At 38.4% G+C, this 40,583-nt stretch carries 35 protein-coding genes, 1 tRNA gene and 2 pseudogenes; 21 read left to right on the forward strand and 17 right to left on the reverse strand.

Annotated features, from left to right (window positions below; translation table 11 throughout):
- Positions 1-87: 87 nt before the first annotated feature.
- The 5 genes from MKL62_RS17150 to MKL62_RS17170 all read right to left on the reverse strand — a co-directional run bounded on the left by MKL62_RS17150 (position 88) and on the right by MKL62_RS17170 (position 5,648).
- Entirely contained in the window at positions 88-246 is a 159-nt protein-coding gene (locus tag MKL62_RS17150; protein ID WP_000692859.1) for a hypothetical protein, read from the reverse strand.
- 3 nt (positions 247-249) lie between these two features.
- Entirely contained in the window at positions 250-1,455 is a 1,206-nt protein-coding gene (locus MKL62_RS17155) for an RtcB family protein (protein ID WP_005127974.1), read from the reverse strand.
- 276 nt (positions 1,456-1,731) lie between these two features.
- Positions 1,732-3,192, reverse strand: coding sequence for an amino acid permease (locus MKL62_RS17160; RefSeq protein WP_000004971.1), 1,461 nt, complete (start codon positions 3,190-3,192; stop codon positions 1,732-1,734).
- 21 nt (positions 3,193-3,213) lie between these two features.
- Positions 3,214-4,227, reverse strand: coding sequence for a methyltransferase (locus MKL62_RS17165; protein WP_000371526.1), 1,014 nt, complete (start codon positions 4,225-4,227; stop codon positions 3,214-3,216).
- Between the two features lie 62 nt (positions 4,228-4,289).
- Entirely contained in the window at positions 4,290-5,648 is a 1,359-nt protein-coding gene (locus tag MKL62_RS17170; RefSeq protein ID WP_000070856.1) for a uracil-xanthine permease family protein, read from the reverse strand.
- Between the two features lie 178 nt (positions 5,649-5,826).
- Between MKL62_RS17170 and typA the strand changes: the two genes are divergently transcribed.
- From typA to MKL62_RS17185, 3 genes are all read left to right on the forward strand, one after another.
- Complete coding sequence (gene typA, locus MKL62_RS17175; RefSeq protein WP_001280092.1) at positions 5,827-7,662, forward strand: translational GTPase TypA; 1,836 nt, start codon at positions 5,827-5,829, stop codon at positions 7,660-7,662.
- Positions 7,663-7,916: 254 nt separating this feature from the next.
- The gene (gene mscL / locus MKL62_RS17180; RefSeq protein ID WP_000022555.1) at positions 7,917-8,348 is read left to right on the forward strand and encodes a large conductance mechanosensitive channel protein MscL; all 432 of its coding nucleotides are present in this window, start codon (positions 7,917-7,919) and stop codon (positions 8,346-8,348) included.
- Positions 8,349-8,490: 142 nt separating this feature from the next.
- A complete protein-coding gene (locus MKL62_RS17185; protein WP_001072494.1) occupies positions 8,491-8,844 on the forward strand; it encodes a gamma-glutamylcyclotransferase family protein in 354 nt (117 codons plus the stop codon).
- 10 nt (positions 8,845-8,854) lie between these two features.
- On the opposite strand, the gene MKL62_RS17190 is transcribed toward MKL62_RS17185, so the two are convergent.
- Together MKL62_RS17190 and mutM are read right to left on the reverse strand one after the other, a co-directional pair.
- Complete coding sequence (locus tag MKL62_RS17190) at positions 8,855-9,145, reverse strand: peptidylprolyl isomerase (RefSeq protein WP_001192454.1); 291 nt, start codon at positions 9,143-9,145, stop codon at positions 8,855-8,857.
- Between the two features lie 19 nt (positions 9,146-9,164).
- A complete protein-coding gene (mutM, locus tag MKL62_RS17195) occupies positions 9,165-9,989 on the reverse strand; it encodes a bifunctional DNA-formamidopyrimidine glycosylase/DNA-(apurinic or apyrimidinic site) lyase (RefSeq protein WP_001114566.1) in 825 nt (274 codons plus the stop codon).
- A gap of 75 nt (positions 9,990-10,064) precedes the next feature.
- Between mutM and MKL62_RS17200 the strand changes: the two genes are divergently transcribed.
- From MKL62_RS17200 to MKL62_RS17215, 4 genes are all read left to right on the forward strand, one after another.
- Positions 10,065-10,631 (forward strand): DNA-3-methyladenine glycosylase, encoded by a 567-nt coding sequence (locus MKL62_RS17200; protein ID WP_001280164.1) that lies wholly within the window; start codon positions 10,065-10,067, stop codon positions 10,629-10,631.
- 132 nt (positions 10,632-10,763) lie between these two features.
- Positions 10,764-12,968 carry a TonB-dependent receptor family protein gene (locus MKL62_RS17205; protein WP_000055229.1) on the forward strand — a complete coding sequence of 735 codons (2,205 nt, stop codon included), beginning with the start codon at positions 10,764-10,766 and terminating at the stop codon, positions 12,966-12,968.
- Between the two features lie 9 nt (positions 12,969-12,977).
- A complete protein-coding gene (locus MKL62_RS17210; RefSeq protein ID WP_001096162.1) occupies positions 12,978-14,087 on the forward strand; it encodes an NADH:flavin oxidoreductase/NADH oxidase in 1,110 nt (369 codons plus the stop codon).
- 65 nt (positions 14,088-14,152) lie between these two features.
- The gene (locus tag MKL62_RS17215; protein ID WP_000231860.1) at positions 14,153-15,076 is read left to right on the forward strand and encodes an AEC family transporter; all 924 of its coding nucleotides are present in this window, start codon (positions 14,153-14,155) and stop codon (positions 15,074-15,076) included.
- A 34-nt stretch (positions 15,077-15,110) separates the two neighbouring features.
- On the opposite strand, the gene MKL62_RS17220 is transcribed toward MKL62_RS17215, so the two are convergent.
- The 3 genes from MKL62_RS17220 to ygfZ form a co-directional block, all read right to left on the reverse strand.
- A complete protein-coding gene (locus MKL62_RS17220; protein ID WP_000734697.1) occupies positions 15,111-15,935 on the reverse strand; it encodes a tetratricopeptide repeat protein in 825 nt (274 codons plus the stop codon).
- A gap of 182 nt (positions 15,936-16,117) precedes the next feature.
- Complete coding sequence (locus MKL62_RS17225; RefSeq protein ID WP_000850476.1) at positions 16,118-16,828, reverse strand: DsbC family protein; 711 nt, start codon at positions 16,826-16,828, stop codon at positions 16,118-16,120.
- A gap of 145 nt (positions 16,829-16,973) precedes the next feature.
- Positions 16,974-17,696 (reverse strand): CAF17-like 4Fe-4S cluster assembly/insertion protein YgfZ, encoded by a 723-nt coding sequence (gene ygfZ, locus MKL62_RS17230; protein WP_000054207.1) that lies wholly within the window; start codon positions 17,694-17,696, stop codon positions 16,974-16,976.
- A gap of 216 nt (positions 17,697-17,912) precedes the next feature.
- Here ygfZ and MKL62_RS17235 point away from each other — a divergent pair, with 216 nt between their 5' ends.
- The 4 genes and pseudogenes from MKL62_RS17235 (at position 17,913) to MKL62_RS17250 (ending at position 19,852) form a co-directional block, all read left to right on the forward strand.
- A complete protein-coding gene (locus MKL62_RS17235; RefSeq protein ID WP_000190594.1) occupies positions 17,913-18,362 on the forward strand; it encodes an SRPBCC family protein in 450 nt (149 codons plus the stop codon).
- Positions 18,363-18,506: 144 nt separating this feature from the next.
- Positions 18,507-18,863, forward strand: coding sequence for a DUF488 domain-containing protein (locus tag MKL62_RS17240; protein ID WP_000354384.1), 357 nt, complete (start codon positions 18,507-18,509; stop codon positions 18,861-18,863).
- Between the two features lie 90 nt (positions 18,864-18,953).
- Positions 18,954-19,298 carry a zinc ribbon domain-containing protein YjdM gene (locus tag MKL62_RS17245; RefSeq protein WP_000056785.1) on the forward strand — a complete coding sequence of 115 codons (345 nt, stop codon included), beginning with the start codon at positions 18,954-18,956 and terminating at the stop codon, positions 19,296-19,298.
- A 211-nt stretch (positions 19,299-19,509) separates the two neighbouring features.
- A pseudogene (locus tag MKL62_RS17250) lies at positions 19,510-19,852 on the forward strand (YegP family protein).
- A gap of 54 nt (positions 19,853-19,906) precedes the next feature.
- On the opposite strand, the gene MKL62_RS17255 reads toward MKL62_RS17250, so the two are convergent.
- From MKL62_RS17255 to MKL62_RS17270, 4 genes are read right to left on the reverse strand one after another with little or no spacing between them, the layout of a single operon-like run.
- On the reverse strand, positions 19,907-21,622 hold the full coding sequence (locus MKL62_RS17255) for a proline--tRNA ligase (RefSeq protein ID WP_001202756.1): 1,716 nt from the start codon (positions 21,620-21,622) through the stop codon (positions 19,907-19,909).
- Positions 21,623-21,680: 58 nt separating this feature from the next.
- A complete protein-coding gene (locus MKL62_RS17260) occupies positions 21,681-24,779 on the reverse strand; it encodes an efflux RND transporter permease subunit (protein WP_030423622.1) in 3,099 nt (1,032 codons plus the stop codon).
- A 15-nt stretch (positions 24,780-24,794) separates the two neighbouring features.
- Positions 24,795-25,913: an efflux RND transporter periplasmic adaptor subunit gene (locus tag MKL62_RS17265; RefSeq protein ID WP_001260815.1), complete on the reverse strand. Its 1,119-nt coding sequence runs from the start codon at positions 25,911-25,913 to the stop codon at positions 24,795-24,797.
- Between the two features lie 59 nt (positions 25,914-25,972).
- Entirely contained in the window at positions 25,973-26,611 is a 639-nt protein-coding gene (locus MKL62_RS17270; protein WP_002027721.1) for a hypothetical protein, read from the reverse strand.
- A 282-nt stretch (positions 26,612-26,893) separates the two neighbouring features.
- On the opposite strand from MKL62_RS17270, the gene pilG reads away from it, so the two are divergent.
- The 7 genes and pseudogenes from pilG (at position 26,894) to MKL62_RS17305 (ending at position 36,627) form a co-directional block, all read left to right on the forward strand.
- Positions 26,894-27,277 carry a twitching motility response regulator PilG gene (pilG, locus tag MKL62_RS17275; protein ID WP_000389061.1) on the forward strand — a complete coding sequence of 128 codons (384 nt, stop codon included), beginning with the start codon at positions 26,894-26,896 and terminating at the stop codon, positions 27,275-27,277.
- Between the two features lie 23 nt (positions 27,278-27,300).
- Positions 27,301-27,663, forward strand: coding sequence for a response regulator (locus MKL62_RS17280; RefSeq protein ID WP_000101096.1), 363 nt, complete (start codon positions 27,301-27,303; stop codon positions 27,661-27,663).
- 60 nt (positions 27,664-27,723) lie between these two features.
- The gene (locus MKL62_RS17285) at positions 27,724-28,260 is read left to right on the forward strand and encodes a chemotaxis protein CheW (RefSeq protein WP_000729759.1); all 537 of its coding nucleotides are present in this window, start codon (positions 27,724-27,726) and stop codon (positions 28,258-28,260) included.
- A 46-nt stretch (positions 28,261-28,306) separates the two neighbouring features.
- Entirely contained in the window at positions 28,307-30,385 is a 2,079-nt protein-coding gene (locus tag MKL62_RS17290) for a methyl-accepting chemotaxis protein (RefSeq protein WP_000505934.1), read from the forward strand.
- Positions 30,386-30,531: 146 nt separating this feature from the next.
- Positions 30,532-35,052 (forward strand): Hpt domain-containing protein, encoded by a 4,521-nt coding sequence (locus MKL62_RS17295; RefSeq protein WP_005127981.1) that lies wholly within the window; start codon positions 30,532-30,534, stop codon positions 35,050-35,052.
- Positions 35,049-35,513 (forward strand): hypothetical protein, encoded by a 465-nt coding sequence (locus tag MKL62_RS17300; RefSeq protein ID WP_000678925.1) that lies wholly within the window; start codon positions 35,049-35,051, stop codon positions 35,511-35,513. The genes MKL62_RS17295 and MKL62_RS17300 overlap by 4 nt, the downstream gene beginning before the upstream one ends.
- A 231-nt stretch (positions 35,514-35,744) precedes the next feature.
- Positions 35,745-36,627 (forward strand): annotated as a pseudogene (locus MKL62_RS17305) (alpha/beta fold hydrolase).
- A 137-nt stretch (positions 36,628-36,764) separates the two neighbouring features.
- Here MKL62_RS17305 and dapE read toward each other — a convergent pair.
- From dapE to MKL62_RS17320, 3 genes are all read right to left on the reverse strand, one after another.
- Positions 36,765-37,898, reverse strand: coding sequence for a succinyl-diaminopimelate desuccinylase (gene dapE, locus MKL62_RS17310; RefSeq protein WP_005127985.1), 1,134 nt, complete (start codon positions 37,896-37,898; stop codon positions 36,765-36,767).
- A 125-nt stretch (positions 37,899-38,023) separates the two neighbouring features.
- Entirely contained in the window at positions 38,024-38,167 is a 144-nt protein-coding gene (locus MKL62_RS17315) for an entericidin A/B family lipoprotein (RefSeq protein ID WP_001984826.1), read from the reverse strand.
- A gap of 98 nt (positions 38,168-38,265) precedes the next feature.
- A complete protein-coding gene (locus MKL62_RS17320) occupies positions 38,266-39,174 on the reverse strand; it encodes a DUF1853 family protein (protein ID WP_030423621.1) in 909 nt (302 codons plus the stop codon).
- A 104-nt stretch (positions 39,175-39,278) separates the two neighbouring features.
- Here MKL62_RS17320 and MKL62_RS17325 point away from each other — a divergent pair, with 104 nt between their 5' ends.
- The 3 genes from MKL62_RS17325 to MKL62_RS17335 all read left to right on the forward strand — a co-directional run bounded on the left by MKL62_RS17325 (position 39,279) and on the right by MKL62_RS17335 (position 40,583).
- Positions 39,279-39,647, forward strand: a complete 369-nt coding sequence (locus tag MKL62_RS17325; RefSeq protein ID WP_001259501.1) for a YbaN family protein — start codon at positions 39,279-39,281, stop codon at positions 39,645-39,647.
- A gap of 150 nt (positions 39,648-39,797) precedes the next feature.
- Positions 39,798-40,301: a cell wall-recycling L,D-carboxypeptidase ElsL gene (gene elsL, locus MKL62_RS17330; protein WP_030423620.1), complete on the forward strand. Its 504-nt coding sequence runs from the start codon at positions 39,798-39,800 to the stop codon at positions 40,299-40,301.
- 206 nt (positions 40,302-40,507) lie between these two features.
- Positions 40,508-40,583, forward strand: a tRNA-Val gene (locus tag MKL62_RS17335).

Below are 40,583 nucleotides of genomic sequence, written 5' to 3' on the forward strand. Positions count from 1 at the left end.
GTCGCTTTTTTTATGGCGATTTTTAAAATATTTGGTCATTTGTAAATCTCCTGATTCATAATCTCTTCCAATCATTACTTAAAATAGTTACCAAACCCCTTTCTTCAATTGCTGTTTAGTATCTTGTCTATTTCTACGATGTTGAGCACGAGGTTTTTCTGTTTCGTGCATACCACCTTTGTGAAGTAGAGGGGATAGAGCTACTTGATTACGGACCTTAATTTTCGGCATTTCTTTAATTTTCATGTCTTAACCTTTAATACATAAAACTTGTTTAAGAGTATGAACGACTTCAATGAGATCTGCCTGATTGGCTATAACCTCATCAATATCTTTATAGGCACTTGGAATTTCATCGACTACACCACTGTCTTTACGGCATTCAATCCCTTGTGTTTGTTCAATCAAGTCCTGCTGATTAAAAAGAACTTTTGCTTTGCTTCGGCTCATTTTGCGGCCAGCTCCATGAGAACAAGAACAAAAAGATTCAGGGTTTGCTTTACCTTTAACAATGTACGAGCGTGCTCCCATAGAGCCTGGAATAATTCCTAACTCATCTAAACCTGCTCTAATCGCCCCTTTTCTTGTAACAAAAAGGTTTTCACCAAAGTGTGTTTCTTGACTCACATAGTTATGGTGACAATTGATTGCCTCTTTCGTCATTTGAAAAGAAGGTAGAAGAGGGCGAATTGCTTCTAATATTAATCGCATCATTTCTTTACGATTTTCAAAAGCATATTCTTGAGCCCACTCTACGGCTTCTACATAATCATTAAAACTTTGCGAGCCTTCAGCAAAATAACTTAAATCTTTATCAGGCACGTGCCCAAAGCGATGTTGTGCCTCTTTTTTGGCTAACTCAATAAAATAAGTACCTATGACGTTACCAAGACCTCGGCTACCCGAATGGAGCATCACCCATACATCTTGATTTTCATCAATACATAACTCTATAAAGTGATTACCGCCGCCTAGAGTGCCCAACTGTTTTTGCCATGTTGCCTCAAACTGACGAAGCATTCGGACAAGACCCGGATGCTTTCTAATAATAGGTTCTAAGCGTTTTTCAAGTGGAATAATGCTAGAAGCTTTCGCTTTGACTTGTTTATGCAAAGCAAATCCAACCGGCACTTTCCGTTCAATGGCGTCCCGCAAGCGACTTAAGTTATCTGGAAGTTGTGAAGCTTTCAGGCTCAAACGAATAGCATTCATTCCGCAGCCAATATCTACACCCACTGCAGCAGGAATAATGGCATGTTTAGTAGGAATGACGCTGCCTACAGTTGCAGCTTTTCCAACATGCACATCAGGCATAACAGCAATATGAGAATATATAAATTGCAGTTGTGCCATCTTCTTGAGTTGTTCAATACTTTCACTATCTATGTCTTGAGTGAAAATTTTAACGGGGACACCATATTGTGCCTCTTCGTTTAATATCTTTTGTATGCCCATAATTATTCTCTTATTTATTGTCCGAATAGGCATAAAAAAACCTAGCGAATGCTAGGTCTTAAATTCAAGCATTCGGACAAGTGAATTAAATTTGTACACTTGTCCGTGAGCTGACATCGTGCCAAATCGTTACTGTGTTTTACCTTGTAGTGTTGGCATGATGTCCTCCTTTTTTAAAAAGTGCCGTTGAAAATCTGAACGGCATTTTACCTGTTTTTAACTAAAGATCAAGTTTTTGACCTTTGATAAGCGCTGATTAATTACTTGAACTCAGTATTAATCTTGCTCTGGTTTTACATCCATTTGATCGTAAGGAATTAATTTAGTTTTATTTTTCCATTTATATCCAAGCCAGATTACTAAGAATAAAGGCAAGCTGATATAAGTAGAAAGTAAGCCAATCCAGTCAATTTTACCGCCTAAAACCGCTTGGTAGTTTTGTCCTAAAATAATGACAGAACAGAGGATAAAGGCAAACCAAGGTGCGAATGGGAAAAACTTAGCGCGGTATGCAAGATCTTCTAATTTATAACCTTGAGCAATATAACCTTTACGGAAACGATAATGCGAAATTGCAATACCTAACCAGACAATGAAACCACACATTCCTGACATATTGAGGAGCCAGTTAAAGACTTGCTTTTCTCCGATAAAAGTCGTTAAGAAGCAGAATGCAGCAATGAATGTAGTTGCATATAACGCATTCATTGGAACACCACGATTATCGAGTTTTGCAAACCATTTTGGTGCACGGCCTTGTTGCGCCATATCAAATAACATACGGGTAGAAGAGTACATGCCCGAGTTACCTGCCGACAAAATAGCAGTCAAAATAACTGCATTCATTAAACTTGCAGCAAAAGCAAAACCTACTTTTTCATAAAGTAAGGTGAAAGGAGAAAGAGCAATATTTTCTGTTGCTGCTGCTTGTAATAAGTTTGGATCATCATAGGCAATAAGGGTGCCGATAATGAAAATACACAAGATATAGAATAATAAAATTCGCCAGAAAATCTGTTTAATTGCAAGCGGAATCGTCTTCTTCGGATCTTTTGATTCACCCGCTGCAACACCCACCATCTCGGTTCCCTGAAATGAGAACCCGGCAATCATGGCTACCCCAATCATGGCTTGTAAACCACCTACGAATGGTGCCTCTTTATAAGTCCAGTTGCCAAAAGTTGCTACTCCTGGTGTCAACATAATCTTAATAATCATGGCGATACCAATAATAATAAAGGCAACAATGGCAATTACTTTAACCATGGAGAACCAGAATTCACTTTCACCAAATCCTTTTACGGTCATCGCATTAATCATAAAGATAATGACGAGAAAGAGTGCGCTCCAATAGAATCCGGGAACATCTGGGAACCAGAATTTCATAATAAACTGTACGGCAACGAGTTCAAACGCAACCGTAATTGCCCAGTTGTACCAGTAGTTCCAGCCTAGAGCGAAACCAAAACCCTCTTCGACATAGCGACTTCCATAGGTAAAGAAAGCACCTGATGTTGGTGTGTGTGTCGCAAGTTCACCTAAACTGGTCATTAAGAAGTAAATCATAATACCAATGAGGGAGTAGGCGAGTAACGCCCCACCTGGACCTGCATTTGCAATGGTTGACCCAGAAGCAAGGAAAAGACCTGTACCAATGGAACCACCAATGGCGATCATATTCAGATGACGAGCCCCAAGCTTACGCTGGAGTTTTTCAGGAGCATGTGTTTCGCTCATGGAGATTCCTTACATAGTTTGTTATGCACAGGCATATAACACCTTAAAGCCTTGAAGATCAGTTTTAATCTCACACTGACCAAAGTGCTTCTCAATTAAGATCGGATAGTTTAAAAAACGGTTCGCTACAATCCATAGCTCACCTGATGCCTTTAAATGTTTTTTAGCGTTCTGGCAGAGTCCTTCACTTGCATCATAGTTGGTATGAATACCCTGATGGAAGGGAGGATTACTGACAATGGCATCAAGTTCTGTTGGGGCGTCTGCAATTCCTGTAACAGGCTGCAATCTCAACTGGTCTGAACCTATTCCATTTCGACTAAAAGTCATTTCCGTTGACTGTAAAGCGAAGGCATCAATATCTAGGGCATGGATAATATTACTTGAATTTGCTTTTGCCAAATAGCAACTGATAATTCCAGCTCCACACCCGAAGTCGGCAATTCTACCTGATTTCACCTGATTTAGATAAGGGAGTAAAACAGCCGTTCCGACATCTAGATGAGTTTGGCTGAAAACGCCGGGTAAGGCACAAATGGTAAGTTCTTGCTCATTTACTTGAACAGTATAGGTTTTTAACCAGCTTTCAAGAGGTTTGATCTTTTCAGTTTTCTCAATTCTTAAATGCCATAACTGACAATGTCGAGCGCTATCAAGTTTAAGTATTTTGCCAAAGTTTTGCAGTTGTTTGGCAGCTCTTTCAACACCACCTTTTTTTTCACCTACTAAAAAAACTGATTGGTCAATTTTCAGATGGCTCATCACTACATGCAATATATAGTTTAAAAGCTCTTTTGATTTTGGAACAAAAATTATAGCCTGATCAAATTCTTGTGATGGAAACTCAACCGAGAAATGAGCTGGTGTGCCTGCATTCACAAAACCCTGATAGTCAGCATAATTCCATGTCCAGACTGATGCATCAATCTCAGTGGGTAATTGACTGACTAGGGCGTCATTCGGTGCATTAATTAACAAGACCCTACCTTTTAAATAGTCTTGTTGTCTTAATATCACTTCACTTCTAGGGTCCATGTACATCTCTCATGAAGAAGAATGCCCAGTGAAAACTGGGCAGTAATCAAAATTAAAATTGGTTATTTATGTGTTTCTGGGAGTACAACATTTAAAATTAATGCTGCAATACCGCCTGTTGCTACGCCGGAACTAAAAATATTTTTAAATAATTCTGGCAGATGCTCCAAAATTTGTGGCACTTGAGCAACACCCAAGCCTAATGCAAGTGAAATCGCAATAATTAAAAGAGCACGGCGGTCTAAATGAATTGATGAAAGAATATTAATACCTGAGGCAGCAACAGCGCCGAACATTACCATAACTGCTCCACCTAATACGGCTTGTGGAACAGCTTGTATTACCCCAGCTACAGCAGGGAATAGACCTAATAAAATGAGTAAAGCAGCAATCCAGATTCCTACATAACGACTTGCTACGCCAGTTAATTGGATAACACCATTATTTTGGGCAAACACGGAGCTTGGGAAAGTATTGAATAGGCCAGCAAGTAGTGAATTTGCACCATTTACTAACACACCACCCTTAATACGTTGCATCCACTGAGGACCATCTACAGGTTGGTTTGATAGTTTACTGGTTGCCGTTACGTCACCAATTGCTTCTAAAGACGTAACCAAATAAATAAATGCCATTGGAATAAATAAGCCCCATGAGAAGCTTAAGCCAAAATGCATCGGTGTCGGAATTTGAATCACGGGCGCATCTTTTAGACCAGAGAAGTCTAGATATCCCATAAAGCCGGCAAGAATGTAGCCAATCACTAAAGCAATTAAAATAGCTGAACTTTTAATCCAGACAATACGAATACGGTTTAGGACAATAATAATAGCAAGAACCGTACACGACATTATAAGGTTATCAGCACTGGCAAAAGTATGGTCCTGCATGGCTTGATAACCACCGCCCATACTAATCAAACCTTCTTTAATGAGCGTTAGACCAATCAGGAGTACCACAATACCTGTCACAAGGGGAGTAATTAGCTTTTTTACCCATGGGAGAATTTGTGATACGCCCATTTCAATAAATGAACCTGCAATTACAACACCAAAAATAGCAGCCATAACTTGATTGACTGGTGTACCTGCAGCAACCATTGCACTGCCAATACCGATAATCGGGCCAATAAAGTTAAAACTTGTACCTTGAACAATAAGTAAGCCTGCACCAAACGGACCAACTTTTTTACATTGTAAGAAAGTCGCGATTCCTGAAATGACCAAAGACATTGATAAAATCATATTGGTTTCATTTCGTGGAACGCCTAGTGCTAAGCAAATTAGAAGCCCGGGAGTAACAATCGGGACAATAATTGCAAGCAAATGTTGAAAGGCTGCCAAAAAAGCCACGAACGGTTTTGGTCGGTCATCTAGCCCATAAACGAGGTCAAGACGGTCTTGTGATGGTTGATTGGACATGGGAGTAAATACGCCGCAATTTCGCAAATTGGCGCTATTCTAATCGAGATACCTATCTTTACAAAACGAAATACAGACTATTGGAAAATTTTTTTGTCAATGTCAATAAACTGTCACTACTCAAGAGTAGTGTTTTTCTGTATAATTTGCCCTCAAATTTTAGGCGTTTCGAATTTTCATGTCAGATATCAAAAATCTCCGTAATATCGCAATTATTGCGCACGTCGACCACGGGAAAACCACACTTGTCGATAAACTACTTCAGCAATCAGGTGCTCTCGGTGACCGAGCAGGCGAGATTGAGCGTGTCATGGACTCGAATGCGCTTGAAAGTGAACGTGGTATTACCATCTTAGCGAAAAACACCGCTATTACTTGGTTAGACAAACGTACAGATACAACTTACCGTATCAACATCGTAGATACCCCGGGACACGCCGACTTCGGTGGTGAAGTAGAACGTGTAATGTCGATGGTTGACTGCGTACTACTTCTTGTTGACTCACAAGAAGGCCCAATGCCACAAACTCGCTTTGTGACTCAAAAAGCCTTTGCTCGTGGTTTAAAACCAATCGTGATTATCAACAAAGTTGACAAGCCAAGTGCGCGTCCAGACTGGGTAATCGATCAAGTATTTGATTTGTTTGATAACCTTGGCGCAACTGATGAGCAACTTGATTTCCCAATCGTTTATGCATCAGGTTTACGTGGTGTAGCGGGTCCTGCTCCTGAAGAGCTTGCAGAAGACATGACTCCGTTGTTCGAAACGATTGTAGACATCGTTGAGCCACCAGCTGTTGATGTTGATGGTCCATTCCAAATGCAGATTTCATCACTTGACTATAACAGCTTCGTAGGTGTTATCGGTGTTGGCCGTATTCAACGTGGTTCTGTAAAACTAAATACTCCTGTTACTGTAATTGACAAAGAAGGCAATACACGTAACGGTCGTATCTTAAAAATCATGGGTTACCATGGTTTAGAGCGTATTGATGTTGATTCTGCATCTGCGGGCGATATCGTATGTATTACTGGTATTGATGCACTTAACATTTCTGACACGATTTGTGATCCGAAAAACGTTGAAGCATTACCACCTTTATCTGTAGATGAACCTACAGTGTCTATGACTTTCCAAGTAAACAACTCTCCGTTTGCTGGTAAAGAAGGTAAATTCGTAACTTCACGTAATATTCGTGAGCGTCTTGACCGCGAATTAATTCACAACGTAGCTTTACGTGTTGAAGATACTGACAGTCCAGACCGTTTCAAAGTATCTGGCCGTGGTGAACTTCACCTTTCAGTTTTAATTGAAAACATGCGTCGTGAAGGCTTCGAATTAGGTGTATCACGTCCGCAAGTAATCATTAAAGAAATTGATGGTGAAAAACAAGAACCTTACGAAAACGTAACGTTTGACGTTGAAGAGCAGCACCAAGGCGCTGTAATGGAACAAATGGGTCACCGTAAAGGCGAAATGACCAATATGGAAGTTGACGGTAAAGGCCGTATCCGTATTGAAGCAACTGTTCCTTCACGTGGTTTAATTGGTTTCCGTTCTGAATTCTTAACCATGACCTCTGGTACTGGTATTATGACTTCAAGCTTCTCTCACTATGGTCCTCTTAAACAAGGTACTGTTGCGAAGCGTCAAAACGGTGTGTTGATTTCTATGGTTCAAGGTACATGCTTGGGCTATGCGTTATTCAGCTTACAAGACCGCGGTCGTTTATTCGCTAAACCACAGTTAGAAGTTTACGAAGGTATGATCGTAGGTATTAACTCTCGTTCAGACGATATGGTTGTAAACCCAACTAAAGCGAAACAGTTAACTAACGTTCGTGCGTCTGGTACTGATGATGCTTTAACTTTAACACCTGCAATTGAATTCACGCTTGAACAAGCTCTTGAATTTATTGAAGATGACGAGTTAGTAGAAGTTACTCCAAAATCAATTCGTATCCGTAAGCGTTACTTGACTGAAAACGAACGTAAACGTAACCGTGATAAATAATTTTCTTAAATGAAAAAGAAAAACCGCTAAATTCGTTTAGCGGTTTTTTATTGCTTACTGATAAGGCTGAAAGTAAACTTAAAGTCATATTTTTCTTGTAAGCAAATATGTTGTTAAAGTGTGAAATAGCTTTCTTTTTTTGAAAAAAATATTAAATTATCAATATCATGGCGAGTACTATCTAGACGGATAAGAGGCCAGTGAAAAAAGAAAAATATGATGTGTTCCTCCCCCCTACATCTGGAGATGTTTAGATGAGTATTATTCAAGAATTTAAAGAATTTGCCATTAAAGGCAATATGATGGATTTAGCCATTGGTGTAATTATTGGTGGTGCTTTTGGCAAAATCGTAGACTCGTTAGTAAAAGATATCATCATGCCGCTTATCACTGTAATTACTGGTGGTGGCGTTGATTTCTCGCAGAAATTTATCGTGTTAGGTGCAAATCCTAATAACTTACAATCTCTAGATGCCCTACAAAAAGCAGGTATCAATGTATTAACTTATGGTAACTTCCTGACCATTTTAATTAACTTCCTGATTTTGGCTTGGGTTGTGTTCTTAATGGTGAAATTATTAAACAAACTTCGCCGTGATAAGAATGAGCCAGAAGCTCCAGCTGCAACTCCAGAAGATATCCAATTATTACGTGAAATTCGTGATGAGTTGAAAAAACAAGCTTAATAAAAAGAATTTGAGTATAAAAAACGGTACCTAGAGTACCGTTTTTTATTACATAGCATTTTATACTGGACTAGAGATATTGATAAACTTGCTAAATCACAGTTAAGTTTAGCTAAGCAGATAGAACAAGGAACATAAATTAATGAATCAGCTTTTTGTATATGGAACTTTATGCCCTAATAAAGCAAATGCTCATATTTTAGAGCAGATTGGTGGTAACTGGACAAAAGCGAGTGTACGAGGAGTGATTCATATTTTAGATTGGGGACCAGACAAAGGTTTAAAAGCTTTAGAGTTAGATCCCGAAGCAGATTGGGTAGAAGGCTATTTGTTTAGCACAGAAAAGTTAGCAGAAAACTGGCAAATGTTAGATGATTTTGAAGGCTTTCAATACCAACGTGTGACAGCAGATATAAAATTAGAATCTGGTGAGTATGTTAAAGCCTGGACATATCAAATCAATATGCAGGCTAAAGCTTCTCACAATTACAAGTAAAATGCTGAAATCAACGTAAGCCAGTCATTCTGAATTTAACTTCTAAGAGATGATAGCCAAACTGGCTTTTGATTGGACCTTGTAATACACGTTCAGCAGCCGTAAAAACTACTTTGTCAATGACAGGCACCAATTGCCCTTTTTTGACTTCACCAAGTTCACCACCACGTTTTGCCGAATTACAGGTGGAGTATTGTTTGGCAAGTTTGGCAAAGTCAGCACCACTTTGTAGCTTCTTTTTCAGTTGTTCGGCTAAGTCTTTATCTTTGACTAAAATATGTCGGACAATTGCTGTTTGCATGTTGTCTTCCTCCAAAAAATTAAGGCTTTCTCAGCTTTTTAAGTGGTTGGCACTGTGGACAAAATACGCTGGCACGCTGACCAAGTTTTAAGTTTTCTAATGTGGTTTCACAGTTAACACACATTTCACCGGCACGACCATAAGCGAGTAAAGTCTGTTGAAAATAACCATTTTCACCCATGGCATTGCTGTAGTCTCGTAAAGTCGAGCCGCCTAAATCAATTGCTGACTTCAAAATTCGCTTAATCTCAACAACCAGTTTCTCAATCTGTTGCATGGTTAAATCACCAGCGGGCTGTGCTGGATGAATGCCAACATTAAACAAGCTTTCAGTTGCATAGATATTGCCAACACCAACCACTACATGATTATCCATGAGTGCAATTTTTATGCCGACAGATTTATTCTTGAGTTTAGAAGCTAAATATTCTGCATGAAAGTCAGTACTTAAAGGCTCTGGCCCTAAAGTATCGATGAGTTTGCCTTGAGTTTCAGGGTTAAGCCAAAGAATACAGCCAAAACGACGTGGGTCATGGTAACGTAACTGCTGATCTTCAAATTGAATAATGAGATGATCGTGTTTTCTCAGTTCATCATTTGGTTGACACAGGCGAAAGCTACCCGACATTCCTAAATGCCAGAGCATTTGATCTTGTTCAAACTCTGCCAAAATATATTTTGAACGTCGATTTAACCCGATGAGACGTTGTCCAACAAGTTTCTGAACATTATCTGGTATAGGCCAGCGTAAGCTAGGATTGCGTACTTCAACACTTAGAACTTTTTGATTCAATAATGGAAATAAACTGGTTTTGGTGGTTTCGACTTCGGGTAACTCAGGCATGCCAACTCGCGAAATTAACAGATATACTGGATTAATCAAGTATAACGTGTGGTATGTAATATTTCAGAGAATACTATGTCAGATATTTTACCATTAAGCTGGTTTCAACGAGAAACTTCGGAAGTAGCATATGATTTAATCGGCTGCGTATTATGTAAGCGACAGCCGGATGGACAAGTTATCCGCTGTACAATTAGTGAAACAGAAGCTTATTTGGGCGTTCGCGATAAAGCCTGCCATAGCTACAATGACAAACGTACCGCACGGACAGAGGTGATGTATCGCCATGGTGGTACCATTTATGTCTATTTAATTTATGGCATGTATGAAATGCTCAATATTATTACTCAAACAGAAGGTGTACCTGAAGGAGTGATGATTCGATCAGTATTTTTAAATAGTGCTTCAACTAAAAAAGAATATAAGCTTTTGGCTGGACCCGGCAAACTGACGCGTTATTTGGGCATTGATCGGACCTTAAAAGGCCAGACTTTAGGTGAAGAATCTGGACTATGGATTGAAGCAGCCATTACACAGCCAGAAGTGGTTTTAACGCCACGTATTGGAATTGATTATGCCGAAGAAGCAAAAGACTGGCCTGAACGGTATTGCTGGAAAGATCATCCATCATTAAGTCGATAATTCTCATTCGGCAAACAAATTTATATGGCAAAACGAGCGTTCCAGATTTACAACAATGTAGACCGAATTCTATATCCAGACAAGACACTGCTTTTTGTTATCATAACTACAATATAAATAAAGGAAATAAGCATGTCCTTATTACGCTTAGACCGACTTCATTACTGTATTTTGATGAGTATGGGCTGTATTTCTAGCCCACTTGTTTGGGCAGAAGACTTAAATTCAGACGTTGCCAAATTACCAACTTTACATGTGGAAGCGACACGTACTGACACCGGTTATTTACAAACACCAGCTTCGGTTTTCCGAATCGAGGCACCTCAAGTGGATAGTTCTTCACAAGTAAATTTAACTGAAGTTGTGAAGGGCATACCGAGTTTACAGATTCGTAACCGTGAAAATTATGCGCAAGATCTACAGCTATCTATGCGTGGTTTTGGTGCACGTTCTACGTTTGGTGTCCGTGGTATTCGTTTATATGTCGACGGTATTCCTGCAACAATGCCGGATGGACAAGGCCAAACGTCTAATATCGATTTAAGTAGTCTGGACCATGTTGAAGTTCTAACAGGACCTTTTTCTTCACTTTATGGAAACTCATCGGGTGGGACAATTTTAACTTCTACTAAAGAAGGACAAGGCAAAGATTCAATTGAGCTAAGTTATTCGGGAGGCAGCCACGATAAAAGCCGAGCAGGGCTCGTGCTACAAGGTGGAGCAAAGGGTGCGAATGAACCAAGCTATGTTATTAGTTCATCGTATTTCGACACTGATGGTTACCGAGAACATAGCGGTGCAGAAAAAGTACTAAATAATGCAAAACTCAGTTGGAATCTTGATGATGGTAGTAAAATCAACTGGGTAACCAACTATGTAAAAATTCATGCAGACGATCCAATGGGGTTGGAGCGTAAGGATTGGCAAGCAAACCCAAAACAGATTGCTCCTTATGTAAAAAAAATGGGGTTTAACGCGCGCAAAGATATTGAGCAAACTCAAACAGGTATAACTTGGTCTAAACCGATTAATGATAAAAATGAACTCTATGCCATGGCATATTTAGGTAATCGCCAAGTTACTCAATATCAATCTATTCCAAAAGGTGAAGTAACGTTAAAAAATGATAAGCCAGTTTATACAGGTCAAAAGAGTCCTAAGCATGCTGGTGGAGTCATTGATTTTGAACGTAATTATTATGGTGCTGACTTCCGTTGGACGGGCAAAGAGTTACTTCCAAATACCACTCTAAGTGTCGGTGTTGCACTTGATGCAATGGATGAAGAACGTAAAGGTTTTGAAAATTTTAATACAAATGATGTTTATGGGGTGAAAGGTAATTTACGCCGAGATGAAGATAATACTTTATGGAATATTGACCCGTATTTACAAGCGTCATGGCAGTTTTTACCAACATGGCGTTTAGACACGGGTGTACGCTATAGCAATGTCCATTACAACTCAAAAGATCATTTTACTTCAGGGCCTGATGAGTATGGCACTGTTAACGGTGATGATAGTGGCAAAACAGATTACGATAAAGTTTTACCTTCTGCTGCTTTAAGCTGGCAAATTTTACCTAAACTCCTGGCCTATGTGAGTTATGCCAAAGGCTTTGAAACGCCAACTTTTACTGAAATGGCTTATCAGACTGATACTTCAAAGTCAGGTTTTAACTTTGATTTAAAACCATCCACAAGCAATACCTATGAAACAGGCTTAAAGTCACAAAACCATTTAGGTGATTTTACGTTAGCAGTTTTCCAAACAAAAACTAAGAATGATATTGTTTCAGCTGGAAGCTTAGATGGGCGTTCAACATTCCGTAATGCAGATAAAACCTTACGTGAAGGCTTAGAGTTTGCCTGGAATAAAAAGTTGTGGCGAGATTTAACTGCGACTGCAAGCTATACATATTTAGATGCGACTTTTGATGCGAACGTTCCTGAAAAACTTGATCAAGACGAAAAAGTTCTCGCTTCAGCAATTCCTGCGGGTAATGCTATCCCTGGAATTGCTAAAAACCAAGCTTATGCCTCTTTGGCTTGGCAGCCACCGCACGGACTATATGGCGGTGTAGATGTACAGTATATGGATAAAGTATACGTGAATGATACCAACAGTGACGCAGCGCCAAGCTACAGTGTAACCTCAGCTAATGTGGGTTATGCATGGGTAATGGGCGACTGGAAAGTGAATAGCTTTGCCCATGTAGATAACCTATTTGATAAAAACTATGCAGGTTCAGTGATCGTAAATGATGGTAATGGACGTTACTTTGAACCAGCAGATGGACGTAACTGGAGTGCAGGTTTACGTGTAATTAAGCAATTCTAGGAATTAAAAATGGCAAAATTATTTGAAACGGTTAACTTTGGTTCACTACAACTGGTCAATAGAATTGTAATTGCTCCGATGTGCCAATATTCGGCAACAGATGATGGTGAAATTACCTATTGGCATGAACAGCAATGGGCAAATTATGCATTGTCTGGTGCAGGCCTTTGTATTGTAGAAGCAACTGCTGTACAACCTGAAGGTCGGATTAGCTATGCTGACCTTGGCCTGTGGAATGATCAGCAACGTGACAAAATTAAAACGTTGTTAGCTAAGGTTCATACACTTTCGCCGATGCCATTTGGAATTCAGTTAGCACATGCAGGACGTAAAGCATCTACTGAAAAGCCGTGGTTAGGTAAAGGTCAGATTGCAAAAGATCAGCCTCATGGTTGGCAAACGGTTGCTCCAAGTGAAAGTACCTTTTCAGTGCATGATGCTGCACCACATGCTTTGACCATTGCTGAGATTAAACAAGTTCAACAAGACTTTGCAGCGGCTGCAAAACGTGCTGTAGAAGCTGGGTTTGAGTTGATTGAAGTTCATGCTGCGCATGGTTATTTACTACATCAATTCTTATCGCCAATTGCCAATCAGCGTACTGATGAATATGGCGGTTCTTTAGAAAACCGTATGCGTATGACTCTTGAGGTTCTTCAGGCAATTAAACTCGCTGTACCAGAAGGTTATCCTGTTGGTGTTAGACTGTCTGCAACCGATTGGTTAGAGAGTATCGAGCACTGGGATGTTGAATCTACGGTTGGTTTATCAAAAGCTTTAGAGCAATTGGGCGCAGCCTATGTGCATGTGTCTAGTGGCGGTTTGCATGAGCATCAATCTATTACGATTGGGGCTGGTTACCAAGTTCCATTTGCTGAACAAGTTAAAAAGCATGTGTCTATTCCAGTCATTGCTGTAGGGCTAATTACTGAGCCAGAACATGCTGAACAAATTCTGGAAAACCAGCAAGCTGATGCTATTGGTCTTGCTCGTGCAATGTTATATGACCCACGTTGGCCATGGCATGCTGCAGCTACATTAGGGGCAAAAGTCAAAATTGCTCCTCAATATTTGCGTTGCCAACCACATGGCTTAAAACAGCTTTTTGATTCTTTTTAGTTTTTAATATTCGGGCAAATTAAGATTTGCCCGTTTTTCTTTTGAAATGAGTGAGGAAGTAGTCTGTGGTTTTTCAGGTAATTTTACCAATTTTGATTTTATTATTGATGGGGTACTGTAGTGTCCTCATTAAACTGGTAACACCTGAACAAATTAAGGCTCTGAGTGCATTTGTTATTAAAATTTCTTTACCTGCTTTTTTAATCCAATCTTTAGCCAATAAAAACTTACAAGATATTTGGCACCCAGCTTATTTTATAGCTTATGGTGGCGGCTCTTTAATCTTGTTTTTTTTGGCTTTTATCCTTTACCGCAAGTATTTTAAAAATAGCCTAACACATAGTGCAGTCATATCGATGGGCGCTTCTATGTCAAATACAGGTTTTATGGGTACAGCGATTCTAACCATGCTAATGGGGAGCCATGCTGCAATCTATATATCTTTAACCTTAATTATCGAAAATTTATTAATAGTTGCTTTAATGCTCATTTTGGCAGAAGCGGGTTTGCATCAACAGCAACGGCTTTTGCCTTTACTGAAAAAAACATTCATTAATTTACTTAAAAATCCTGTAATTATTGCAATTTTAGTTGGGATGAGCTGCATTTTGCTAGATATTCATCTGCCTTCAAAACTTGGGCAAGCCTTAGAACTTTTAGGAAGAACAGCTTCGCCTTTAGCATTATTTGCTATTGGTGGCAGCTTGGTTGGTATTGGTATTACCGCCGTGAATTTCCAAAGTATATTGTTGGCTGGATTTAATGTCATCCTTATGCCAGTTGTGATTTTTGGGCTGTTCCTTTTACTGCCAAACGTGAGCCAAGAGATGTTATATGCTGGCACTTTACTTGCTGCGTTGCCAATGCCAATCGCTTTTGGTATTTTTGGGCAAGCCTACGGTTTAAATGAAAGAGCATTAACCCCCTTAATGATTAGTACCATTATTGGCTTTATGGGTGTGAGTGGGCTTATTGCCTTGTGGTGGTAAAAGAAAAGCCCCATGTGGGGCTATTGTCTCTTTACTATTTTTTAGGAGCTGGCTGCGTAGGAGCGGCGGCAGCTTGTTTATTCTTCTCAGCAATAATTTTTTCGACCGAAGCTAAAGATTCTCTAGCATTAGGAACATTTTGCTTAGCAAGCTCAGTAAAGATCTGTTTTGCTTGAGGCAGGTTCTGAGGAATGATATTGCCATTCGCCATCATGGTTGCTAAAGCCATAGATGCAGGTGCATAACCCTTTTGAGCAATTGTTTGCAAAGCCTCAATGCCTTGGCGTTTCATTAAAGGATTTTTATTTTCAACTCCTTGACTAATATCATAAAGCGCTTTGACCTGAATAGCAGGGTAGTTTCCTTTTCTAATCAAAGGCGCTAGCTTTTGTAAAGCAATTTGGTGAGATTGAGGTTTTTTCTGTGCAAATAAAATGGTCGCTATTTTGACAGTTGCATCATCAGAACCTTGAGCTGCTGCTTTTTGAATATATTGACTGAATTTGTTGCTATCTTTGGCAACACCTAATTCACCAGTCTCATAAATTTGTGCAAGCGTGTAACTTGCTTGAGCATAACCTTTATTTGAGGCATCTTCATAATATTTCAGAGCTTTGGCATTATCTTTGGCAGTACCTTGGCCCATTTGTGTCATATAGCCTAAGTTATAGATGGCTTGAGCATTTCCTGTTTGTGCAAGACGTTGGACTTCTTGAAAGGCAGCAGGATAATTTTTTGCTGCGTATAGCTGCTCAGCCTGTTTAAATACATCGTTTTTAGCTGCAGATGTCGTAGTGTCTGCTGCAAATATTGATGAACTTGAAATGGCAATTAGACTGGCGATAAGTAATTTCTTCATTTCTTTTTAACCTTTTACTTTGTAGCTACATCATTCCATCGATGTATTAGCTCAATTCAATTTCTCATCATAAATATTGATGGCCGAAAGTAAACAGCCGATTTGTATATAAAACGATGTCTATAAAGCAAACTATGGAGAAAAGTAATACGCCACTCTACTTAAGAGAGTGGCGTATTGGATTATTTTACTGACTGTAATAATGCTTCAATCTGTTTTGCATCACTTGGTACGCCAGAGATTCTTTGACCATCTTGTAAGAACAGAGTTGGTGTGCCATCTATATTTAATTTCTGGCCTAAAGCAATATTTTTCTGAATTGGACTTGTACAGCTTTTGCCAGCCGCTGGCAATTTACGGTTAAGCATATAATTTGTCCAAGCTTCTGAAGGGTTTTTAGAGCACCAGATTTGATTAGAAACCTTTTCAGCATTTGGATGTAAGCTGGTCAGCGGATATAAGAATACATATACCGTTACGTTATCTACCCCAACCATATTTTGTTCTAGACGTTGACAGTAAGGGCAATCAGGGTCACTGAAAATATAAAGAGTACGTTCTCCTTTACCTTTGACGTATTTAATTGCTTGATTTAATGGGAGACTTTTAACATCAATTTTACCCAATTCGGCAATTCGCTCTTCTGTCATATTTTTTTGTTGTTTGATATCAACTAAATTGCCTACAAAAAAGTATTTTGCATCTTGATTGGTATAAACAATACGGCCACTTGTATAGACTTCATAAATTCCAGCGACAGGTGACTGATAGACACCTTTTACAGGGAGGTCTGGATAATTTGTCTTCAGATTTTGTTCAAGTGTTTTAACATCAGCATGAGCAGAACCGAAAAAAGCCAAACTCAACATGAGTGTAGCAAGTTTAGTTTTCATATTTTTTCTCTTAGATTACAACATGGATTATGATGGCATAGAAAACTTAAAAAATTGATGTCCTAATTTAATGAATTCATTAGAATTTTGTATCTATAGAAAAGCCCGCAGATTTATCCACGGGCTTTTAATTTATTAAATATAATTATTGTGGTCTAGCAACATCACCACTTAAAGCTTCTGGTAAATCTAAAACTTGAAGACCTAACTCTTGAAGGGCGGCAGGTTTTGCAATAACTAAGGCAATATAACCGTCAGTAGTTTGGGTACTATTAACCACTTCTACGTCATTGTGCAGTTGAGTTGCTGGAGCAGGTGCATCACCTGTACCTTGAACTAAATGCAACCAGTGTTTTGGTTTTGCTTTAAACCAAAGGCGCGCCACAATTTCTTGACCTAAGTAACAGCCTTTATCGTAATTGACGCCTTCGCGTTGATGTAAACGTAATTCTTGTGGCTGAAACTCATGTTCAGTCGCTTGAGCAATCCATGCTTGACCTGTCATGATGGCTTGTTTTTGCCATTCGGAAATATCAGTTTCTGTAGAGCTGAACTCAGTATGGCCATTCACAACTTTTGGGAATACAGCACCTTGTTCACTTAAGGTCATTTTTGAAAAAGCACCATATTTTTTAATGTGCTTCGCGAATTCTTCAGCTTGATCTTGAGTGACAATAATGTCAAAACTTTCTGCATTATTCTTTTTTAGCCACAAGCCAAAATGGATGCGGCCTTTAAGATCACAAATGGCTGTATAGCGTGTTTCATTTTCAGCTAAACGTTCAGTATCTACAGTCACTTGGCCTTGTAAAAACTTTTGTGCATCTACACCGTTTAATGCATATGAGGAGAAAGCGAGCAGACTCATGATTAATCTCAAATTCAATATGTTTCTTTATGATTGCTGACTATTTTGCTCCATTTTTACTAAAAAATCAGCCATAGTTTTCGTAATTTACGTTTGTATAAAACAATAGGTTTAGGTTAAAAAAACACCAAAAATATACGTTAAAAGAAATTCTACGGTTTAAGCTATTCAACATAATTTTTATAACTTAAATGGACTTAAAATAAGGAGAAGACAATGGCAACAGGTACAGTAAAATTACATCGAGTGTTTAAGGCACCAGCTGAACGAGTTTATCGTGCTTTTCTTGACCCAGATGCTTTAGTTAAATGGATGGCACCTCACGGTTTTACCGCGAAGGTTCATAGTTTTGATGCAAAAGTAGGGGGCTCATACAAAATGAGCTTTACCAATTTCTCAACCGGGTCAACGCATTCATTTGGAGGTACTTATGTTGAGCTCGTTCCCAATGAATTAATTCGTTATAACGACCAATTTGACGACGCAAATTTACCTGGCACGATGCAGGTCACCATTACATTAAAAACAGTATTGGTCGGCACAGAAATACACATTACCCAAGAAGGAATACCTGAAGTTATTCCTGTTGAAGCATGCTATTTAGGCTGGCAAGAGTCTTTATCTTTATTGAAGTTGTTAGTAGAAGCCGACATTCCAGATCAATAATTGTCTTTTTTTAATTGATACTTAACTAAAAAGTGAGTAGAAAAACTACTCATTTTTTTTATTTTTAAACACTATCAAAAATGAACAAAATATTGAATGATCATATGAAGCTCAATGTGTTAAGCCTTCTTGTGAGATAAAGATATGGATATACAAATTAAAAGAATTTATGACGATGTAAGCGGTGATGATGGAAAGCGAATTTTAGTTGATCGACTATGGAGTCGAGGGATTAGCAAAGAAAATGCTCATTTAGACTTATGGTTAAAAGAAATAGCTCCTTCAACCGAACTTCGTAAGTGGTTTCATGCAGAGTCTGTAGAACATTGGGATGAGTTCAAACAACGTTATTTAAAAGAACTAGCAACCAACCCCGCAGTTAAAGAGTTATTAAAAATCGTTTCACATCATAAAGTCACACTTTTGTATTCGGCTAAAGATGTGGAACATAACCATGCGATTATTTTAAAAGAATACTTATTGGAAAAGAGCAAAAGTTAAATATATAAATTTTTTTTTGGCAAAAGTCTTTTATTTAAAACTTTAAAAAATGAGTCATATCTCGCATAATATACTTTTTGAGATTTTTTTATGTCTTTGCCAAACTGTCCAAAATGCCAATCAGAATATACATATCAAGACGGCGATTTATTAATTTGTCCAGAATGCTCACACGAGTGGAAAGAAGGGGAAGCTTTAGTAACTGAAGAGCAAGAAGTGATTAAAGATGCTAATGGAAATGTTTTGGCGGATGGCGATAGCGTTACTGTAATTAAAGATTTAAAAATTAAAGGTTCTTCTTCAGTTGTTAAAGTCGGAACAAAAGTAAAAAGTATTCGTTTAGTTCCAGACGCAAGTGATGGTCACAATATTGACTGTAAAATTGATGGTATTGGTCAGATGAAGTTAAAATCTGAATTTGTAAAAAAAGCTTAATTTGTTAATTTTAATTACATTTTGGTAGAGATCGCAGGCGTGATCTCTACCTTTTTACATTTCAACATCCTTATAATTTTATTACGATAATGTATAAAAAGTAGACTATCCAAAGCTTAATAGCTCATTTATATTGTCATTAAGAAGAATTAACTTTCGTCCAGAATAATAACGAAAGTCATACCCACACCAACAAAAAAACGAGGTTCATATGGCAGGATGGTACGAAATTACACAAGCGAATGATGGACAATATCGCTTTGTACTTAAGGCTGGTAATGGCGAAATTATTTTAAATAGTGAGCTATATAAAGCAAAAGCATCAGCAGTCAATGGTATTGAGTCAGTTCAAAAAAATAGTAGTGACGATGCGCGATATGATCGTTTAACTGCAAAAAATGGGAAACCTTACTTCAATTTAAAAGCTGCAAATCATCAAATTATTGGTTCGAGCCAGTTTTATGCCAGTGAAGCTTCACGAGATAAAGGCATTGAATCGGTTAAAAAACAATGGATCTTCCACAACCATTAAAGACTTAACAGTTCAGGCGTAAAATTAAATTAAAAAAAGCAGCTTCTAAAAGCTGCTTTTTTTATTTATGTATTTATTAACGCGCTAATTTAGCTAAGAGTTCTTCTTTAGTTAAATTGCTCGCTTCAGCATCACGGCGACCTTTATATTCAAAAGTACCCGCATCAAGACCTTTTTCACCAATCACAATACGGTGTGGAATACCCATTAATTCAAGGTCAGAGAATTTAACGCCCGGACGTTCGTTACGGTCATCAAGTAATACGTCAAAGCCTTGGGCTTGAAGTTCTGCATAAAGCGCTTCTGCTGCTTCAAGAGTACGTGGTGATTTGTGTGCATTCATTGGAACAATTGCGATTTCAAAAGGAGCAATCGCTTGTGGCCAAATAATCCCTTTGTCATCGTAGTTTTGTTCAATTGCAGCTGCAACTACGCGTGTCACACCAATACCATAACAGCCCATTGTTACTGTAAATGGTTTACCATCTTCACCGAGAACTTTACATCCTAAAGCTTCAGAGTATTTAGTACCAAGTTGGAAAATATGGCCCACTTCAATACCGCGTTTAATTTGTAGGGTACCTTTACCATCTGGAGATGGGTCACCTTCAACCACATTACGCAAATCGAAAACTTCAGTAATTTGTGCATCACGTTCCCAGTTTACGCCTACAGCATGTTTGTCTGCCTCATTTGCACCAGCAACGAAGTCAGAAAGAACAGATGCAGCACGGTCAACAATTACAGTGATGCCTTTTTCAACTAAACCTTGTGGACCAGTGAAGCCAGCAGTTAAGCCAAATGTTTGAAGTTGTTCTTCTGTGGCAAACGCAAGAGGAGCGGCCACTAAAGGATGCTTCTCGGCTTTAATTTCATTAAGTTCGTGGTCACCACGTAAGAATAGGGCAACGACAGGTACATTGCCTTTCTCATCAGCAACGCCTTGAACCAATAAGGCTTTTACAGATTGTTTAGGGGCAGCATTTAAGAACTGGCAAACATCAGCAATTGTTTTTTGATTTGGTGTTTCAACCAATTTAAATTCTTGTGTAGGCGCTGCACGCTCACCCACTAAAACAGCTTCAGCCATTTCAACGTTTGCTGCATAATCAGACTCAGTTGAAAATGCAATGTCATCTTCACCGCTTGCAGCTAATACGTGGAATTCATGTGAAGCTGAACCACCAATTGAACCTGTATCTGCTTGTACTGGGCGGAAATCTAAACCTAAACGAGTGAAAATACGGCTATAGGTGTCATACATCACATCATAAGTTTCTTGTAATGATTCTTGAGTTGCATGGAAAGAATAAGCATCTTTCATGATGAACTCGCGTGAACGCATTACACCAAAACGAGGGCGGATCTCATCACGGAATTTAGTTTGAATTTGATAGAAATTTACAGGAAGCTGTTTATAACTTTTTAGCTCATTACGTGCTAAATCGGTAATCACTTCTTCATGTGTAGGACCAAGCACAAACGGATTGTCGTGACGATCTTTGAAACGTAATAATTCAGGACCATATTGTTCATAACGACCTGATTCTTCCCACAAGCTCGCGGGTTGAGTTACGGGCATGAACACTTCCATAGCACCTGAACGGTTCATTTCTTCACGAACAATGGCATCAACTTTTTTAAGCACACGTGTTCCCATCGGCAGCCATGTATATAAACCAGATGCCAATTTACGAATCATCCCCGCACGTAACATGAGCTGATGTGAAATCACTTCAGCATCGTTTGGGGTTTCTCTCAACGTTGCAAATAAAAAGCGGCTTGCGCGCATGGAAAAAGTCCTAAAAGTTAAGCGTTATAAAAACGCGGATTATACGATAGTCGCTGCATTATGACATGAATCGTCGGGTTTGACGCAGCATAAAGTTTTTCAAGTCATCCAGATAAGTGAAAATGACGGGGACAACCACAAGAGTTAATAAGGTAGAGGTAATAACGCCACCAATTACAGCATGAGCCATTGGTGCACTTTGTTCACCACCTTCACCTAGACCTAGAGCTAATGGAACCATACCCATTACCATCGCACTTGTTGTCATCAAGATTGGGCGTAAACGGGTTTTGCCTGCTTGTAAAATAGCATCATAACGACTTATCCCATCTTCCATCGCTTTTTTAATAAAGTCGATAAGCAAAATCGCGTTTTTGGTTACCAGCCCCATCAGCATAATAATGCCAATAATTGAAAATAGATTTAGGGTACTCCTAAATAAGAATAAGGCCAGGAAGACACCAATCAGGGACAATGGTAAAGATGCCATAATCGCAGCAGGGTGAATAAAACTATTAAACTGAGAACCCAACACAATATAAATAAATACAATCGAAAGGGTAATTGCCGTTAACGCATAACCCGCAGATTCAGCCATATCGGCATTTGCCCCTTGAGTATCAAAGGTATAACCAGCTGGCAATTTGAATGCTTTTTGCATTTTATCGATATCTTGACCGATATCCCCACTTGGACGTCCTGAAGTGTTTGCTTCAATTAAAACTTCACGTTCAAGGTCACGTCGGTTAATTTGCGAAGCTCCAAGTTTTTCTTGGGTTGTGGCTACGGCGCTTAATTGAACTAAAATATTTTGCCCATTTGCATTGGTTTTATTCGAGTTGAGATATAGGTTCTGAACATCTTGGGGAAGCACACGTTTATTTTCATTTAAACGGATATTCACATCATAAGTTTCGCCGTCACGATCTTCCCATGTTGTGACATTGTCACCTGCAATGAGTGGTCGAATCGCATTCGCAATTTGAGAAACAGATAAACCTAAATCACTGGCCAGTACACGGTTAATATGTACACCTAAAGTCGGTTTAGGTTCTTTTAAAGAGCTTTCTAAATCGACTACACCATCAATTTTTTCCATTTCAGCCATGAAACGATCCGAGATTTTTTGTAGTTCATTTAGATCAGATCCTTTAATAGAAATCATGATTGGCTTTTGACCACCAGACACTGAGTCTTGAGCAGCAGCGACTGAAGTCACTCGGATGCCAGCTACACTTTGTAAACGATCACGGAATTCATTGTTGAGTGTTGTCAGGTCTGCACTACGTTCTTGTTTTGGTTTTAGGGTGACTCCTAAACCTGCATGGTTTTTACCGGAGTCGACTTCACTGTTAACCACTCCATAAGTAGAAACGACATCAGGGAATTGCCTAATAATCTGATCAACCTGATGTAATTTTGCTTGGGTATATTCTAAAGAAGAATCAACAGGGGTTTCGAACTGAATACGAATTTCACCTTTATCTGGTGTAGGTACAAATTCGGTTCCGATCATTTTTGATAAGCCTAATGCCACAACCAATGAAACAATTGCAATAATGACTGTGATGAAACGAAAGCGTAAGGCAAGCTTTAAAAGCTTTTCATAGATGTGCGTTAGGCCATCTAATAGATTAGAAATATAGTTAAAGAAACGTTGCAGTCGACTTTCTTTTTTCTTTACAGGATCTTTCCAGTGTGCGGAAAGCATTGGGTCGAGTGTAAAGCTGATGAACATGGAAATAAGAACAGCCGTACTTACAGTTACCCCAAATTGATAGAAGAAACGCCCAATTAAGCCTCCCATAAAGGCAACTGGTAAAAATACCGCCACAATGGTGAGTGTGGTTGCGAGTACTGCTAACCCAATTTCTTTAGTACCATCTAAAGCCGCAGTGACATGGTCTTTGCCGAGCTCTGTATGCCTGACAATGTTTTCCCGAACCACAATCGCATCATCAATTAATAGACCAATACTCAGTGACAGGGCCAACAGTGTCATCATGTTAATGCTAAACCCAAATGCCCAGATGAATGTTAATGTGCCAAGTAGGGTAATCGGTAAGGTTAAACCTGTAATAACAGTAGATCGGAAGGAACCCAAAAAGAGTAAAACAATTAAAACCGCTAAGACCGCTCCTTCAATAATGGTGCGAACAACGTCTTTAATTGAAGCACGAATACCTTTAGAGCTGTCAGCAGCGACTTTATAATTCAAACCCGCAGGCATTTGAGCTTTTAGCTTCTCTAAGGTCTGATAGGTCTTGTCAACAACCTGAATTACATTAGCATCGGAACTTTTTAAAATATCGACAGAAACCGCTGTTCTTCCATTATAAAAAGCACTTGATTGCAGTTCTGCTTGAGTATCTTCAACGGTTGCTACTTGTTTTAGAAAAATAGGGGAACCATTTTTATTAGCAATAACTAAATCACCAAATCCAAGAGGATGGATGACTTTTGATTGAATCTGAACAACCAGTTCAGAATTCTTTTGTTGTAAGGTTCCTGCAGGTACTTCTATATTTTCATTTTTTAGCGTGTTAATGACCTGATCAATACCTATACCATAGCTTTGTAATTGTTCAGGATGAACCTTAATCCGAATTTGACGTTTAGCACCACCTAGTAAATTGACATTACCCACACCAGAAACAGTTTTAAGCTGAGGCACAATTTTTTTGTCTACATAGGAGCTTAATTGAGCCAAGCTCATGCTGTTCGATTCAAACACGACTGACATAATGGGGCTAGATGATGGATCGTAGCGTTGTACAATCGGCGTATCTATTTCATCGCGGAATTGGGCAATAACTGGAGCAATTTTGTCGCGAACATCTTGTGCTGCAATTGCCGAAGACGTATCAAGATTAAACTCTGCAATCACCATCGAAAGCCCTTCACTTGAGCGTGAAGTAATTTGTTTAATACCCGAAATGGTATTGATTTGATCTTCGAGTTTTTTGGTAATGTCCGATTCAACTGCTTCAGGTGAAGCACCCGCATATTGCGTAGTGACAACTACGAATGGGAAATCAATATTTGGAAACTCTTCAACGGTCATACGTTTCCAAGATGCTAACCCGAGTACCATTAGACTGAGCATCATCATGATGGTAAAAACGGGGTACTTCACACTAATTCGGGTAAACCACATAAGCTATTTGCTACCTTATTTATTTTTTTCGGTTGTAAGCGTCACTTTTTTATTGATATCAGAATCTTCAAACTGGATACGACTTACCTGATCTGTACTTTGTAAACCCTGAACTAAAGCGATATTTTCGTTGTATCGTTGCTCAACCACTCGAATTTTGACTTTCTGAATCGTTTGATTGCGTATTACCCATACAAAAGGATCATGTTGCAGATTTTGAATGCTATCTAAAGGAATGGTTTGTCCCTGATTGCTATCATTATGCAAAATAATACCGTTAATAAACGCACCAATACTTAATGAATCAATCGCTTCTTTAGGGCTCGCAAAGAATTCAATTTGTCGGCTGTCTTGGTCTGCTACAGGTGAGATACGAGTCAGTATGGCATGTAATTGTTTTGAGTTACCCTGAATCTGATACTGGATAGAGCTACCTACTTTTAAGGCAGATTGTTGCTCAATAGGTAGTTTCGCTTGTATTTCTAATTGATCCGGATTAACGATTTCAAATAATGTTTGTCCAACCGAAACGGTTTGTCCCGGTTCAACTTGTCGTTTCGTAATCACACCTGAAATGGGGCTGGTAATAATACCATCTCGATCAGCTTTTTTAGCAATATCCACATTGGCTTGTTGAGCTCTAACACTTTCAAGTTGACCTTTATAATCCACCTGGCTTTGTTCAAACTCTACACGGGCAATAAAGCCTTGATTGAGCAATCTTTGTTTTCGATTCATCAAATTACGTGCAAGTTCTGCTTGTGCCTGAGCAGAAGCAAGATTAGCCTGTGCCTGAGCTAAGCGTGCAGCGTTGTCTTGATTATTTAATCTAACTAAAACTTGGCCTTTTTGTACCTTTTGACCTACATCGGCTGTAACGGCAGTCGCTGTTGCACTAACTTGGGCTTGAATAGAACTTTGTTGTACTGCACGAATAGTTCCTGTAAAAGCGGTTTGAGCGGCGAGTGAGCCTTCTTTTACAGGAATTAAATCTTGAGGAATGAGTTCAATTTTTTTAGGTTCAGATGCTGTTGTTTTTGGTACTTCTTGCTGGTTACATGCAGCTAAGATTAAACTCAGACTGATCAAGCTTAATTTAAAAAAAGTAGAAGGGGTAAGATGCGTTGTGCGCATACAGCATCATCCTGTAATTCAAATTTTATTTTGCCCCTATTCTTGATAAAGCTGTAACCTTATTCAAGCTTTTTTAAACGTTCGATAATATTTTCATAATCTTTATTAGTGCGATTATAGGTTTTCGAAAGTATTTCAAGTGTTTGTTTAACCTTATTAATATTCATAAGATTGTTTTCAATCAAGGTTTTATGTCTTTCGGGAACTTGTTCACCCTTACGAAAATATTCCATTTCTTGCCGCTTAAATAAAATTTTGTCTTGTTGTAATTGGCTCAGTTGGTCCTGCTGATAATTTATTTGTTTTTTAATTGCCAATAATGCTTGGTCTCTTTTAATCGTCGCAGTTTTACTATTGCTATATGCTCTTTTTAATTTGTTATCTTCTTCTCTATATCGAGCTGATAATGCACGCTGTGAGGACTGATTTAAATCGGCTTCAGAATTATAAGGATGATTTCTTTTAATGACCTGCATATTCTGGTCGAGTGCTTCATATCCATAGCGAATATGAGCCGGCGTTACGGATGTACTAATATTCGCAATACCATGCTGATCATAATAACGATACCAGACAGCTTTAGGAGCTGCATTGGCAGCCAACGTTGGGGAAGAGAAAAACAGTGCTCCGCAAGAGGCAATGCCTATAGATACAGACAAGCAGTTCCTATAAAAGGCATATTTCATCCGCTTATTCATAAAATTCCCCAAAAAAGAAAGGTAAGTCACTTATTTTTAAATAATTAATCTTAAATATATTAGTTATTATTTAACTGAATAAAAATATCGACATTATAAAAAAAATGATAATTTTTTTGAAAGTGTGATGAGGTTAAAAGTTATTGTTTATAAATGAGAAAGTAGACAAAAAGCTTTCATTGAAAATAGAAGTATAGATATGTTAAAAATGCGTATAAATCTGTAAAAACAAATTTAAGTTAAATTGCATTTATATTTTATGTTATGGGGATGGAAGATTAAATGGAAGATGCATTCCAAAATCTGAAAGTAATGGTTATTGATGACTCAAAAACTATTCGCCGTACCGCAGAAACTCTATTGCAACGCGAAGGTTGCGAAGTGATTACTGCTGTCGATGGATTTGAAGCTTTATCTAAAATTGCTGAAGCGAATCCGGATATTGTTTTTGTAGATATCATGATGCCTCGTTTAGACGGTTATCAAACTTGTGCTTTGATTAAGAACTCTCAAAATTATCAGAACATTCCCGTTATCATGCTCTCTAGTAAAGATGGTTTATTTGATCAGGCAAAAGGGCGTGTGGTAGGTTCAGATGAATACTTGACGAAACCTTTTAGCAAAGATGAATTGCTAAATGCGATTCGTAATCATGTAAGTTCATAATAAGTAATTTGAGGGCAAAAGAAATGGCACGTATTCTCATTGTTGATGACTCACCAACAGAAACTTTTCGTTTTAAAGAAATCCTAACTAAGCATGGCTATGATGTACTTGAAGCATCTAACGGTGCAGATGGTGTGACTTTGGCAAAAGCTGAGCAGCCTGACTTGGTATTAATGGATGTGGTCATGCCAGGTGTAAATGGTTTTCAGGCAACGCGCCAGATTACCCGTGATGAAGACACGAAGCATATTCCAGTGGTGATTGTGAGTACTAAAGATCAGGCAACTGACCGAGTATGGGGTAAACGTCAAGGCGCAATCGATTACTTAATCAAGCCAATCGAAGAAAAGCAATTAATTGATGTAATTAAACAATTTCTAAATTAACTCATCCATCCATAAAAACATAAATAACGGGATAAATACGCCCGTTTTATAGGATCGAGTATGGCAGCGAATGGATTTATCGAGTTACTTCGTTTGTCTAAACGGGGTAATAAGAATTACGCTTCAGTTCAAAATGAAGCACAGCGATGGTCAGGAATTGCTTTTGAAATGAGAGGGCAATACTTCGTCGCACCACTTGGGGAAGTGTCAGAAGTTATCTATCCACCGAAATATACACCAGTTCCAAATACTCAAAGTTGGGTCAAGGGATTGGCAAACATTCGTGGAAGATTACTTTCGGTATCTGATTTGGCTCATTTTATTTCAGGGCAACGGAGTTCATTTTCGTCTACCCAAAAAGTGCTGTGTATTAGCCATCATGACCAGTATGTGGGGTTGGTTGTGGATCAGGTTTTGGGGATTCAGCACTTTAATAAAAAAAGTTTTTTTTCTGAGAGTTCAGACTTAGAGGAAAACCTAAAAGAATATTGCCAAGGGTATTTTCACCAACACAATCAACATTGGCATGTCTTTTTATTTAGTCGGTTATTGCAAAACCCACACTACATGAACGCATCGACAAAATTTATAAACTAATTTTTATGCTGTGAATGAACAGCGTATTTTTCTGGGGAGAAGCTGTATGGGCTTTAAACTTAAAAAGAAAAGTGGCAATCGCGGTGCTACCGGAAAATCGAGTGTCAATTTTATTGTAAAAATCCAGTCAAAAATTGAGCAGTTTGCCAGTTTATTTGGGGAAAGTGAAAAGTCCAAGCCTATCCTTTATGCAGCGCTGTTATGTTTAGTATGTGCGTTAATTTCATTAGCTTATCTATTTTATAATGTACCTCGTCATAACCAGTTAATTCGAAGTCTTGGTGAGTTACGTCTGTTATCTCAAACCATTTCTAAACAAGCAACTGAAGCAACAGAGTCGGGTTCTCAAGAGGCAATCACAAAGCTACAGCAATCTAAAAAAGACTTTGATGAGAACTTACTTGAAATTGAAAATATTCACGGTAAGTCGACCGATGAATATCAAAAAGTTGAGAAAATATGGGGTGAGGTTTCAAAAAATATTGATTTGATTTCATCACATCAACGAGTACTTAACCAGTTATATGATACCAACATCTCGATTAGTGAAACGGTTCCAGAGATTCAGGCAGAATATAACTTGATGGTCGACCAAATGGCTCGCCAAGGTTTGCCAAGTAGTCAGGTAATTATTGCTAAAAACCAGGTATTTATTGCAGAGCGTATTTTACGTTCGATTAACTCGGTGTTAAGTGGTACGGACGGAAATGTATCAACTAGTGACTTTAGTGTCGATATTGAGACTTTTGGTACTTATTTAAATGCTGAACTGAATGGTAATGCCGAGTTAGGTGTTGATCGTATTGCTGATCCGGCTTTACGTGAATCTTTAGAAAGTATTAAGTCTGAATATGACAAAGTCTTAAAATCTGCTGCTGCAACGGTATTAAAAAATGGTAGCCAGATTGTCAATGTTCGTCAGGCTTCTTCTCAGATTTTCGCTAAATCGGATGTAATGTTGGAAAGTCTAGGACATTTATCTGATGTTGCAAGAAAGAACTGGCTCACCTTATTTTTAGGTGCTGTTCTTATTCTTTCATTAGGCGGACTAATTTTCTCTGTATTCAAGTTAATTACACTACGTAGTGTAATGGATAAGCAACGTGTTGCTCGATTACAGGAAGAATATGACCGTAACCAGAATGCGATTTTACGTTTACTTGATGAAATTGCCGATTTGGCGGATGGTGACTTACGTTCATATGCAACTGTATCTGAAGACTTTACGGGTGCCATTGCCGACTCGATTAACTTCGCAATTGACCAACTGCGAGATTTGGTTTCACGAATTCATGAAACCTCTCAGGAAGTTGCACGCTACACACAAGATACGCAAAGTATTACTAACCAGTTAGCAGAGGCATCAGAACATCAGGCGCAAGAAATTGCAGGTGCTTCTACTGCCATGAATGAAATGGCACAGTCAATTGACCAAGTATCTGCCAACGCTTCTGAATCTGCGGAAGTAGCACAGCGTTCAGTACAAATTGCATCAAATGGTGCACAAGTGGTAAATCGTTCAATTGAAGGTATGGATACTATTCGTGAGCAGATTCAGGAAACTTCTAAACGTATTAAGCGCTTAGGTGAGTCTTCTCAAGAAATTGGTAACATCGTATCGCTCATTAACGATATTGCAGACCAAACGAACATCCTTGCATTAAATGCAGCAATTCAAGCATCTATGGCAGGTGAGGCTGGCCGTGGTTTCGCCGTGGTTGCCGATGAAGTACAACGTCTTGCTGAGCGCTCAGCATCTGCAACCAAACAGATCGAAACACTGGTTAAAACAATTCAGACCGATACCAATGAAGCCGTTATTTCAATGGAACAAACAACGACGGAAGTTGTACGTGGTGCGAATTTGGCAAAAGATGCGGGTATTGCACTGGATGAAATCCAAAAAGTATCGGGTGACTTGGCAAAACTGATTGCGAGCATTTCCGACGCAGCAAAACTTCAGTCAGCATCTGCGAGTCACATTGCAACCACCATGACGGTTGTACAAGAAATTACTTCGCAAACAACAACGGCAACGTTTGATACTGCTCGCTCCGTATCAGAGTTGGCGAATATGGCAGAGTCATTACGTGAGTCAGTAACGGACTTTAAATTACCTGACTAAATTGGGGGATAAGAATAGCTATTCTCATATCGCTATTCTTTTAAAAGTATGAGCAGCGCCAGACAAATATTGGGGAGATAGTTATTTTTCTGGTGTTGACTCTGTAGTTTTCCCCACTCAGGGGGTAAGCAAAAGAAGCCTTTGCTATGAAAGAAATATTAAAAACTTTAACTGAAGCAATGACGCTACCTGAAGATAGCTATTCTGAACAAGATGCTGAGTTTCTTGAGATCTTCATTGAAGAAATTGAAGAGATTTTTGTTGATTTGCAACCTTTGATAAATAAATGGATGCAGTCTGAGAATATTGCTACGCTCACTGAAATTCGTCGTCATTTCCATACCTTAAAAGGTTCCGGAAGAATGATTGGCGCTAAATCTTCAGCTGAGCTTGCGTGGACAGTTGAAGATACACTCAACCGGGTAATCAACCAAAGCTTACAATTAACGCCAACTATCCAGAGCTATGTGCAGTTAGTATTTAAGTTCTATTTCCTTAAATTAGTAGATAATTTTAAGCAAAAACGAGCACATACCTTAGATTTCAGACCTCTTATTTTATTAGGCCAACAACTACAACAACAGCAAAGTTTAGAACCAGCTTTAGAAGAGCTTTTACAACTTTCAAATACGCTTACGGCCGAAACAGTGACTGGTCTTGAGCTAGGTTATATCGAACAAGATTCGTTAGCCGAGCCAATCATTCAAACTACACATACTGAAATTGAAATAAATCTAGATGAAACCTTGACCTTATTTATGGAAGAGGCAGAAGAACATTTAGCCACGATCCATCAATTCTTAGATCAAGAGTTACATCAGTACGACAGTTATAACGCTTTAATCCGCGCTTTACATACTTTGCGTGGTAGTTCTGCAATGGCGCAGGTCGAAACAATTTTCGAGGCCAGTACCAAAGTTGAGCATTTATTTAAAATACTGCTGCAAGAAGAGTTATCTTCTCACTCTGAAGAAATTTTATTATTACAAGAATATCGTGAGTTTGTTCGAGATAGCTTGGAACTACTATCTAGATATAGTTCAAGTGAACAGCTCGAAGCGAGATTGCAGCAATTTAATCAATCTTGGGATGCATATGTTGAGCAACATGGTGACCGAACAGATCCGTTAATGCCTTCTCATGGTTTGGTATCACAATTATTACAATTAGATGTTTCTGAATTACTGGATGCAGAATTAGATTTTGAGAAGGGTATTCGTAATGAGTTTCCTGATTATCTTGAACGCCTAAGTGAACAGGCTAACTTATTACTGCAACATACACATTCTCAAGCAATGCTGGGTTTACATGAATATACCAGCCAACTGAAAGAAAGTTATGAAGTACTGCTTGATAAACCTGCGTTATTACAATCAGACTATATATTTGAAATTTATCAAAAAGCGCATCAACAGCTCATTCAATTATTTGATGCTTTAGCTGCTGGTCAGCGAGTCGGTGTTGTTAAGCAACATCAAAGTATTTTAGAAGAATTAAGACTTTATACGCGGTACACTCCAGACCTATCAAATGACCTGCCTCAGCAGGATTCGACATCTTTTGAACCAATATCCAATATTGAACTAGAGCCAGAAGTAGTAGCTACTGTAGAGAATTTCTCAGACTCTGCAGACTGGGCGGTATTAGGTCAAAGTGTGCAGCAAGATCGACAATATATTTCCTCTACACAAGTGAATCGAAATTTTGATGCTGATCTTTTAGATATCTTTCTTGAGGAAGCTGAAGAATTACTTGAGGGAATTGATACCGATCTTAATATTTGGGTAGGTGAGCAAGAAAACTTTGCAGCTCTGAACAACCTAATGCGTTATTTGCATACCTTGAAAGGGGGCGCAAATATGGTTCAGGCAACTTATCTTGGTTTGATTGCCCATGAATTAGAAAGCATCTATGAGCGTTTAATTCAAAAGCAATTAGTGGCAACTTCAGATTTAATTGATTTTATTCGTTTGGTTCAAGATGACTTGGCTGACCGTTTACAAATCATGCGTGAACAACAACTAGATTATGCAGCCCCTTACACAATTAACGCATTAAAACGAGCGGGTCAAAACTCTAACTTCCAACCTTTACCAGTGGTTGAGGCATTTGATACTGAAAGTGAGATATTCTCTGAGCAAGAGGTGATATCTGAAGTAATAATAGATGAGATACCGGTAGAATTTGAACCTGCTCTTGCAGAGCTAGAAACTCATCACGATCAGGTATTCGATACAGCGGTTACCGAGTTAGCTACTCCAGTTGAAGTGATTACCTCGGTTACATCGCAAGAGAATAGAGTTGCAGCTGATGAACAGGACATTGAGGCTGTTGTTGAACAGACGTTCCTAGAAGAAGCTACTGAATTGTTAGAAATGGCTGAGTCGCTATTAAAACAATGGTTTGAACAGCGTACAAACCGTAGTATTTTGCTTCAGCTTCAAAGAGCCGTGCACAGTTTAAAAGGTGGTGCACGGATGGTGGGTTTAGAAGCCGTACAAGCAATTGCCTACCAACTAGAAAATGCTTTTGAACAATTTGCGCTACATCACTTCAATTCGAATATTTATGATCATTTATTAGAAAGTGCGATTGCATGGTTAAAAGATGCAATTTTCAACCATAATTATCAGCATTTCGATGGATTACAGCAAAGTTTAGAAAATATTCAATTCTTTGAAACTACAATCCAGATTCCAACTAAGTTAACTAGAGCGGACTTGTTTAGCTCAGAACCAGTGATGACCTTTATACAAGGTGATGGTACAGAGCCTCCACCAATGATGGGAGCGTGGGAGCAAACAGAGCGTCTGGATCAGAATAATGAAATGATCCGTGTTTCAGCCGACTTAATCGAGAAAATGATTGATTTGTCTGGTGAAAACTCCATTAACCGTTCACGAATTGAAATGGACCTAAGCCAGTTTAGCCATACACTAGTTGAAATGGAGTTGGCGATTCAACGACTTGCCGATCAGTTACGTCGAATGGAAGGTGAGTTAGAAACACAGATTATTGCTAAACATGGAATTGAACATTCTCGTTATACCGACTTTGATCCGTTAGAGATGGACCAGTATTCATCTTTAAATCAATTGTCGAAATCGCTTGCTGAATCTGCATCGGACTTGGTCGACTTTAAAAATACGTTAACTGACAAGATCAGAGATACCGAAAGTTTGCTTTTACAACAATCACGAATTCAAGCGGAAATTCAAGAAGGTTTAATGCGGACACGTTTGGTCCCATTTTCGCGTTTATTGCCGCGTTTACAACGAATTGTTCGTCAAACGTCTACAGCATTGAATAGACCTGCTGAGCTTTTCGTAAATAATACGGAAGGTGAGTTGGACCGCAACATTTTAGAACGGTTAGTGACTCCGCTTGAGCATATGCTCAGAAACGCAATTGACCATGGTTTAGAGGACCGAGCGCAGCGGCAACAAGCAAATAAACCGGAAACAGGGCGTATTGAACTTAATATTCAGCGTCAAGGTACGGATGTTGTGGTTGTCTTTAGTGATGATGGTCAAGGTATTGATGTTGAAAAAGTACGTCAGAAAGCACTCCTTGCCGGATTGATCAAGCCAGAACAAGACTTAGAACAGCAAGACATACTGCAACTCATTTTCCATCCGGGTTTAAGTACAGCAGAACATGTCACTCAGATTTCCGGGCGTGGTGTAGGTCTTGATGTCGTGCAGAGTGATATTAAGTCTTTGGGGGGACATGTCAGCGTTGAATCCGTCTATGGGCAGGGAACAACATTTACGATTCGCGTACCGACTACAGTAGCGGTAAGTGATGCCTTAATGGTTAAAGTGGCAGATCAACAATTTGCGATTCCACTTGCTCAAATCGATCGAATTATTCGAGTATCACCAGCCTCTTTAGAGCAGTATTTTGAAAGTCCTCAAGAACTATTTGAGTATGAAAATAAACGTTATCCATTACGTTATCTTTCAGAATTTGTTGGTAACCAACCCATACCACGTTTAAATGGTATAATGTATTCATTACCTGTGTTAATGATTAAAGCCAATAATGGCCAAACTGTGGCATTACTTGTTGATCAGTTAATTGGCTCTCGAGCACAAATTGTAGTGAAACCAATTGGTCAACAGTTCTCTAGCATTGGAGCAATTGCAGGCGCCACAATTTTAGGTGATGGACAGGTCTGCTTAATTTTAGACGGACAAAATATTGCGCGACAAATTCAGTCAACTCAGCGTCATAAACAACTTAGTGAAGCAATATATAGACAACGAGAGTCTGATGAACGCCGTCTCATCATGATTGTAGATGACTCAGTAACTGTACGTAAGGTCACTTCCCGATTACTTGAACGCCAAGGCTATGATGTGGTTACGGCTAAAGATGGTGTTGACGCCATAGAGCAGCTAGAAAATATTAAGCCAGATTTGATGCTACTTGATATTGAAATGCCACGTATGGATGGTTTTGAGGTTCTCAATCTTGTACGACATCATGATATGCATCAATACATGCCAATTATTATGATTACATCCAGAACAGGTGAAAAACATCGTGAACGAGCATTCTCGTTAGGTGTGAGTCAATATATGGGTAAACCTTTCCAAGAAGAAGAGTTACTAGAGAATATTGATGCTTTACTTGTAGCGTTTGAAAGTGAGGTCAAATCATGAAAGGTAGTGTAAATACATCATTGATCGCTAATATGGACCAACAAGAGCTACAGCATCTTATTACGGTTTCAACTGGTTTTATTGACGCTTATATCATTGAATGTAACGATCAGGTACCTATGCTATTGCCACAAAACATTGTGTTGTCTGCCATGGATGTAAAAAATGGCGTAAAACATATTGAATGGCATGATGTGAAGCTACCCGTCTACTCAGTACATAACGCAATTGATCAACATGCAGTAGCATTAGTGATTGAAGGGGAAGATATTAGCCAACGTTTTGCATTAATCTGTAAAACTATGCCAGTTTCTACTCGTCTGCGTATTTCTGAAATTGTCGATGAAATGGATGAGCATGAGGCTGAACAACACCCAGCAGTATTTAAATATGTGCGTATGCAAGATCAACGCTACTATATACCTAACTTAGAATATATTGAAAAAACACTTGGTTTATAAAGGAAAAAGGAACTCATTTGAGTTCCTTTTTTGTATAAGCTAGGGAAATTTTAAAATAGAAAATAATTACTTTAAATTTAAGATGTTTATGGGTGTGGCTGAATATATTATAATCGTCGTTTTTCCTTTATAAAATTAGTAAAATAAATAATTTCATTTTTTTAGTTAGAAATATAAGATCTTTGTATAAAAAAGTATATTAAATTAATCTTTAACAACAGTAGAAAATAAATGTCAATTCATAAAGAGCTGTATATTTTAGAAACAGATGACCATGTTGAGTTTGCTTTATGGAAAGTTGCTAAAAGCGAGAACACCCTTATAAAAAAAAGAAGCAATTTTCTTATCTCATGGTGCATTTTCAGACAAGACTGTTTGTATGGGTATTGCAGTATATTTGGCAAATCATGGATATATCTGTTTTATTTTAGAATGGCGAGGGCACGGCACAAGCCCAAAAACAGATATTCCATTTAATTTTGAAACTGTTGCGTTATATGAATATAAGACTGCATTTCATTATATTTATCATCATTTTAATATGGACTCTTTACATTGTGTGACTCATAGTGGCGGAGGTTTATGCTTAACAATGTTCTTGATTAATTATCCAGAATATTTAAAAAATATCCAAAGTATTACTTTTATAGCTTGCCAAGCATTTGGAGCAGTAAATGACTCTTTTGACTTTATTAAACTCTTTTCTGCAAAACTTGTTGTTAAAGGTCTAGGCCAGATACCAGCTAATAAATTTAAATTAGGACGAGTAAATGAAAGCTATTACACCATGCAGCCATGGTTTAACTGGAATTTAAAACAAAATTTTATTAGTGAGTTTAAAAATATTGATTATAAAAAACATATGAGCTCTATTAGAGCCCCTATATATTCTATTAGTGGAAGTGGTGATAAATTTATTGCACCCGTTAAAGGATGTTATAAATATTTAGAAGCTTTTGAAAATCATAATAATGTATTTCGTGAATTTGGTTACTCAAATAACAACTTGGAAAATTATTCTCATAGCCGAATTGTTTTGAGCCAAAATGCTGCTAAGGAAGTCTGGCCCACTATATTGCAATGGATAGATAAGAACTCAAAAGAAGTTCTATAAAGATTATGAAAATAAATTATCTGGATTAATAAATAAGAATCTTATTTTAAGATTTTTAACAAATATTCTCACAGTTAAAAATAATAAAAAGCACCCTAAAGAGGATGCTTTTTATCTAATTCCTGATCTTTAATATTTTAAGCAAGTAGGTTCTCTAAAATTTGCTCATAAATATCAGTTAATGGATCAAGATCATGTACATCAACATGTTCATTAATTTGATGGATAGTTGCGTTTAGAACACCGAGTTCTAAAACTTGTGCACCTGTTGGCGCAATGAAACGCCCATCAGATGTACCACCACTTGTTGAAAGCTCAGTCTCAGTACCAGTCACATTTAAAATAGCAGTTTGAGCTGCGTTAACTAATTCACCTACTGGAGTTAAGAACGGTAAGCCAGACAAATTCCAGACAATTTCATACTGCAAGCCATGCTTGTCTAAAATTTCATGAACACGTTGTTTAAGCTGTTCTGCTGTAACCTCGGTTGAATAACGGAAATTAAAAGTAACTTCTAAAGCACCAGGGATCACATTGGTTGCGCCAGTACCTGCATGGATATTTGAAATCTGGAATGAAGTTGCAGGGAAATACTCATTGCCATTGTCCCAAACAGTTTGGCACAACTCAGCTAACGCTGGCGATGCTTCATGAATTGGATTACGTGCCAAGTGTGGGTAAGCTACATGACCTTGTTTGCCTTGAACCTTCAATACAGCATTAAGAGAACCACGACGGCCATTCTTAACAATATCACCTAATTTATGAGTACTTGATGGTTCACCAACCAAACACCAAGTAATTTTTTCATTACGCTTTTCCAGTGTTTCGATGACTTTAACTGTACCGTTAACAGCAGGACCTTCTTCATCTGAAGTAATTAAAAAAGCAATTGAACCTTTATGGTTTGGGTGTTTTGCTACAAAACGTTCAGATGCAACTACCATTGCAGCTAATGCAGTTTTCATATCTGCTGAACCACGACCATATAATTTGCCATCGCGAATTTCTGGTGCAAATGGGTCTGAATTCCAAGCGTCTAAACGTCCTGTTGGTACTACGTCGGTATGACCAGCAAAACAAAATACAGGGCCTTGGGTTCCACGTCGAGCCCATAAATTATCGACATCTCCAAAGCGCATAGGTTCAATATGGAAGCCAACCTTAGCTAAGCGCTCAGCCATAATAGTTTGGCAAGTATGATCAATAGGAGTAACAGAAGGCTGTTGTAGAAGTTCTAAGCTAAGCGAGAGAGTGTCTGAGTGGTTCATACCGGAAATTGCGTACTGATGAGGTGAAATATAGTCCGATATAATAGGCGAATCTCTAAGGGATGGGTATTTAAAAATAAAAAAACCTTATCGAAACGATAAGGTTTTTAAATGTTAAGCATAACTTACATTTTATTTTCAGTTTTTTGTGCGGTGTTAGTTACAGCATCACCAGCTTTAGAGACATCTTGACCAAAACCCTTGAACGTATTACAACCTGTTAAAACAAATGCCACCATTACAGATGCGACTAAAACTTTTTTCATCATTTTCTCCGTATAAATTTAATAATGAAGTAAATTTAGATTAAAAAACAAACGGAAAAAGAAACATGATTGTTTAATAGTAAAAACGTTATAAATTGTTTCTATAAGGACGTGGTCTCTTGTAAAACACCGTTATTTTTGATGAGAGAAGGTTTTAAGCTTAGTAAAGCAGGGTGCCTGAACATATAAAATCGGGTTTCATTAATATTTTGACAATATAGGCCATCAGTCCACCAATAAGCAGTGTTTGAACTCGCTTTTTGATGAGGACAAAGCCATTCATGTCTTTCTAAGCGGTAAAAGTCAGATTTAGGGATTTCTGTACCCCAAGTACCTAAGCGACGTTTTAAATTTACCCATTCAGGAATAGGCTGTTCTTGAGGTAAATTTAGAGGAAGATAAAGTTGCCCTTTTAAGACAGCGAAACGTTGTTGAACTTTAAAGCCCAAAGCTTCTGAAAATTGAAATTGTTTGTCAGTAAAGTGGTAAAGCTTTTTACTTAAAGTATCTTGTCTATTTAAACCAATCCATTGTTCTAAATTTAATTGGCCTTCACCTAGGTAATATTTTAGAGCCACTTCCCAATGTTCAATTTCTTGAGTATTTTGATTTAAAACTAAAAAATCGAGTTCACCTAAAGTTTTTGCTCCATCAATTTTTTGAATACTATGGCCTAATAACTGATAAGGATGATATTGATCTTCTTGTAGCCAAAACCAAAGTAAATTTTCAAAACGTAAACCTAAGCGTGTACTCTTAAGCCGAGACATAAATTGAAGTAAGGGTTCTGGTGCTGCATCAAGCTGCTTTAGGCGGGGTAAGTAATTTTGAAAATGTTGTTCCCAACTTTGATCCGTATGTAATTGAAAATTATGTCGAATAGTAAGGCTACGAGGAAGCTGGCTAAGTAGATTCGGGCTAGCAATTGTAAAGGCCAATTGTCTTACCATTGGGTGACTGAACAGTAACCATGGCTCAAAATAGGATGTTTTAATTGAGGCAATATTCATACGTTGAGTACTCGAAATAATTCATCCAAATTTCATGGTTAATCAACAAAACAATACCAGAAAAACACTTTATACTACGAGTAACAATAGCTTAAGGTTTATATATGCGAACATTGTTTTGGCGAACTCTGGTCGTGATTTTTATCACGCTTGGTATTATTGGAGCAATTTTACCAGGCATGCCGACAACAGTGTTTCTTATTCTGGCTGCTTGGGCGGCCTCAAAGGGATGGCCTCAGATGGATGCGTGGTTGTTAAACCACCCCAAGTATGGACCAACCCTGCGGGACTGGCGAGCAAATGGGACAGTACCGCGTAAGGCAAAGTGGATTGCAACCATTATGATGACCGCAAGTGGTATTCTGATGCTGTTTACTTCGGCGCCGTTTTGGGTCAAGGTCTTTACCGATACTACCATGCTTGTTGTTGCAATTTGGTTATGGCTACGTCCTGAGCCAAAGTTAAAAGATTGATAATCTTTTAATTTTGGCACAAGACAAGCAGTGAAACTGCGCGTAGAGTAAAGAAGATTGATAATCTTTTAATTTTGGCGCAAGACAAGCTTCCCCATAATTTTTCATTAAAGCTCAAAATAGTTGAGTTGATATAAGAGAAGAAATTCGATGTCCCAATTTAAACTTGAAGATGCAGATATTCTTATTGATTTAGCAAATCAAACTTTAAGCCTACCTAAACATAATAAGTTTTACGTGGTTTCTACTGGGAAAAATGGAATTGGGGAACAAGAAAATACGGGTAAAACCCCACGCGGATGGCATCGGGTTGCTAAGAAATTTGGTATGCAATCTCCCAAAAATACAGTTTTTATTGCACGGCAGCCCACTGGTGAAGTCTATAACAGTGAATTAGCCGCACAATTTCCTGAGCGAGATTGGATATTGTCACGCATTCTTTGGTTAGATGGCTTAGAAGAGGGCTTTAACAAAGGCGAAGGCCACGACACGATGCAACGTTATATCTATATTCATGGTACACCTGATAAAGAACCGATGGGGGTTCCAATGTCACATGGGTGTATTCGAATGCGTAATGAAGAAATCATTGAATTGTTTGATTTAGTCTCTGAAGATGCATTAGTTTATTTGTCTGAACAATCTTTAACCTAAAATAGGATTTTAAAGATTATTGTTTAATTGGCCGAATGATCAAAATATTAAAATAAGTGCTTAAATAAAATACAAAAAATTGTTTTTTACTTAATAATGACTTATTTTTAATCATTCATTCGCATTTTTTTGAAAAGTTGTCGAAAAGCGTTTGACACCTGTTAAAGATTCTCTATAATGCACCTCACAAACGATGAAGACGTTAAGGGCGCTTAGCTCAGTTGGTAGAGCGTCTGCCTTACAAGCAGAATGTCGGCGGTTCGATCCCGTCAGCGCCCACCA

The organism is Acinetobacter sp. AOR01_HL (genome assembly GCF_027855455.1).
Lineage (GTDB): Bacteria > Pseudomonadota > Gammaproteobacteria > Pseudomonadales > Moraxellaceae > Acinetobacter > Acinetobacter baumannii.

What these genes read in the sequence shown, in the direction of transcription:
- MKL62_RS17150 (WP_000692859.1), bottom strand. Translation starts at nt 246, where the DNA reads ATGAAAATTAAAGAAATGCCGAAAATTAAGGTCCGTAATCAAGTAGCT.
- MKL62_RS17155 (WP_005127974.1), bottom strand. Translation starts at nt 1,455, where the DNA reads ATGGGCATACAAAAGATATTAAACGAAGAGGCACAATATGGTGTCCCC.
- MKL62_RS17160 (WP_000004971.1), bottom strand. Translation starts at nt 3,192, where the DNA reads ATGAGCGAAACACATGCTCCTGAAAAACTCCAGCGTAAGCTTGGGGCT.
- MKL62_RS17165 (WP_000371526.1), bottom strand. Translation starts at nt 4,227, where the DNA reads ATGGACCCTAGAAGTGAAGTGATATTAAGACAACAAGACTATTTAAAA.
- MKL62_RS17170 (WP_000070856.1), bottom strand. Translation starts at nt 5,648, where the DNA reads ATGTCCAATCAACCATCACAAGACCGTCTTGACCTCGTTTATGGGCTA.
- typA (WP_001280092.1), top strand. Translation starts at nt 5,827, where the DNA reads ATGTCAGATATCAAAAATCTCCGTAATATCGCAATTATTGCGCACGTC.
- mscL (WP_000022555.1), top strand. Translation starts at nt 7,917, where the DNA reads ATGAGTATTATTCAAGAATTTAAAGAATTTGCCATTAAAGGCAATATG.
- MKL62_RS17185 (WP_001072494.1), top strand. Translation starts at nt 8,491, where the DNA reads ATGAATCAGCTTTTTGTATATGGAACTTTATGCCCTAATAAAGCAAAT.
- MKL62_RS17190 (WP_001192454.1), bottom strand. Translation starts at nt 9,145, where the DNA reads ATGCAAACAGCAATTGTCCGACATATTTTAGTCAAAGATAAAGACTTA.
- mutM (WP_001114566.1), bottom strand. Translation starts at nt 9,989, where the DNA reads ATGCCTGAGTTACCCGAAGTCGAAACCACCAAAACCAGTTTATTTCCA.
- MKL62_RS17200 (WP_001280164.1), top strand. Translation starts at nt 10,065, where the DNA reads ATGTCAGATATTTTACCATTAAGCTGGTTTCAACGAGAAACTTCGGAA.
- MKL62_RS17205 (WP_000055229.1), top strand. Translation starts at nt 10,764, where the DNA reads ATGTCCTTATTACGCTTAGACCGACTTCATTACTGTATTTTGATGAGT.
- MKL62_RS17210 (WP_001096162.1), top strand. Translation starts at nt 12,978, where the DNA reads ATGGCAAAATTATTTGAAACGGTTAACTTTGGTTCACTACAACTGGTC.
- MKL62_RS17220 (WP_000734697.1), bottom strand. Translation starts at nt 15,935, where the DNA reads ATGAAGAAATTACTTATCGCCAGTCTAATTGCCATTTCAAGTTCATCA.
- MKL62_RS17225 (WP_000850476.1), bottom strand. Translation starts at nt 16,828, where the DNA reads ATGAAAACTAAACTTGCTACACTCATGTTGAGTTTGGCTTTTTTCGGT.
- ygfZ (WP_000054207.1), bottom strand. Translation starts at nt 17,696, where the DNA reads ATGAGTCTGCTCGCTTTCTCCTCATATGCATTAAACGGTGTAGATGCA.
- MKL62_RS17235 (WP_000190594.1), top strand. Translation starts at nt 17,913, where the DNA reads ATGGCAACAGGTACAGTAAAATTACATCGAGTGTTTAAGGCACCAGCT.
- MKL62_RS17240 (WP_000354384.1), top strand. Translation starts at nt 18,507, where the DNA reads ATGGATATACAAATTAAAAGAATTTATGACGATGTAAGCGGTGATGAT.
- MKL62_RS17245 (WP_000056785.1), top strand. Translation starts at nt 18,954, where the DNA reads ATGTCTTTGCCAAACTGTCCAAAATGCCAATCAGAATATACATATCAA.
- MKL62_RS17255 (WP_001202756.1), bottom strand. Translation starts at nt 21,622, where the DNA reads ATGCGCGCAAGCCGCTTTTTATTTGCAACGTTGAGAGAAACCCCAAAC.
- MKL62_RS17260 (WP_030423622.1), bottom strand. Translation starts at nt 24,779, where the DNA reads ATGTGGTTTACCCGAATTAGTGTGAAGTACCCCGTTTTTACCATCATG.
- MKL62_RS17265 (WP_001260815.1), bottom strand. Translation starts at nt 25,913, where the DNA reads ATGCGCACAACGCATCTTACCCCTTCTACTTTTTTTAAATTAAGCTTG.
- MKL62_RS17270 (WP_002027721.1), bottom strand. Translation starts at nt 26,611, where the DNA reads ATGAATAAGCGGATGAAATATGCCTTTTATAGGAACTGCTTGTCTGTA.
- pilG (WP_000389061.1), top strand. Translation starts at nt 26,894, where the DNA reads ATGGAAGATGCATTCCAAAATCTGAAAGTAATGGTTATTGATGACTCA.
- MKL62_RS17280 (WP_000101096.1), top strand. Translation starts at nt 27,301, where the DNA reads ATGGCACGTATTCTCATTGTTGATGACTCACCAACAGAAACTTTTCGT.
- MKL62_RS17285 (WP_000729759.1), top strand. Translation starts at nt 27,724, where the DNA reads ATGGCAGCGAATGGATTTATCGAGTTACTTCGTTTGTCTAAACGGGGT.
- MKL62_RS17290 (WP_000505934.1), top strand. Translation starts at nt 28,307, where the DNA reads ATGGGCTTTAAACTTAAAAAGAAAAGTGGCAATCGCGGTGCTACCGGA.
- MKL62_RS17295 (WP_005127981.1), top strand. Translation starts at nt 30,532, where the DNA reads ATGAAAGAAATATTAAAAACTTTAACTGAAGCAATGACGCTACCTGAA.
- MKL62_RS17300 (WP_000678925.1), top strand. Translation starts at nt 35,049, where the DNA reads ATGAAAGGTAGTGTAAATACATCATTGATCGCTAATATGGACCAACAA.
- dapE (WP_005127985.1), bottom strand. Translation starts at nt 37,898, where the DNA reads ATGAACCACTCAGACACTCTCTCGCTTAGCTTAGAACTTCTACAACAG.
- MKL62_RS17315 (WP_001984826.1), bottom strand. Translation starts at nt 38,167, where the DNA reads ATGATGAAAAAAGTTTTAGTCGCATCTGTAATGGTGGCATTTGTTTTA.
- MKL62_RS17320 (WP_030423621.1), bottom strand. Translation starts at nt 39,174, where the DNA reads ATGAATATTGCCTCAATTAAAACATCCTATTTTGAGCCATGGTTACTG.
- MKL62_RS17325 (WP_001259501.1), top strand. Translation starts at nt 39,279, where the DNA reads ATGCGAACATTGTTTTGGCGAACTCTGGTCGTGATTTTTATCACGCTT.
- elsL (WP_030423620.1), top strand. Translation starts at nt 39,798, where the DNA reads ATGTCCCAATTTAAACTTGAAGATGCAGATATTCTTATTGATTTAGCA.